Origin of the sequence: Deinococcus alpinitundrae (genome assembly GCF_009982895.1) — a bacterium.
GTDB classification, from domain to species: domain Bacteria; phylum Deinococcota; class Deinococci; order Deinococcales; family Deinococcaceae; genus Deinococcus; species Deinococcus alpinitundrae.
The window spans coordinates 1-57,370 of sequence record NZ_WXZL01000002.1; the positions used below are offsets into that span (position 1 = coordinate 1).

Annotated in this window: 48 protein-coding genes and 1 CRISPR repeat array (1 of these 49 cut by a window edge); of the genes, 26 read left to right on the forward strand and 22 right to left on the reverse strand. The window is 64.4% G+C overall.

What is annotated here, in order from left to right:
* Positions 1–306 precede the first annotated feature (306 nt).
* From GUI70_RS01765 to GUI70_RS01785, 5 genes are all read right to left on the reverse strand, one after another.
* A complete protein-coding gene (locus GUI70_RS01765; RefSeq protein WP_161880585.1) occupies positions 307–1,377 on the reverse strand; it encodes a LacI family DNA-binding transcriptional regulator in 1,071 nt (356 codons plus the stop codon).
* 186 nt (positions 1,378–1,563) lie between these two features.
* The gene (locus tag GUI70_RS01770) at positions 1,564–2,442 is read right to left on the reverse strand and encodes a carbohydrate ABC transporter permease (RefSeq protein WP_161880586.1); all 879 of its coding nucleotides are present in this window, start codon (positions 2,440–2,442) and stop codon (positions 1,564–1,566) included.
* Position 2,443: 1 nt separating this feature from the next.
* Positions 2,444–3,349, reverse strand: coding sequence for a carbohydrate ABC transporter permease (locus GUI70_RS01775; protein ID WP_202630368.1), 906 nt, complete (start codon positions 3,347–3,349; stop codon positions 2,444–2,446).
* Positions 3,350–3,452: 103 nt separating this feature from the next.
* Entirely contained in the window at positions 3,453–4,760 is a 1,308-nt protein-coding gene (locus GUI70_RS01780; protein ID WP_161880587.1) for an extracellular solute-binding protein, read from the reverse strand.
* Between the two features lie 169 nt (positions 4,761–4,929).
* A complete protein-coding gene (locus tag GUI70_RS01785) occupies positions 4,930–6,471 on the reverse strand; it encodes an alpha-N-arabinofuranosidase (protein WP_237724639.1) in 1,542 nt (513 codons plus the stop codon).
* Between the two features lie 440 nt (positions 6,472–6,911).
* Between GUI70_RS01785 and GUI70_RS01790 the strand changes: the two genes are divergently transcribed.
* From GUI70_RS01790 to GUI70_RS01815, 6 genes are read left to right on the forward strand one after another with little or no spacing between them, the layout of a single operon-like run.
* A complete protein-coding gene (locus GUI70_RS01790; RefSeq protein ID WP_161880588.1) occupies positions 6,912–8,606 on the forward strand; it encodes a ribulokinase in 1,695 nt (564 codons plus the stop codon).
* Positions 8,599–9,300 (forward strand): L-ribulose-5-phosphate 4-epimerase, encoded by a 702-nt coding sequence (locus tag GUI70_RS01795; protein ID WP_161880589.1) that lies wholly within the window; start codon positions 8,599–8,601, stop codon positions 9,298–9,300. The genes GUI70_RS01790 and GUI70_RS01795 overlap by 8 nt, the downstream gene beginning before the upstream one ends.
* Positions 9,297–10,805 carry an L-arabinose isomerase gene (gene araA, locus GUI70_RS01800; protein ID WP_161880590.1) on the forward strand — a complete coding sequence of 503 codons (1,509 nt, stop codon included), beginning with the start codon at positions 9,297–9,299 and terminating at the stop codon, positions 10,803–10,805. The genes GUI70_RS01795 and araA overlap by 4 nt, the downstream gene beginning before the upstream one ends.
* Positions 10,805–11,821, forward strand: a complete 1,017-nt coding sequence (locus GUI70_RS01805; RefSeq protein ID WP_161880591.1) for an arabinan endo-1,5-alpha-L-arabinosidase — start codon at positions 10,805–10,807, stop codon at positions 11,819–11,821. The genes araA and GUI70_RS01805 overlap by 1 nt, the downstream gene beginning before the upstream one ends.
* 24 nt (positions 11,822–11,845) lie before the next feature.
* A complete protein-coding gene (locus GUI70_RS01810; protein ID WP_237724640.1) occupies positions 11,846–12,910 on the forward strand; it encodes an aldose epimerase family protein in 1,065 nt (354 codons plus the stop codon).
* Positions 12,911–12,961: 51 nt separating this feature from the next.
* Positions 12,962–14,869 carry a glycoside hydrolase family 127 protein gene (locus GUI70_RS01815; protein WP_161880592.1) on the forward strand — a complete coding sequence of 636 codons (1,908 nt, stop codon included), beginning with the start codon at positions 12,962–12,964 and terminating at the stop codon, positions 14,867–14,869.
* Between the two features lie 75 nt (positions 14,870–14,944).
* Here GUI70_RS01815 and GUI70_RS01820 read toward each other — a convergent pair whose 3' ends face one another.
* The 3 genes from GUI70_RS01820 to GUI70_RS01830 all read right to left on the reverse strand — a co-directional run bounded on the left by GUI70_RS01820 (position 14,945) and on the right by GUI70_RS01830 (position 18,951).
* Positions 14,945–16,333: a sugar ABC transporter permease gene (locus tag GUI70_RS01820; protein ID WP_161880593.1), complete on the reverse strand. Its 1,389-nt coding sequence runs from the start codon at positions 16,331–16,333 to the stop codon at positions 14,945–14,947.
* Positions 16,330–17,766, reverse strand: coding sequence for an ABC transporter permease subunit (locus tag GUI70_RS01825; RefSeq protein WP_161880594.1), 1,437 nt, complete (start codon positions 17,764–17,766; stop codon positions 16,330–16,332). The genes GUI70_RS01820 and GUI70_RS01825 overlap by 4 nt, the downstream gene beginning before the upstream one ends.
* A gap of 153 nt (positions 17,767–17,919) precedes the next feature.
* A complete protein-coding gene (locus tag GUI70_RS01830; RefSeq protein WP_161880595.1) occupies positions 17,920–18,951 on the reverse strand; it encodes a LacI family DNA-binding transcriptional regulator in 1,032 nt (343 codons plus the stop codon).
* A 266-nt stretch (positions 18,952–19,217) separates the two neighbouring features.
* Here GUI70_RS01830 and GUI70_RS01835 point away from each other — a divergent pair, with 266 nt between their 5' ends.
* Together GUI70_RS01835 and GUI70_RS01840 are read left to right on the forward strand one after the other, a co-directional pair.
* Positions 19,218–19,844 (forward strand): TetR/AcrR family transcriptional regulator, encoded by a 627-nt coding sequence (locus tag GUI70_RS01835; protein ID WP_161880596.1) that lies wholly within the window; start codon positions 19,218–19,220, stop codon positions 19,842–19,844.
* Positions 19,845–19,877: 33 nt separating this feature from the next.
* Entirely contained in the window at positions 19,878–20,216 is a 339-nt protein-coding gene (locus GUI70_RS01840; protein WP_202630369.1) for a cytochrome c, read from the forward strand.
* 6 nt (positions 20,217–20,222) lie between these two features.
* Here GUI70_RS01840 and GUI70_RS01845 read toward each other — a convergent pair whose 3' ends face one another.
* Positions 20,223–20,789, reverse strand: a complete 567-nt coding sequence (locus tag GUI70_RS01845; protein WP_161880597.1) for a MarR family winged helix-turn-helix transcriptional regulator — start codon at positions 20,787–20,789, stop codon at positions 20,223–20,225.
* A gap of 188 nt (positions 20,790–20,977) precedes the next feature.
* On the opposite strand from GUI70_RS01845, the gene uraD reads away from it, so the two are divergent.
* The 6 genes from uraD (at position 20,978) to GUI70_RS01875 (ending at position 27,988) form a co-directional block, all read left to right on the forward strand.
* Complete coding sequence (gene uraD, locus GUI70_RS01850) at positions 20,978–21,514, forward strand: 2-oxo-4-hydroxy-4-carboxy-5-ureidoimidazoline decarboxylase (RefSeq protein WP_161880598.1); 537 nt, start codon at positions 20,978–20,980, stop codon at positions 21,512–21,514.
* A 62-nt stretch (positions 21,515–21,576) separates the two neighbouring features.
* On the forward strand, positions 21,577–22,461 hold the full coding sequence (gene pucL, locus GUI70_RS01855; RefSeq protein WP_161880599.1) for a factor-independent urate hydroxylase: 885 nt from the start codon (positions 21,577–21,579) through the stop codon (positions 22,459–22,461).
* Positions 22,461–22,820 (forward strand): hydroxyisourate hydrolase, encoded by a 360-nt coding sequence (uraH, locus tag GUI70_RS01860; RefSeq protein ID WP_161880600.1) that lies wholly within the window; start codon positions 22,461–22,463, stop codon positions 22,818–22,820. The genes pucL and uraH overlap by 1 nt, the downstream gene beginning before the upstream one ends.
* A 118-nt stretch (positions 22,821–22,938) precedes the next feature.
* A CRISPR array of direct repeats spans positions 22,939–23,260; the repeat unit is 26 nt; unit sequence ATTCGCCCGTGACATTCGGTGGGTTT.
* A gap of 231 nt (positions 23,261–23,491) precedes the next feature.
* Complete coding sequence (locus GUI70_RS01865) at positions 23,492–24,916, forward strand: replication initiator protein A (protein ID WP_161880601.1); 1,425 nt, start codon at positions 23,492–23,494, stop codon at positions 24,914–24,916.
* A gap of 152 nt (positions 24,917–25,068) precedes the next feature.
* Positions 25,069–26,415: an aminotransferase class III-fold pyridoxal phosphate-dependent enzyme gene (locus GUI70_RS01870; protein ID WP_161880602.1), complete on the forward strand. Its 1,347-nt coding sequence runs from the start codon at positions 25,069–25,071 to the stop codon at positions 26,413–26,415.
* A gap of 64 nt (positions 26,416–26,479) precedes the next feature.
* The gene (locus GUI70_RS01875) at positions 26,480–27,988 is read left to right on the forward strand and encodes a CoA-acylating methylmalonate-semialdehyde dehydrogenase (RefSeq protein WP_161880603.1); all 1,509 of its coding nucleotides are present in this window, start codon (positions 26,480–26,482) and stop codon (positions 27,986–27,988) included.
* On the opposite strand, the gene GUI70_RS01880 is transcribed toward GUI70_RS01875, so the two are convergent.
* Positions 27,965–28,969 (reverse strand): phosphotransferase family protein, encoded by a 1,005-nt coding sequence (locus GUI70_RS01880; protein WP_161880604.1) that lies wholly within the window; start codon positions 28,967–28,969, stop codon positions 27,965–27,967. The genes GUI70_RS01875 and GUI70_RS01880 overlap by 24 nt on opposite strands.
* Before the next feature lie 115 nt (positions 28,970–29,084).
* Here GUI70_RS01880 and wrbA point away from each other — a divergent pair, with 115 nt between their 5' ends.
* Together wrbA and GUI70_RS01890 are read left to right on the forward strand one after the other, a co-directional pair.
* Entirely contained in the window at positions 29,085–29,681 is a 597-nt protein-coding gene (gene wrbA / locus GUI70_RS01885; protein ID WP_161880605.1) for an NAD(P)H:quinone oxidoreductase, read from the forward strand.
* Entirely contained in the window at positions 29,678–29,956 is a 279-nt protein-coding gene (locus GUI70_RS01890; RefSeq protein WP_161880606.1) for a GNAT family N-acetyltransferase, read from the forward strand. Before wrbA ends, GUI70_RS01890 begins: the two co-directional genes overlap by 4 nt.
* A gap of 57 nt (positions 29,957–30,013) precedes the next feature.
* Here the strand turns inward: GUI70_RS01890 and GUI70_RS01895 are convergent, their stop codons facing one another.
* The gene (locus GUI70_RS01895) at positions 30,014–32,386 is read right to left on the reverse strand and encodes a glutamine--tRNA ligase/YqeY domain fusion protein (RefSeq protein ID WP_161880607.1); all 2,373 of its coding nucleotides are present in this window, start codon (positions 32,384–32,386) and stop codon (positions 30,014–30,016) included.
* Positions 32,387–32,507: 121 nt separating this feature from the next.
* Here GUI70_RS01895 and GUI70_RS01900 point away from each other — a divergent pair, with 121 nt between their 5' ends.
* From GUI70_RS01900 to GUI70_RS01930, 8 genes are all read left to right on the forward strand, one after another.
* The gene (locus tag GUI70_RS01900) at positions 32,508–32,900 is read left to right on the forward strand and encodes a nuclear transport factor 2 family protein (protein ID WP_237724642.1); all 393 of its coding nucleotides are present in this window, start codon (positions 32,508–32,510) and stop codon (positions 32,898–32,900) included.
* A 218-nt stretch (positions 32,901–33,118) separates the two neighbouring features.
* Positions 33,119–33,415, forward strand: a complete 297-nt coding sequence (locus GUI70_RS24190) for a hypothetical protein (RefSeq protein WP_237724643.1) — start codon at positions 33,119–33,121, stop codon at positions 33,413–33,415.
* A 309-nt stretch (positions 33,416–33,724) separates the two neighbouring features.
* The gene (locus GUI70_RS01905) at positions 33,725–35,692 is read left to right on the forward strand and encodes a hypothetical protein (RefSeq protein WP_161880608.1); all 1,968 of its coding nucleotides are present in this window, start codon (positions 33,725–33,727) and stop codon (positions 35,690–35,692) included.
* Between the two features lie 152 nt (positions 35,693–35,844).
* Complete coding sequence (locus GUI70_RS01910) at positions 35,845–36,819, forward strand: LacI family DNA-binding transcriptional regulator (protein ID WP_161880609.1); 975 nt, start codon at positions 35,845–35,847, stop codon at positions 36,817–36,819.
* A 65-nt stretch (positions 36,820–36,884) separates the two neighbouring features.
* The gene (locus GUI70_RS01915) at positions 36,885–38,117 is read left to right on the forward strand and encodes an extracellular solute-binding protein (RefSeq protein ID WP_161880610.1); all 1,233 of its coding nucleotides are present in this window, start codon (positions 36,885–36,887) and stop codon (positions 38,115–38,117) included.
* Between the two features lie 92 nt (positions 38,118–38,209).
* Positions 38,210–39,307 (forward strand): carbohydrate ABC transporter permease, encoded by a 1,098-nt coding sequence (locus GUI70_RS01920; RefSeq protein ID WP_161880611.1) that lies wholly within the window; start codon positions 38,210–38,212, stop codon positions 39,305–39,307.
* The gene (locus tag GUI70_RS01925) at positions 39,304–40,845 is read left to right on the forward strand and encodes a carbohydrate ABC transporter permease (RefSeq protein WP_161880612.1); all 1,542 of its coding nucleotides are present in this window, start codon (positions 39,304–39,306) and stop codon (positions 40,843–40,845) included. Before GUI70_RS01920 ends, GUI70_RS01925 begins: the two co-directional genes overlap by 4 nt.
* 52 nt (positions 40,846–40,897) lie before the next feature.
* A complete protein-coding gene (locus GUI70_RS01930; RefSeq protein WP_161880613.1) occupies positions 40,898–42,799 on the forward strand; it encodes an amylo-alpha-1,6-glucosidase in 1,902 nt (633 codons plus the stop codon).
* A 56-nt stretch (positions 42,800–42,855) separates the two neighbouring features.
* Here GUI70_RS01930 and GUI70_RS01935 read toward each other — a convergent pair whose 3' ends face one another.
* From GUI70_RS01935 to GUI70_RS01945, 3 genes are all read right to left on the reverse strand, one after another.
* The gene (locus GUI70_RS01935; protein ID WP_161880614.1) at positions 42,856–44,550 is read right to left on the reverse strand and encodes a glycoside hydrolase family 13 protein; all 1,695 of its coding nucleotides are present in this window, start codon (positions 44,548–44,550) and stop codon (positions 42,856–42,858) included.
* A 186-nt stretch (positions 44,551–44,736) separates the two neighbouring features.
* Positions 44,737–46,503 (reverse strand): AfsR/SARP family transcriptional regulator, encoded by a 1,767-nt coding sequence (locus GUI70_RS01940; protein ID WP_237724644.1) that lies wholly within the window; start codon positions 46,501–46,503, stop codon positions 44,737–44,739.
* A 477-nt stretch (positions 46,504–46,980) separates the two neighbouring features.
* Complete coding sequence (locus GUI70_RS01945; RefSeq protein WP_161880616.1) at positions 46,981–47,994, reverse strand: MBL fold metallo-hydrolase; 1,014 nt, start codon at positions 47,992–47,994, stop codon at positions 46,981–46,983.
* A 128-nt stretch (positions 47,995–48,122) separates the two neighbouring features.
* Between GUI70_RS01945 and GUI70_RS01950 the strand changes: the two genes are divergently transcribed.
* Positions 48,123–49,184 (forward strand): LLM class flavin-dependent oxidoreductase, encoded by a 1,062-nt coding sequence (locus GUI70_RS01950; protein WP_161880617.1) that lies wholly within the window; start codon positions 48,123–48,125, stop codon positions 49,182–49,184.
* Positions 49,185–49,186: 2 nt separating this feature from the next.
* Here GUI70_RS01950 and GUI70_RS01955 read toward each other — a convergent pair whose 3' ends face one another.
* Complete coding sequence (locus tag GUI70_RS01955) at positions 49,187–49,855, reverse strand: ERF family protein (protein ID WP_161880618.1); 669 nt, start codon at positions 49,853–49,855, stop codon at positions 49,187–49,189.
* Positions 49,856–50,025: 170 nt separating this feature from the next.
* Here GUI70_RS01955 and pgi point away from each other — a divergent pair, with 170 nt between their 5' ends.
* On the forward strand, positions 50,026–51,672 hold the full coding sequence (gene pgi / locus GUI70_RS01960; protein WP_161880619.1) for a glucose-6-phosphate isomerase: 1,647 nt from the start codon (positions 50,026–50,028) through the stop codon (positions 51,670–51,672).
* Between the two features lie 9 nt (positions 51,673–51,681).
* On the opposite strand, the gene GUI70_RS01965 is transcribed toward pgi, so the two are convergent.
* The 7 genes in view from GUI70_RS01965 to GUI70_RS01995 are tightly spaced (at most 29 nt apart) and all read right to left on the reverse strand, a layout consistent with a single transcriptional unit that may run on beyond the window.
* On the reverse strand, positions 51,682–52,584 hold the full coding sequence (locus tag GUI70_RS01965; protein ID WP_161880620.1) for a dihydrodipicolinate synthase family protein: 903 nt from the start codon (positions 52,582–52,584) through the stop codon (positions 51,682–51,684).
* Positions 52,585–52,586: 2 nt separating this feature from the next.
* Positions 52,587–53,843 (reverse strand): NAD(P)/FAD-dependent oxidoreductase, encoded by a 1,257-nt coding sequence (locus GUI70_RS01970; protein ID WP_161880621.1) that lies wholly within the window; start codon positions 53,841–53,843, stop codon positions 52,587–52,589.
* Positions 53,840–54,082 carry a (2Fe-2S)-binding protein gene (locus GUI70_RS01975; protein ID WP_161880622.1) on the reverse strand — a complete coding sequence of 81 codons (243 nt, stop codon included), beginning with the start codon at positions 54,080–54,082 and terminating at the stop codon, positions 53,840–53,842. Before GUI70_RS01975 ends, GUI70_RS01970 begins: the two co-directional genes overlap by 4 nt.
* The gene (locus GUI70_RS01980; protein WP_161880623.1) at positions 54,075–55,184 is read right to left on the reverse strand and encodes an NAD(P)/FAD-dependent oxidoreductase; all 1,110 of its coding nucleotides are present in this window, start codon (positions 55,182–55,184) and stop codon (positions 54,075–54,077) included. The genes GUI70_RS01975 and GUI70_RS01980 overlap by 8 nt, the downstream gene beginning before the upstream one ends.
* Positions 55,177–56,151, reverse strand: a complete 975-nt coding sequence (locus GUI70_RS01985) for a proline racemase family protein (RefSeq protein WP_202630371.1) — start codon at positions 56,149–56,151, stop codon at positions 55,177–55,179. Before GUI70_RS01985 ends, GUI70_RS01980 begins: the two co-directional genes overlap by 8 nt.
* Before the next feature lie 29 nt (positions 56,152–56,180).
* Positions 56,181–56,972, reverse strand: coding sequence for an enoyl-CoA hydratase-related protein (locus GUI70_RS01990; protein ID WP_161880624.1), 792 nt, complete (start codon positions 56,970–56,972; stop codon positions 56,181–56,183).
* 10 nt (positions 56,973–56,982) lie between these two features.
* Positions 56,983–57,370: the 3' portion of a FadR/GntR family transcriptional regulator gene (locus GUI70_RS01995; RefSeq protein ID WP_161880625.1), read on the reverse strand. Its footprint extends 392 nt past the window's final position; only the last 388 of its 780 coding nucleotides appear in the window; the start codon falls outside the window, past its right edge; the stop codon is at positions 56,983–56,985.

Genomic DNA, 57,370 nt, shown 5'->3' on the forward strand with positions numbered 1-57,370 from the left:
TGAGATGGAACCCAGACGACCTCAAGGTGCTCTTCAGCCTGCTGATTACACCTTTTTCAGCGCTGGGAGCGGCTTGAACTGAAGTTGTCGGGTACTGAGGTGTCGGGGAATCTCAACTGGGTCCAGACACTGCTGCCGCGTCTACTGTCCCACAGCGTGATGCCGCACTTGATTCACGGCGTCCAGGCCAGGACCGGGAAAGGCACGAAGTAGGTGAGACAGAACATGCTATGAACTCAACCCGCCGGATCCACCCTCTGGGGACAGGGGGCATTCACGGAGTGGGGCAGGGGAGAGGTCTTAAAATCAGAAGCTGGATGACATTTCCTCATGGACCGGAGCGGGCGCGGTAGTAGAGCGCAGGACCAGTTGTGGCTGAAAGATCAGGTGGTGGACCCGTTGGTGAAGCGGCCCGTCTGGCGCGTGCTCGATCAGGCGCTTAAGTTCTTCCATGCTGCGGCGGCCCAGCAGCGCGAAGTTCTGGTTGATGGTAGTCAGCGGCGGCGTGTAGTAGGCCGATTCAGGGGTGTCGTCAAAGCCGATGACCGACACCTGCTGCGGCACCTTCAGGCCCGCTTGTGCCAGGGCGGCCAGCACCCCCAGCGCCATCTGGTCGTTGCCCGCGAAAACCGCCGTGAACGCCAATCCGTCCGCCAGCGCCTGCTGGGTTGCTGCGAAGCCACTTCCGGCGCTCCAGTCGCCCTCGTAGACCGGCAGGGCGCTCAGGCCCTCGCTGCGGGTGACGTGGGCAAACCCCTCGCGCCGGAGCTGGGCGTCGCTCCAGCCGCGTGGCCCGGTGATCTGCAAGATGCGGCGGTGGCCAAGTGACACCAGATGCCGGATGGCCATCGCCGCGCCCTCGAACTGGTCGATGCTGACTGTCGGACCATCCACGTCGGCGGCGGCATCAATCAGAACGAACGGCAGGTTGTGGCGCAGGCCCTTGACGATGTCGTGGGCATCGTAGTTGGTCAGCAGCACCAGTCCGTCCACCCCGAACTGGCCCAGCCGCAGCGCCGCTGTCAGCACGTCCTGTTCGCGCACCTCTTCGAGATCGGCCTGCTGCAAGGTGGTCAGCATGATCTCGTAGCCGAAACTGTGGGCGCTTTCCTGCACGTTCTGAAGAATCTGCGAGGGGCCGTACTGGTTCATGCCGTGGGCGATCACACCGATCAGCTGCGAGCGCCGGGTGACCAGGCTCTTGGCCAGGATGCTGGGGCGGTAGTTGAGCGCCTCGATGGCCTGCTGCACCCGCAGACGGGTCGGCGCGGCCACGTTGGCCTGGTTGTTGATGACCCGCGAGACGGTCTGGTACGACACTCCGGAGAGCCGGGCCACATCGTGGATGGTGACGCTTTGCGCGCTGCTCTTTGACATACGGACGCCTTAAAATCAGCCCGCCCCCTTCTGAACGCAGCCAGAACAAGGGCGGCGCGAGAACGGTTGGTTGATCCTGCCGACCCACTCGGCCAACCGGGTTGACGGCCCGGAGCTTAGCTCATTCGCCCACAACCCGGCTTACAGTTTGCTTAAGGCCTGAAACGAGCTGGCCCGGTTCCCGGCTTACTTCAGACCCGCTGTTGCCATCACGCCCTCGGTGACACGGCGCTGGAAGATCAGGTAGGCAACCACCGTAGGCACGGCAGCGGTCACGGCGGTGGCCATCGTCTTGGCATACGCCACACCGTAGGCCGATTGGATCTGGGTAATGCCCACCGGAATGGTCAGCTTGGCGGTATCGTTCATCACGATAAACGGCCACAGGAAGTTGTTCCAGGCGGCAATGAAGGTCACGATGCCCAGCGAGACGGTGATGCCCCAGTTGAGCGGCAAAAAGATCCCGAACAGCACCCGCCACTCGGAGGCCCCGTCAATCCGGGCCGCGTCTCCGAGTTCGTGAGGCACCTGATCAAAAAACTGTTTGTAGATCACCACGGCAATCGGCGCGGCGAGCTGCGGCACGACCAGACCGGTGTAGCTGTTGACCAGGCCCAGCTTGTTGATGAAGATAAACAACGGAATGAGACTGGCTTGAAAGGGAATCATGAATCCGGCTAGCACCAGCCAGTACAGCCACGTGCGGCCACGAAAATTGATCTGCGACAGGGCATAGGCACACAGAATCGAGAGCAGCAGGACCAGGAAGGTGATCAGCACCGCTGTCAGAACGCTGTTGATATACCAGCGCACGATGGGACTGTTCTGAAAGATGTAGCTGTAGCTGCTGAAATCAAACTTCTGCGGCCAGAGGGTCGGCGGCGCGGCGACGGTCTCGTCATCGGGCTTGACTGAGGTCACGACGGCCCAGTACATCGGAAAGACCCAGGCCGCGGCCAGCACCAGCGTCAGGGCCGTGATCACACCGCCCCACAGCCGAGAAAGCCTGACACTCAGCGGCGCGGGCGGTTTGGTGGTTGTGGATTTGTTGATCGTCGCCGTCATATCAGCGCCCTCCCCGGTTGAGCAGTTTGGCTTGCAGGGCCGAGACCACCAGAATAATCACCATCAGCACCACGCCGATGGCCGAGGAATAGCCGCCGTGCTGTTGCTGGAAGCCCTCGCGGTAGGCGTAGAGCAGCAAAACAAGCGTCTTATCGAAGGGGCCGCCAGTGGTGAGGAGATAAATCTGGTCGAAAATCTTGAACTGGGCGATCAGTTGCAGCAGCAAGATCAGGCTCGTGACCGGCCACAGGCTCGGCCAGGTGATCGAGCGAAAGAGTCGGAAGCCGGACGCGCCGTCAAGGGCCGCCGCCTCGTAGAGTTCCGGCGGAATATTCTGGAGGCCAGCGATAAACAGCAGCACATTGAAACCCACCGTCCACCAGATGGTCACGAACGCCACGGCGGGCATGGCCCACACCGGGTCCTGAAACCAGGTGACGGTGCTGCCCGTCAGGTAATTGACCAGACCGAAGTTGGAATCCAGCACCCAGTTCCAGACGCTGGTGACCACGCTGACCGGCAACACGTTCGGCAGGAAGAAAGCCGCCATCGCCAGGTTGCGCAGGCGCTTGAGGCGCATCACCAGAAGGGCCAGCCCAAGCCCCACCAGGGTGTTGGGGACGACGGTCAGCAAAATAAAATAAAGGGTGTTGAGCAGCGCCGTCCAGAAGGTGGGTTCGGTAAAGAGTTTGGTGTAGTTGGTCAGGCCCACCCAGACGCCGTTGCCCGCCAGATCAGCATCGGTGAAGCTCAGCTGAATGACGCGGAGCGTGGGGTAAATCAAAAACAGCAGGTAAAACAAGATGAAGGGTGCCGCCATCAGCATGGCGGTCAGCCAGCGTTTTCTGAGTTGCGTCCGCTTTTCTGGGCTGAGGACGCCGGTTTTGGATGGTGCCGTGTTGAGCATGTTGTCCACCTCCCGCAATGAATAGCGCCTGGCGCTCAGCATTCAATGCAAAGGGGAAAGGTCACTGAATCACGCGCCTTTCCCCTGTCCCCTCCTTGCAGCCTTACTTGTTGAAGTTGATCAGCGCTGCCTTGAACTTGCTGATGCCCTGCTCAGCGGTGAGCTGACCCAGCAGTACCGGGGTGAAGTTGTTGCCCACGGCGTCGTAAACCGGCCCGCCCACGCCGAAGATCGGCACGTTGGGTTCGAGCGTGGCGTCCTTGGCCGATTTGACGCTGTACTGCACGTTCGGCTGCAGGGCCTTGAAGGCCGCGCTGTTCTGGGTCGGCAGGTATGAGGGAATGTGCCCGCCGCCCGCCCAGCCGAGGCCGCCCTGCTTGTTGACGTAACCGATAAAGGTCATCACCGCCTTGAGCTTTTCAGGACTGATGGGCGTTTTGGTGTTGTTGGGAATTGCCAGTTCGTGCGAATCGGCCCAGGTCTCATTGTTGCTGCCGTAGAGCGCCGGGAAACTCATGATGCCGTAGTCGAACTTGAGGCTGCCCTTGGCCTTGGCGTCCACCATCGTCGGCACTTCCCAGTTGCCGTTGAACATCATGGCGGTGCGCCCGGCGGTAAAGAGGGCCACACCCGCCGGATAAGCCGTGTTCTTGGTGAGCAGCCCGGCCTTGGTCCAGTCGGCCATGGTCTGCAGGGCCGCCTTGCCCTTGGTATCGAGGTCGCCGAGGTAGAGCTTGCCGCCTTTGAACATGGTGCCGCCCTGCTGCAGGAACAGGGAGTACCACAGCCGCCAGGGGGTGGCCGAGTCTTGGTTGGTGCTCAGCGCCATCGGCGTCACGCCGGTCTTGTCCTTGATGGTCTGCAGCGCCTTGGTCATGTCGGCGATGTTCTTCATGGCCGGCATCATGCCGTCCGCGCCCAGCAGGCCTGCTTTCTTCAGCAGGTCCTTGTTGTAATAGACGACGAAGGTGTGGGTGTCGAGCGGGACGGCGTAGATGCCGGTTTTGCCCGCGGCCTTGGCGTCGGTTTCCAGCGTCTTGACAAGGTTGGGTTGGAAATCGCTGATCTTGAGGCCTGCCATCGCCAGTTCAGCGGGCGTGATGGCACGCAGATCGTTTTTCTTGAGCCCCGACGGGACGGCCGAGAGGTGGTAGGTCATCACGTCGGGCGTCTGGCCCGAGACGACGGACGTGTGGACCTTGGTGTAAAAGGGGTTGCCCCAGGTCTGGGTGGTGCGGTTGACCACGATGTCTTTTTGCGATTTGTTGAAATCATCCACGATCTGCTTCATGCGGATGCCGTCGCCGCCGCCGAAGAAGTCCCAGAAGGTGACCGTGGTCTGGGCCTGAGCCGCTGCCGAGAGCGCCAGGGTAAGGGGAAGGCCGAGGGCGAGCATTCTGGGTAAACGCATAGTTCCTCCATGAAACGCGGCTGAGCGGCAAAGGGGGGCCGGGAGCACAACACTGGTCGTTCACCGAGATCGGTGATCGGAAACAACAGCGCCAGCTTTCGGCAAATTCGCTTGTGTGAACGGTCACATCTTAAGACAATCCCAAGACAGTGTCAAGCGGGCGCGGGCTTCAGGCGGGGTCGTGGTGCGAGATCAGGGCCGTGAACGACAGTGGAGGCAGCACCAAGCTGGCCACTTTACCGTCGAGTTTCGGTAACTCGATCTCGTGGGCCGTTACCGCGTCGGGCGCGCTGAAGCTGTTGCCCGCCATGGGATCGCTGCCGCTCATCTGCCAGCCCTGGGTAAAGCCCTGCGGCCCCACGTCTTCCCAGTTCAGGGTGACGGTCAGCGGCTCGGTCTGCGAACGGTTGACCAGAAAGGTGGCTCCCTTGCCGCTGAGCGCATCGAAACTGGCCGAAATATCGAGCAGCGGCACCGGGCCGTGGCGCTTGGTGTCATGCAGGGGCGACTTGACCAGCACGTCCAGTGCGACGCCGCTGGCGTGTTGGCTGAACAGGGCCAGCGGATAGAAGATCGTTTGCTTGAACATGGCGTCGGGCCGGGTCATGATCGGCGCGATCACGTTGACGATCTGCGCGATGCAAGCGATTTTGATCAGGTCAGCCTTGCGCAAAAAAGTGCTCAGCCAGGTCGCCACGACCAAGGCGTCTTCGAGGTTGTATTCCTCTTCAAGAATGTGCGGCGCTTCGGCCCACTCGCCGTCGCCGCCCTTGGCGCGGTACCAGACGTTCCACTCGTCCCAGCACAGGAAAACGTTGTTCTTGGAGCGAGTCTTGGCTTTGGCGAGGCGAATGGCCGCGCCGAGAATATCGGCATGTTCCTCGAAGTGCACACTGCTGGCCAGATACGAATCGGTATCGATCGGCAACCCCTCAATGTTAGAAACGGTGGGGTACGGATTGGCCGCGTAGTGGTGCATCGAAAAATAATCGATGTGCTCAAAGCTGTGCTCCAGCACGGTGCGGTCCCAGTCGGGAAACGACACCATCGAGGTGGACGACGAACCGCAGGCGATGGTCTTGATACTGGGGTCCATCCAGCGCATCAACTTGGCCGCCTGCACGGCCTTGTCGGCGTACGTCGCAGCGTCCATCTGACCGATCTGCCAGGGACCGTCCATCTCGTTGCCCAGGCACCAGTACTTCACGCCGTAGGGGTCTGGATGCCCGTTCTTGGCACGCAGATCGCTGAAATGGGTACCGGTCGGCAAATTCATGTACTCCACCAGATCGGCAGCCTCCTGAATGGTGCCGGTGCCGAGATTGACCGCCCACATCGGCAGGGTACCGAGCTCCTCGGCAAACGCCATGAACTCGTGCAGGCCGAACTGGTTGGTTTCAATCGAGCGCCAGGCCAGGGCGCGGCGGCGCGGCCTCTCAGAGCGCGGCCCGATACCGTCTTGCCAGCGGTAGCCCGAAACGAAGTTGCCGCCGGGGTAGCGCATGATGCGGTAGTTGATCTCTTTGAGGGCCTTCATCACATCCGGGCGAAAACCGCGCTCGTCGGCCAACGGCGAGGCCGGATCATAGATGCCCTCGTAGATACAGCGGCCCATATGCTCGGCAAAGCCCCCGAACAGCAGCGGGGAGATCTCGGAAATGACGCGCTGAGTGTGAATCGAAACCGTCGCGGCGGCAGTCGGATGGGTCACGGCTCTCCTTGTGGTCAGATCGTGAACGGGCGGCAGGGGCGGCAGACGAGCGCGGTCAAAGCAAACGGCGTCCCTCGGCCTGGGGCAACGGCAGTTTGTGGCTCATCCGGTGGCCGGTGAGCAGGCAATGTCTGACTCCCACAGCATACATTGTGATCGTTCACAGTCAAGTCCCCATCCACACTCCAGCCGTCGTCCGTAACCCGAACAGACAAGCGTCGCTCTAACCTAACGAATGCCACCAGGCGGCCCACCTCGCCTGCCCCGAGCGTTGACAGTCCAAGTCGCCTGCGCTTAAACTGTGAACGTTCACAGTCATTTTATTCGCTTCCAAATCCGCTTCGTCCGGCTGCTGGCATCCCCCGGACCGACGCCCTGCTCCCGGATGCTGCGGAGACTTCCCCTATGACTTCACACACTGAGTTCTGCCGGACGGTCCTGTGAGCCACACCAGTCCGGACCACGACACCTACAGCGTCGGCGTGGATTTCGGCACTGAGTCCGGGCGGGCCGTCATCATCCGCAACCGCGACGGCGCATCGGTGAGCGAAGCGGTGACACCCTACCGGCACGGCGTTATGGACGCCCAACTCCCCGGCGGCACCCAACTCGGCAAGGAGTGGGCCTTGCAGCATCCACAGGATTATCTGGACGTGTTGCAGCAGGCGGTTCCCGAGGCACTGAGGGTGTCCGGAGTGGCAGCGGAGGCGGTGGTCGGCATCGGCATTGATTTCACCGCCTGCACCATGCTGCCCACCCGCAAAGACGGCACGCCGCTGTGCTTCTTGCCGGAGTATGAGTCGCGCCCACACGCCTGGGTCAAGCTCTGGAAGCACCACGCCGCGCAACCGCAGGCCGACCGCATCAACGCGCTGGCCTCGGCGCGCGGCGAACCCTGGCAGCTGCGCTACGGCGGCAAGATCAGCAGCGAGTGGTTTTTTGCAAAGTCGCTCCAGATTCTGGAGGAAGACCCGGCCCTCTACGCCGAATCCGAGCGCCTGATCGAGGCCGCCGACTGGGTCATCTGGCAGCTGACCGGCCAGGAGAACCGCAGCGCTTGCCTGGCGGGTTACAAGGCCCAGTACCAGGACGGCCACTTTCCGACCCCCGACTTTTTTGGAGCGCTCAACCCCGATTTTGCCGACGTGGTGCGGACTCGCATCCAGCATCCGCTCTCCCAGCTGGGCGACAAAGCGGGCGGTCTGACCCAGCAGGCGGCGGCCTGGACGGGCCTCAAGGTGGGAACCCCTGTCGCCGTCGCCAACATCGACGCGCACGTGACCCTGCCCGCAGCGGGTGTGATAGAGCCGGGCCGATTGGTGGCGATTATGGGCACGTCCACCTGCCACGTCCTGATTCACGACGAGCTGCGCGAGGTGCCGGGCATGTGCGGGGTCGTGCCGGGCGGCGTGGTGCCAGGCCTCTACGGCTACGAGGCGGGCCAGAGTGGCGTGGGCGACCTCTTCGCCTGGTTCGTCAAGCACGCTGTGCCGCCCGAGTACCACCAGCAGGCCAGAGAAGAGGGGATCAGCCTGCATGAATTGCTGGAGCGCGAGGCGGCCACGCAGACTCCCGGCGAACACGGTTTGGTGGCCCTGGACTGGCTCAACGGCAACCGCAGCGTGCTGGTCGACACCAATCTCAGTGGCCTGCTGGTGGGCCTGACCCTGCAAACCCGCGCCCCCGACATCTACCGCTCCCTGATCGAGGCCACCGCCTACGGCACCCGCCTGATCATGGAGACGTTCGAGGCGAGCGGCGTGCCGATTGTTGAGCTGGTCATCGCCGGGGGCCTCAAGCGCAACCAGATGCTGATGCAGATCTACGCCGACGTGACCGGCAGGCCGCTGAGCATTCTGGATGCCGAGCAAGGGCCAGCGCTCGGCAGCGCCATGTACGCCGCCGTCGCCGCTGGCGTGTACCCCGACATCTTCGCGGCGGCCTCGGCCATGAGTCAGGTCAAGCTGAATGTCTACACGCCCAATCCGGCAGCGCAGGCGGTCTACGACGAGCTATATGGGGAGTACCGAGAGCTGCATGATTACTTTGGGCGGGGCGCGAACCGGGTGATGGCCCGCTTGAAGGCCCGCCAGCAGCGCCTTCAAGGGCAGAAGGTGGAGACGGCGAATGTCTGAACCACTCTATCCAGACTTGCGCCTGACCCTGACGGATCTCCACCGGGAGTTGCCCAAGAACGGCCTGGTGACCTGGACAAGCGGCAATATCAGCGCCCGAACGGGCCAGCACATGGTCATCAAACCCAGCGGCGTCACCTTTGAAGACCTGACGGCGGAGAGCATGGTCGTCACCGACCTGGACGCACGGGTCATTGAAGGCGAGTTCAGTCCCAGCAGCGACACCGCTACCCACGCCTACATCTACCGCCAGATGCCCCAGGTTGGCGGCATCGTGCACACCCACAGCCCATATGCCACTGCCTGGGCCGCCACCGCCTCGGAGATTCCCTGCGTGCTCACCGCGATGGCCGACGAGTTCGGCGGGCCGATTCCCTGCGGAGGCTTTGCCCTGATCGGCGGCGAGGAGATCGGAGCGGAGGTGGTGCGGGTGCTCACCGGGCACCGCTCGCCCGGCATCATCCTCAAAAGTCATGGAGTCTTCACCATCGGTAAGACACCCACCGCCGCCCTCAAAGCCGCCGTGATGGTGGAAGACGTGGCCCGCACGGTGTTCCTGGCCTATCAGCTGGCGGCGGCGCGGGGTACGCCCGTCCAGATCATCTCGCCCGCCGACATCGACAAGCTCTATGACCGCTACACCAACGTCTACGGCCAGCGCTCCGCCTCCGCGCCCCGAAAGGAAACGACTTGAAACACCTCGCCACGCCCCAACTCTGGTTCGTCTGCGGCTCGCAGCACCTCTACGGCCCCGAGGTCATCGAGCAGGTGGCCGGGCACGCCCGCGAGATCGCAGAGAAGCTCGACGCCAGCGCCCACATTCCGCTGGAAGTCGTCTCCAAAGGCGTGCTGACCACGCCCGACGAGATTCGCCGCCTGTGTCTGGACGCCAACGGCGACCCCGAGTGCGCTGGACTTATCCTGTGGATGCACACCTTCAGCCCGTCCAAAATGTGGATCGGCGGCCTGAGCAGCCTGCAAAAGCCCTTCGCCCACCTGCACACCCAGTACAACCGCGAGTTGCCCTGGGACAGCATCGACATGGATTTCATGAACCTCAACCAATCGGCGCACGGCGACCGCGAGGCCGGATTCCTGCACACCCGGCTGCGGCTGGAGCGCAAAGTGGTGGTCGGCCACTGGAGCGACGAGGACGTGCAGCAGCGGCTCGGCGCGTGGGCGCGGGCGGCCTGGGCCTGGCATGACTGGCAAGGCGCGAACTTCTGCCGCTTCGGCGACAACATGCGCTTCGTGGCCGTCACCGAGGGAGACAAGGTCAGCGCCGAGTTGAAGTTGGGCTTCGCGGTCAACACGTATGCGGTGGGCGATCTGGCCGAACGCATCCAGGCCGTTTCGGACAGCGACACCGACGCGCTGATCAAGACCTATCTGGACGAATACGACGTGGCTCCCGAACTGCGACCCGGCGGCGAGCGGCACGACTCCCTGCGCGACGGTGCACGCATCGAGGCCGGGATGCGCTCGTTTCTGGAGGAAGGCGGCTTCAAGGGCTTTACCGACACTTTTGAAGACTTGCACGGCCTAGCTCAGCTTCCGGGCCTCGCCACCCAGCGCCTGATGGCCGAGGGCTACGGCTTCGGGGGCGAGGGTGACTGGAAAACGGCGGCCCTGGTACGGGCCATGAAAGTAATGGCCCATGGTCTGCCGGGCGGCACCTCGTTCATGGAGGACTACACCTACCACCTCGCGCCGGGCCAGCATCAGGTGCTCGGTTCGCACATGCTGGAAGTCTGCCCGACGATTGCCGTCAGCAAGCCCAGGCTGGAAGTGCATCCGCTGGGCATCGGCGGCAAGGCCGACCCGGTGCGGCTGGTGTTCGACGCCAAAGAGGGGAGGGCCATCAACGCCTCGCTGGTGGACATGGGCAGCCGCTTTCGCTTCATCGTCAACGAGGTGGAGTCGGTGACCCATCCCGACCTGCCCAAGCTGCCTGTCGCCCGCGCTGTCTGGGAGTGCCTGCCGGACTTCAAGACCGCCTGCGCCGCCTGGATCTACGCTGGGGGCGCTCACCATACCGGCTACAGCTACGACGTGACCACCGAGATGATGGAAGATTTTGCAGCGATGGCGGGCGTGGAAGTGGCGATTATCGATGCAGACACCAAGCTGCGCGACTTCAAGCAGAGCCTGCGCCTGAGCGATCTGTATTACCTGCTGGCCCAGGGCCTGAGGGCTTAATGCGGCGCGTTGTCACCCTGACGCTAGGCTGGCTCGGCCTCGCACTGGGCGGCCTCTCTCTGGGCGGGGGCGACGCGTTCGTCCAACCCACACTCAAAGGTGAGTTGCAACTCCACGACCCGACCGTTCTGCGGATCGGCAACCAGTATGTGGCGATGGGCACTGGCTACGAGAACATCGACGGCGGCACATTGCGGCTCAAAACATCCAAGGGCGGCCTGACCTGGGCAGACGCCGGGCACTTGGGAGATAAGCAGCCCGCCTGGGTTGCCAAACTCCTGGGGGCGGAGCCGCCGAACCTGTGGGCACCAACGCTCTCGCAGCACGGCGGCACGACTTACCTCTACTTCGCCGCCTCCACCTTCGGCAAGAACACCAGCGGCATCGGCCTGATGACCAACGCTAAGCTCGACCCAGCGCACCCCGCAGCGGGATGGAAGAATCAGGGTCTGGTCTTCGCCTCCAAGCGGGGCGAGAACTTCAACGCCATCGACCCCTCGCGTCTGGATACGGCAGACGGGCGGGCGTGGCTGGCCTTCGGCTCGTTCTGGGACGGCATTAAAATGCGGGAGTTGGACCCCAAAAGTGGCCAGCTCAAGGCCAAGGACCCCACACTCTACAGCCTCGCCTCACGCGGCGGCGGGGCGATCGAGGCGGCCAGCTTGCTTCAGCACGGCCCATACTTTTACCTGTTCGTGTCGTTCGACCGCTGCTGCGCGGGGCTGGACAGCACCTACCGGATGATGGTGGGCCGCTCCAAGAGCGTCACCGGGCCGTATCTCGACCGCGAAGGCGTGTCGATGATGCAGGGCGGCGGCAGCGAATTGCAGGCCACCCAGGGCCGTTTCGTTGGTCCCGGCGGGCAGGAAGCCTTCAGAGACGGTGCGGGCGACTCGCTGGTGTACCACTACTACGACGCCGATCAGGGCGGCACCCCACAGCTTCAGACCTCGCCGATCCGCTGGGACGCGGCAGCCTGGCCGGTGCTGGGTGCGCTGCCCAAGAGTGGCAACTAAGACCACCAAGGTGGAGAATGAAACGTGACTGACACCCAAACGCAACCGAGCCTGCACACCCGCACCTGGGGCCAACTTCCCGACGGCCAGACCGCTCACCTCTATGTGCTGGAAAACGAATTCGTCAAAGTCTGGATCAGCGATTACGGTGGACGCTTGATTCGGGTGCAGACGCCCGACCGAAACGAGGTCTGGGGCGACGTGCTGCTGGGGCACGAGGCGCTTGAGCCGTATCTGGCTCAGGAGCAGGCCCACTACTACGGCGCACTGATCGGGAGGTACGGCAACCGCATCGCGGGCGGGCGGTTTAGCTTGGACGGACAAAACTACCAGCTGGCCACCAACGATGGCCCCAACGCCCTGCACGGCGGCCCCGGCGGCTTTCACGCCGTACTGTGGGAGGCCGAATCGGGGACCGACGAGCTGCGCCTGACGTACACCAGCCCGGATGGTGAGGAAGGCTATCCTGGCACGCTGAAGGTGCAGGCCACCTACCAGCTCAGCGGCCCGCTGCTACGCTTGAGCTTCCATGCAGAGACGGATCAGGCGACGGTTCTCAACCTGACCCACCATCCGTTCTGGAGCCTGACGGGCGGCGCGGGCGACGTGCTAGGCCACCAGCTGACGGTAAACGCCGAGCGTTATACGCCAGTCGATGCTCAGGCCATTCCGACGGGTGAGCTGGCTCTCGTCGCAGGCACACCGTTCGACTTCCGTACCCCGCACCTCATCGGTGAACGCATCGACGCGCCCGATCAGCAACTGGCGTTCGTGGGCGGCTACGATCACAACTTCGTATTGGACGGAGCGTCGGGCGGCCTGCACCACGCCGCGACCCTGCATGACCCCCACAGCGGCAGAACGCTGGACGTCAGCACCACCGAACCCGGCCTGCAGGTCTACTCCGGCAACTTCAGTAACGGCTCATTCGTGGGCTTTGGTGACCAGCGCTACGAGAAGCGCTCCTCGGTGTGCCTGGAGCCGCAACATTTTCCCGATTCACCCAACCAGCCCACCTTTCCAAGTCCCGTGCTGCGCCCCGGTGAGGTCTACGACTCGGTGACGGAGTATCTGTTTTCGGCGAAGTGAGCCGGGACGAACAGGCCGCCTGAGCGCCACATCTTCTTCCCAAGGAGCCTCTTGACCACCCTGCCCCGTCCCGACGCCGCGCCCGTGTTCGACACGGCCAGAAGTCCCCACGCCCGCCTGCATCCGGTGGGGCTGGGCCGCGTGCGCCTCACCGACACTTTTCTGGAGCCGCGCCGCCGCACCAACCGCGACGTGACCCTGCTCAGCCAGTACCGTCATCTGGAAGACACCCACACCCTGCGCAACTTCCGGCGGGTCACAGACGGCAGCGGTGAGCCGTTCGTCGGCTACGTGTTCAACGACACGGATGTCTACAAATGGCTGGAGGCCGCCGCCTGGACGCTGGCCGAGGCGCACGACCCGGCCCTGGAAGGCATGATTGCCGAAGCTGCAAAGCTGATCGAAGGCGCTCAGGACACGAGCGGCTACCTCGACACCTACTACAGCGCCGGACGCGAGAACGAGCGCTGGAGCGACCTCAAGGACAACCACGAACTCTACTGCGCCGGGCATTTCATTCAGGCGGCCGTGGCGCATCACCGCACCACCGGCCGCGAACAACTGCTGAACGTGGCGCGGCGGCTGGCCGATCACATCGGCAGCGTGTTCGGTCCGGTGGGTGAAGGGAAGCGCGAACTCACCGACGGCCACGAGGAAATCGAACTGGCACTGGTGGAACTGTACCGGGAGACGGGGGAGAAGCGCTATTTGGAGCTGGCCCAGTTTCTGATCGAGGTGCGCGGGCGCGGCGTGCTGGGAGCCGACGAGGGAAACCACACCTTCAACAGCACGTACTACCAGGACCACCTCCCGGTGCGCGAGATGAACCGGGTGGTGGGCCACGCTGTGCGCATGATGTACCTGACGACGGGCGTGACCGACCTTTACCTGGAAAACGGCGATCCGAGTCTTCTGGAGGCCATGCAGCGCCTCTGGACGCATATGACGACGCGCCAGATGTATGTCTCCGGCGGTCTGGGAGCGCGCTATGAGGGCGAGGCCTTCGGCGACGATTTCGAACTTCCCAACGCCCGCGCCTACACCGAAACCTGCGCCGCCATCGGCAGCGTGATGTGGAACGCCCGTCTGCTGACCGCTACCGGGGAGGCGAAATACGCCGATTTGCTGGAACACACCTTTTACAACGCCGTGCTGCCCGGCTGGTCGCTAGGCGGCGAGGCGTACTTTTACCAGAATCCGCTCGCGGACGAGGGCCACCACCGCCGCAAAGCCTGGTTCGGCTGCGCCTGCTGCCCACCCAACGTGGCGCGGCTGATGGCCAGCTTGCCGGGTTACGTCTACGGCACGGCTGAGGGCGAGGTGTGGGTCAACCTCTACGTCAACAGCGAGGCCAGCGTGCCAGTGTTGGGCCAGGAGGTGAAGCTGACCCAGCGCACCGACTACCCCTGGAACGGCAAGGTGGAGCTGACGGTGGGCACGGCGGCCCACTTTGCCCTGAAACTCAGGATTCCCGCCTGGGCCGAGGGAGCCAGCCTGAGCGTCAACGGCGAGGCGCTGCCCGCGCTCCGGCCGGGCACCTACACCAGCCTGGAGCGCGACTGGCAGGCGGGTGACAGCGTGACGCTGGACCTGCCGATGCCCATCAGAAAGGTACGCTCGCATCCCCGCGTGCTGGAAAATGTCGGGCGGGTGGCCCTGCTGCGCGGCCCGCTGCTCTACGCCCTGGAAGGGGTCGACCACCCCGGCACGCCGCTGGACGACTTGGTGCTGCCGCCCGACGCCGAGCTGAGCGTGCACAGCGCCCCCGAACTGCTCGGCAGCGTGCTGGTGCTGGAAGCCGAGGCGCAGTGTTCTCCCCGGACTGACGGCGACCTCTACGGCCCGGACGCCAGCGATAAACGGCCCGTCAGCGGAAACGTGAGGCTCAGGGCCGTGCCGTACTACGCCTGGGCCAACCGCGAGCCGGGACAGCTGCGGGTGTGGATTCGAGAAGCGTAGAACTGACAAAAGCAGCGCGGGCCTTGCAAGTTCTGCGTGGCCCGCGCTGCTCTGTACCTTGCTGAATGTGGGCTGCTATTCCTTGACGCCGCCCGCTGTCGTACCGCCCACGAAGTAGCCCTGAAAGCCGTAGAACAGCGCCACGATCGGCAGTGAGCCCAGCGTCGCGGCGGCGGCGAAGATGCCCCATTTGGTGTTGAACTGCCCCGAAGTGAAGTTCTTCAGCAGCACGCCGATGGTCCATTGTTCCACGCCGGTCAGCAGCACGTTGGCCAGGATGAACTCGGCGTAGGTACCGATGAACTGATTCAGGAAAATGAAGACCAGCATCGAGCCGGAGAGCGGCAGTACCACCCGGGTAAAGGCCCCCCAGCGGGTCGCGCCGTCCACCATGGCCGCTTCTTCGAGACTGATCGGCAGCGACTCGACGTAACCCTTAAAAATCCAGGTGTTGAAGGCGATGGCCCCACCCGAGTAGGCCAGGATCAGGCCGGTAAACGAGTTGAGCAGGCCCAGGCCGTACATCAGCGCGTAGACGGCCACCAGGCCCAGGAACACCGGGAACATCTGCACGAAGATGAAAAACAGCAGTGTCTGGAACCGGCCCGGAAAGCGCAACCGCGCCATGGCGTACCCGGCGGTCGTCGAGAGTAAGATCGCCAGCGCCCCGGTGAGGCCCGAGACCAGCAAGGTGTTGCGCACCGAGAGCACGAACTTGGATTCGGTGCCCGCGCCGGTAAACTGCGCCGGGCCGATAAAGATGACCAGAATCACCAGCGCAGCGACCAGCACCCGGCCTGCCCACAGCTGGGTCGGGGTGGTCGTTCCCTCCTCGGCGTGGCGGATGCGGCGCACAGCCGCCGTGAAGATCAGCACCGCGATGGCCGCACCGGCCAGCACTGCCAGCACCAGTTCCCAGGCTGGAATCTGCACGCCGTCGAACAGCTTGGCGAAATTCTCGGTCGAGAGGCCCGAAAAGCTCGGCAGCAGGCCCGAGCGCTGGATGATGGTCGGGGCATCGAAGTTGGGAAAAGCGTAGAGGCTGTTCTTGGGATCGAAGGCCGCCAGCACCACGTAAAACAGCGGATAAATGGCGATCAGCACCACCAGGATCAAAAACAGGTGGGTGAGCTGCACGCCCAGCACGGCGCTGTACTTGATCTTCTTGCCGGTGCGCTGAATGCCGACGCGCTGCCCGATCAGGCTGGTGAGCGCCAGCACCCCCGAGGCCACCACCAGGAAGCCCAGGAAGTACAACCAGCCGCCAGTGACTTTGTAGATGGTGAAGCTCGCCGGACGGCCCGCCATGTCGCGGCCCAGGTAGTAGATGAGCGCAATCAGCGCGGCCACGATCAGGCCGAGCACGACCCAGGGCGCGGCACGGCGCAGGGGGCCGGGTTCGCGGTGAACGTAGACGAATGAGGTGTCGTGACCGTCTACGTCCTGTTTTGGCAGAGTCGTCATTTACGGGCCTCCTCAAACACGCCGGCCACCTTGAAGTTGACCAGGCTGATGCCCAGCGTCAGCACGAAGATGATCAGGGCAATGGCGCTGGCCAGCGAGTAATTCTGCCCGCCGCTCGCGCCGAAGGCGGTGTTGTAGCCCCAGGAGAGCAGAATGTCGGTGGACCCCGCCGTGCTGGTGCGCCCGGCTACCGGCGGCCCGCCCTGGGTCAGCAGGTAGATGATGCCGAAGTTGTTGAAGTTGAAGGCAAAGCCCGAGAGCAAAATCGGCGTGAAGCTGTTGCGGAGGAGCGGCAGGGTGATGTTGAGGATCTGCTGCCAGCGGCTCGCCCCGTCGATGCTGGCGGCCTCGTAGAGGTCCTCGCTGATGGTCGACAGGGCGCTGATGGTGGCTGTCATCATGTAGGGAAAGCCCAGCCACAGATTGACCACCAGCACCGACACCTTGGCCCACAGCGGATCGCCCAGCCACGGCACGGCAGCAAAACCCAGCAGCCCTAGCGCCTTGTTGACCACCCCGAACTGCTGGTTAAACAGCGCCACCCACATCTGCACCGTGATGACGGCGGGAATGGCCCAGGGCAAGAACAGCAGCGTGCGGTAGATGTTGCGGCCCTTGAGGCGGGGGTTGTAGAGCAGAATGCCCAGAATCAGTCCAGCCAGGGCGTTGATAACCACAGTCAGGAAGGCGAACGTCACCGTCCAGATGAAGACCGGAATCAGCTCGACGCTGGCGCGCCCGAAGATCTGGCGGAAGTTCGACAAGCCCACGTTGCGGATGCGGTTGAGCCGGGTGGCGTCGGTGACCTCAAAACTGGGAGCCACCGGGCTGAGCAGGGTCACGCTCTTGCCGCCGACCGAGGCGATCTTGTAGAACACCGGCACCGCGCCTTCCTCGTCGTAGAGCACCGCCGTCTCACCCGCGCAGGAAGGCTCGGCGCAGCCCAGGAACTGCGGCAAGGTCGTGCCCTCGTCGCCGGGCAGGGTCCCCTTGAAGGTCAGGGTCTTACGGTCGGTGGAGAGGCTCACGCCGGTTTTCAGTGCGGTGTCGCCCGCGCCGCTGTTCTGGCCGCTGTAGTTGGTGAAGGCATAATTGACCGTCAGCACGATGGGCAGGGCGGTGAAGGCCAGCAAAAAGACCAGCGCCGGAACCAGGTAGTACCAGCTCTGCAGCCAGGGCAAGAGGCGCAGCGCCGTGAGCATCAGGGCAATCAGCAGCGGCACGAACAGGACCAGAATGAGGTAGGGAGGGGCCTTGGGCAGGGCGCTGGCCACCGCGCCGGAAACCAGCCAGGCGATCAGCGCCGCGCCGCCCAGCACCACGGCCAGCACGGCAATGGCAATCAGCACGCCGGTGGTGCCTTCCGGGGGCGTCGCTCGCCTGGCCCGGTCGCGGTGCACGGCGTCGGCATCGGCGGTTCGGGAAACAGTCATGGTGGAGCACCTCGCAGGGGGTCGGCCTCACAGAAGAGGCGCGGACGAAAAGGAAAAGGTCGAGAGGCGGAAGATCGACAGGCAACCGGACCGGCGGGCCGCGCGCCGCCCAGACCTCGTCGGCCTGTCGGTGGGCAGCTGGCTCCAGACCAGTCATGTTCCGCTCCGCCGGGTGCTGGCTCCTTCCACGAAGCGCGGCGCGAACGACTGCTGAATCAGGGTGCCGAGCTGCCCGCCGAGGGCGGCGAGAATGGCCTCGGCGGCGGCCTCGCCCATCTGGGCCACCGGCTGGGCCACGCTGCTCAGGCCCGCCTGCGCGGCCTGCTCGTTGCCGTCAAAGCCCAGCAACAGGTAATCGCGGCCCATCTGCCAGCCGCCCTCACCGAGCTGGCGCTGCGCGCCCAGGGCCATCTCGTCACTCAGCGCCAAGACGAACAGCGGCGTGGGCAGGTCATCTTGGCGCGGCTGCACGGGGAACGGCTGGGTCAGCAGCAGCTGGGCAGCGGCGCGGCCGCCTTCCAGTGAGGCACGGGTGTACAGGGTGCGGACGGGCGCGATGCCCTGGCGGTTCAGCACCTCCAGAATGCCCGTGCGGCGCTCCACGAACACCGGCGAGGGCAACTCACCCGGCACGTCGTCCACGTCTAGGAGCACCAGTGGCAATCGGCAGGCCAGCGCGACCTCGGCGGCCAGGCGACCCGCCGCCAGATTGTCGAAAAAGACGCTGTGGTAGTGCGGATGGTGGGCGTCGACCAAGACCACCGGTTTGTTGAAGGGCGGACGGCCCGCGTAGAGCTGCTGGGGGTCTTGCGAGGCGATCAGCAGGGCGTCGGCGCGGTAGAGCAGGGCGCTGGGGTCCCGAAAGCGCCGGATGCGCTGCGCGCCCAGCAGCGGAAAGAGCGCCATGTCGTAGTCGTGGGCTTCCAGGCGATGGTGAACGGCCCCCAGCAGGGTGTCGTAAAACGCCGTGCCGGTCATCGGCAGCAGCACTGAGACGGCCTGGGTCTGGCCGCTGCGCAGGCTGCGGGCGTTGAGGTCAGGCGTGTAGCCCAGTGCCTCCACGGCAGCCAGCACCCGCGCCCTGGCCCCGTTCGAGATATTGGGATGGTTGTTGAGCACCCGCGACACGGTGCTGGCCCCCACGCCCGCCGTGCGCGCCACATCCAGAACACTGGGTTTCGCCACCTCGCCTCCCCATCTTGGTAACGTTGCCACGCGCTCGCGAATCAGCTGACCCGGTTGACCCCGTCGCCCTATTCACAAGCAGCATGGGCTTGACATCCGTGCGCACACGGTGCAGTTGGTAACGTTGCCAGTTGGAGTTATCTTCAGGGAAAGTGCTCATAAAGTCAACCCAGCCGCTGTGCCGATGTCTGCCAGGCTTTGTGATCTGGGCTACACAGATGGCCGCGCCCCGACCCTGCTAGCATGCACGGGTGGTCCGTGCTCCGATGTCCCAGCCTTCCCACCCCGTCGTCTCCGAGCGCCAGGAGCAGATCTATCAAGCGGCGGCGCGGCTCTTTTCCGAGGTCGGCTACCGTGCCACCTCGATGCGCGACATCGCCAGCGCCCTGGACATCAAGGCCGGAAGTCTGTACGCGCATATCAGGAGCAAGGAAGAACTGCTGTGGGAGATCGTCTCGCGCATCGCCGACGAGTTCGACGCGGCGCTGTTCAGTGTGTCGCCGCGGTCCGACTCGGCGCTGCCCGGTTCCAGCGCCGCCAGGCTGACCGCCGCGCTCGAAGCCTACGTGACCGTGGTGGCGCGCAATCTGGGCTTTTCCAAGGTGCTGTTTACCGAGTGGCGTCACCTACCGCCCGAGCGCCAGGCCTCGATCGCCGCGCGGCGTGACCGGGTCGAGCAGGTGTTCCGTGAGATTCTGCGCGAGGGCGTGGCGTCCGGTGAGTTCGTGGCCACGCTCGACGTACGCCTAACGGCGGTGCTGGCACTTTCGGGAGCCAACTGGCTGCCCAACTGGTACCGGGTGGGCGGTCCCCTCAGCCCCACCGACGTGGCCGATCAGTTCGTGGCGCTGCTGCTGGGCGGCATCCGGCGCGGCAATCAGGTAGAGACTTGATCTGAACCTTAGTTGACCGGCTTAGACTCGGCCGTGCCCACCTTCCTGCTCGTTTCTGCCATGTTGCTCGCCTCCGTTTCTGCCGAAGCCACCAACCTCAAGAACGGGCAGACGATCTACCAGACCAACTGCGCGGCCTGTCACGGTACCAGAGCGCAGGGCGGCGTCGGTCCCAAGCTCATCGGCGATGCGGCCAACTGGAGCGCAGCCATTTTTCAGCGCGCACTGCTCAAAGACGTAGACGACAAGGGCAAAAAGCTCAAAGCGCCGATGCCGTTCTGGGGCAAGGTAGGCTTCGCGGGCGACCACGGCAAAGTGCCGACCAAAGCGGAGATGCAAGACCTTCAGGCATATCTGAAATCCCTGAAGTGAGCGGCTTCAGGCGCTGCTGACCGGCTGGCCCACACCCATCGGCAGCGTGGTTTCCAGCTGCGTCACCAGCTTGAGGGCCAGTTCCTCCAGGGTGCGCTGTTCCTCGTGGCTGAGCGCGTTCAGCATCCGGCTCTCGTTCTCGACATGCGGCTCGACCAGCGCTTCGACCAGCGCCCGGCCCTGCGGCGTCAGTCGAATCTGGGCCGAGCGGCGGTCATGTGGGCTGACGATGCGCTCCACCAGTTTCTTGTCGAGCAGCCGCGCCACCCGGTTGGTGATTGAGGCTCCCGAGATGGCGCTGAGCTGGCTGAGTTCGCTGGGCGTCAAACCCTCCGGCGGCGCTGAGCGCAGCAGCGTCAGCAGCAGATCCCAGTTTGAGGCGTTGATATCCGACTGAAGGTAGGTCTGCTCGACCCGCCGTGCCAGCGCACTGTGCAGGCGGTCGAGCAGCAGCAGCGTCAGCATCGGCTGGGGGTCCAGATCGGGCCGCACCTGCGCCCAGTCGGCGCGGATGCGCTCGAGTAGAGCGGAAGTCGTGGGCAGGGGAGAAGCGGGTTTGGTCGTCGATGTCATGGGGCAGCCTGTCGAACGAGCTTAACACAAACCCGCCGCGCTTCACGGCCCTCCAGCTTGACAAGCCGCGGGCATTTTCCTAAGATGGAGCATCAAAATACTTAGGCGTCTAAGTAGTTCTGCACTGCTTCAGACCTTCTCCTTCGCGTCTCCCAGCCGTTTCTGGCTGCCCCTTCCGGAGGACCCGTTTGCCCCAGCCTTCCGCTTCGCTTCCCGCCGCGCTGAGTCTGACCGAGATCAATGTGCTGACGCCCGGCGCGTTCGTCAGTCACTTTGGCGGCGTTCTGGAACACTCGCCGCAGTATGCCCAGGCCGCTGCCGCCCAGCGTCCCTTTGCCAGCGCCGAGGATATTGCCAGCGCTTTCGGGGCCGCCGTGCAATCCGACACCCCGGCGGCCCAACTCGCCCTGATCCGGGCACACCCCGATCTGGCGGGTAAGGCTGCCCTGGCCGGTGAACTGACCCCCGAGAGCGCCAGCGAGCAGGCGTCAGCGGGCCTGGGGCAGCTCAGTGCCGAGGAGTTCGCCGAGTTCCAGCGGCTCAACAGCGCCTACCATGAAAAGTTCGGGCTGCCCTACGTGGTGTGCGTGCGCGAACACACCAAAACCAGCATCTTCGAGGGTGCCAGAAGCCGCCTGAGCAACACCCCGGAGCAGGAGCGCGCCGCCGCCCTGTTTGAAATCAGCCGCATCGCCCGACTGCGGGTGCTTGATCTCGTTCGGTAACTTTTCGAATCCTTTTTTGCCAGTTGTTCAGTCCAGTTGTCCCTCAGCCCCAAGGAGCCGCCATGACCCAGACCGTAACCCCCAACAGCACCACCGAAACCAAAGTCAAAGTGAAGATGGGCGACAACAACTACGGCAAGGCCGACGTGCGCCTCTTCAAGGTGTTTCGCGCCCAGCCGCGCCACGAGATCAAGGACGTGTGGGTGCGCGTCGCCATGCGCGGCGACTTCGACGCGGCCCACGTCAGCGGCGACAACACCGGCCTGCTCGCCACCGACACGGTTCGCAACACCATCTACGGCCTGGCCGTCGACGGCCTGACCAGCAGCGTCGAAGCCTTCGGTAAGCACTTGATCCGCCACTTCGTCAACCAGGGACCGAAGGTCGAGAGTGCCACGGCTTATTTCACCGAGCACCAGTGGGGTAGGATGCACGCCAACGGCGCCGAGCACAACCACTCATTCGTGCGCCAGATGCCCAAGCACACCGCTGTCGTGGAAGGCGACGGCGAGACATTTACCGTCACCAGCGGTATCGAGGAACTGTTCATCCTCAAGACCACCCAGAGCGGCTGGGAGGGCTACCACAAAGAAGAATTCACCACCTTGCCGGAAACCAACGACCGCATTCTGGCCACGGTGGTGTCGTCCAAGTGGGAATACCAGGTCGACGAGTGCGATTACGACGACGTGTGGCAGCGCGTGTACACCTCGCTGCTCGATACCTTCACCGATCACTACTCACACAGCATGCAGGCCACCCTCTACAAGATTGGCGAGACGGTGCTGACCCGCTGCCCAGAAATCAGCCGCATCTACTTCTCGTTTCCCAACCGCCACCATATCCAGTACAACACCGAGCGCCACGGCGTCCAGAACCCCAAGAGTGTCTTTCACGCCGACGCCGAGCCTTACGGCCAGATTGAAGGCTGGGTCGAGCGCGCCTGATGACTGGCCAAGCTGGACTGAGTACGCACGTGCTGGACACGGCGCGCGGTTGCCCGGCGGCGGGCGTCGAGGTAGAACTGGTGCAGGTCGAAGGTCAGCAGCGCTCCGTCCTAAAAACAGCCGTTACCAACAGCGACGGCCGCACCGACGCGCCGCTGATCGAACGCGGAATGTTGGAGCAGGGTACCTACGAGCTGACCTTTCACGTGGCTGATTACTTCAGTACCTTTGAGTCCGCTGCGCAGCCGCCGTTTCTCGATATCGTGACCTTGCGCTTCACAGTCAGCGACACCCGAGCGCATTACCACATTCCGCTGCTGGTCTCGCCATGGTCTTACAGCACCTACAGGGGAAGCTGAATCGGTTAAATGAAGGAAATCATAAGATAAAAATCTAGACAATTTCATCCCGACTCTCGTCCTGAGTCGGGCTTTTTTCAATCCAAAATCGCCCTCATTCTGCTGCCGGCTCTCAAAAATTCGCCCGTGACATTCGGTGGGTTTGAGGTAGATTCGCCCGTGACATTCGGTGGGTTTGAGGTAGATTCGCCCGTGACATTCGGTGGGTTTGGCAGCCAGCGCTTCCGGATTCGCCCGTGACATTCGGTGGGTTTAGGGGCATTTGGGAAAAATAGAGCGCGACAGATTCTGAATTCGCCCGTGACATTCGGTGGGTTTGAAGCGGATTCGCCCGTGACATTCGGTGGATTGGTTTTCGGATTCGCCCGTGACATTCGGTGGGTTTAGGCCGTTTCGCCCGTGACATTCGGTGGGTTTCGCCCGTGACATTCGGTGGGTTTGAGCGAAATTCGCCGTCCCAGACGACATTTACCAAAATCCTCTGATGATGATCATCAATATCTTTTTCTTTAAAAGCTTTTAAAGATCTTTAAAGATTTGAATCATCATCAGGTGGCACAAGCCCCGGCAGGTTCCGGCTGCCGAATCGGATGGTTCGAGGGTGCCCGAAAGCCAGATTTTAGAGTCGGGAAGCGGATTTGATGTATTCCCCGAATGTGTTACTTTGGGTCATGACCGTGGTTAAAGGCGACTCGATGCCACTCAGCGTTTCTCAAATCAGCATCCGATTTGATGAAATCAACCTGGCTCAGGCGTCGCTGATCAGCTTCCAGAAGCGGCTCAAACCCGGCGAAACCACCTGGGAACATGCCTTCGAGATTGCGGGCCGGGCCATGAACGTGGAATGTCTGGGCAACGCCTACGGTTACCCGCACGGCCCCGACAACGACCTGATGCTGGTGCTCACCAACATGTACCTCGAGCAGGGCTGCCCCAGCGGTGACGGGGTACTGACCACCCCCTACGAACTGCTCCGGTCGATGGGCCGCAACGACAGCGGAAAATCGTATCAGCAACTCCACGACGGCTTGATGCGCCTGACTGGCACCACCTACCGCATCAGCGGCTGGATCGATCAAGCGGGCAAGGGCGTGCGCCGCGCCACCTTCCGCTTCGTGGACAAGGTCGAGGACATTAACCTCTCGGGCACCTCGCTCAATCCCAAGACCTTCGGCAGCGGCACCAAGCTGCGTGTGACGCTGGCACGCGACATCGCCGAGAACCTGCGTGCCCGGCATCTCAAGCCGGTGGACCTGGATTTCATGCTCTCGCTGCCGTCCAACCAAGCGGGGATCATGTACCGCCTGCTCGATGCCTTGCTGTTCAGCGACGAGGAAGCCCAGCGCACCCAGGTGCTGACCATGGCGCTCGTCGACTGGGGCAAGCTGCTGCGGCTCTCCGACTTGACGCCCGACCGCATCCGGCGGGCCATCGATCCGCCGCACAATGAGCTGATCCGGCGCGAGTTCCTCAAATCAGTGGAGTACCTGGGGCGCGGCTCGGCCCAGCAGGTGATCTACACCTTCAACGCCCAGCGGCCCGACCACCCGCTTACCCCTGAGCAACTGCTCCTGGTGGGGCGCATCAAGGCGCTGGGTGTCGGCGACGGCGTGGCCAAGAAGTTCGTGCGCGCCTCGCCCGTAACCTTCGTAGAAGACCGGGTGAGTCTGGCCGAGGCGATCCTGGCCCACACGCCTAACATCCGGCGCAGCCGGGGCGCTTACGCCTGGGACATCCTGGCCGATACCGAGGCCCGCTATGCTCCGCCGGAGCAGCGCCGCACCGTGGAACGGCAGGTTCCAGTAGAACGTCCCAGCGGCAAGGCGGTATCTACGCCCAAACTGCCGCCACTCCCCGACGAGGACGACCAGGGCACTCTGCTCGAACTCACCCCCGCCGAGCAGTGGGTCAGCGCCCGGCCTTCGCTGCGGCTGCTGCTCAAGAACCAGTTGAGCGACGCCGAATTTCACCGCCTGGAGCGGCTGTGCCTGGACGGGCAGATCAGCGCCTCCAAGCTTTTTCGTGAGGTCAGCGCCGCCGCCGCCAAGAAGCGGCTGGTCGGCTTTGTCAAGGGGCTGAAGGCAGAGTTGGACTGAAGCTACGGGGTGCAATAGGCTCCGAACATAAGCTTTGGCGCTGGATTTCTTTGAAAACTATTTCTTTGGACACAGTGTCTCTGGCCTTCTGATCCGTCAAGTTCTACACTGCCTTTCACTCAATTCAGGCGCTGCCTACAGGGAGGTCAACCATGCCCGAAACCCATCCCGACACCGACCAAATCGTTCACGACAACCGTGAGTACACCCTGTTTTCGTGGAGTGTGCAAAACCAGGCCAATCCCATTCATATGGTGGGTGGCCAGGGCAGTTATTTCTTCGACGGCGACGGGCATTCCTGGCTGGACATGGCCTCGCAGCTCATCAACATCAACGTGGGTCACCAGCATCCCAAAGTCTTGCAGGCCATCAAGGATCAGGTCGATAAGATGTGTTTCGCTGGGCCGAGTTTCGCGACCGACGTGCGCGCCGAACTCGGTAAAAAGCTGAGTGAAGTGACGGGCCTGGCCAAGAGCTTTTTCACCCTGGGCGGCAGCGAGGCCAACGAGAACGCCATGAAAATGGCCCGGCTTTACACCGGGCGCGACAAGATCATCACCCGTTACCGCAGCTATCACGGCGCGACCATGGGCAGCATGTCGGCCTCGGGCGATCCGCGCCGCTGGCCGGTGGAACCGGGCATTCCCGGCATCGTGCGGGTGTTCGATCCGTACATGTACCGTCCCCCGCTGGGCATGACCGCCGAACAGTGGGAAGAGGGCAGCGTTTCCCATATCGAGGAAGTCATTCAGATGGAAGGGCCGCACACCATCGCCGCCATTCTGGTCGAGGGCATCACCGGTAGCAACGGTATTCTGATTCCGCCGGACAGCTACTATCCGCGCCTGCGCGCGCTGTGCGATAAGTATGGGATCGTGTTGATCACCGACGAGGTGATGAGCGGCTTCGGGCGCACCGGCAAATGGCTGGCGACCCAGCACTACGGCATCGTGCCGGACATCGTGACCTGCGCCAAGGGCCTGACCAGCGGGTACATGCCTCTGGGCGCGGTCATTGTCAATGAAAAGATCGCCGAGTACTTCGAAACCCATTTTCTGTCGGGCGGCCTGACTTATAGCGGCCATCCAGTGAGTCTGGCGGCGGCGATTGCCAACCTGAAGGTCTACGAAGACGAGCACCTGTTCGAGCACACCCTGGAACTCGGCAAGCACCTGGGCCAGCGCCTGGAAGCCATGAAGGCCAAGTTCGCCTGTGTGGGCGACGTGCGCTACATCGGTCTGTTCAGCGTGCTGGAACTGGTGAAAGATAAGGCTACCAAAGAGCCGCTCGCACCGTTTAACGGCACCTCGCCGGAGATGGGCAAGCTGGCCGCCCACCTCAGAAGCAAGCACATTTACGCCTACAGCCGCTTCAATATGATCTGGGTCTGCCCGCCGCTGGTGATTACCAAAGAGGAATTGGACGCGGGCCTGGACGCCTATGAGGAAGCGTTGGCGTTGGTCGATCAGATGATCCTGGGGCCGGTGGCGGCAGACTGAAGAACAGTGGCTCCGCCCTGCCCCCATCACTTTCTGACGATCGACTGTTCTCCAAGGAGTGCCCATGACTGTGACCACCGAAAAGACCATGACCCTCACCCACTGGCTTAGCAACGCCCCCGCCGAGGGCAAGTCGGGCCGCACCGCTCCGGTCTATAACCCGGCCACCGGGCAGATTCAGGCGCAGGTGCCGCTGGCGAGTGCTGCCGAGGTGGACGCCGCTGTGCAGATCGCCACCGCAGCCGCCGGAAAATGGCGCTCCAGCTCGCTCAGCACCCGCTCTGCCGTGATGTTCAAATTCCGTGAACTGCTGGCCGCTCGCCGGGACGACCTGGCCCGCATCGTCACCCGCGAGCACGGCAAGGTGCACAGCGACGCGCTGGGTGAGATCGCGCGCGGCTTGGAGAACGTGGAGTACGCCTGCGGTATTCCTAATCTGCTGCGCGGCGGCTACTCCGAGCAGGTCAGCACCGGCGTGGACGTCTACAGCATTCAGCAGCCGCTGGGTGTGGTGGCGGGGATTACCCCATTCAACTTCCCCGCGATGGTGCCGCTGTGGATGCTGGCCAACGCGCTGGCCTGCGGCAACGCCTTCATTCTCAAGCCTAGCGAGAAAGATCCGTCCGCCGCCAATTTCATGGCCGAACTGCTTAAGGAAGCGGGCCTGCCGGATGGTGTGTTCAGCGTCGTTCACGGTGACAAGGCGGCGGTGGACGCCATTCTGGAACACCCCGGCATCGCCGCCGTGAGCTTCGTGGGGTCGACGCCGATCGCCAAGTACATCTACGAAAAAGGCACCGCGCACGGCAAGCGGGTGCAGGCGCTCGGCGGAGCCAAGAACCACATGCTGGTGCTGCCCGACGCTGACATCGGCATGGCTGCCGACGCCGCCGTGTCTGCTGCCTACGGCTCGGCAGGCGAGCGCTGCATGGCGATCAGCGTGCTGGTGGCGGTGGGCGATGCGGGCGACAAGCTCATCAGCGCCATTCAGGAGCGCATTCCAGCCCTCAAGATCGGCCCCGGCGACGTGGCCGGCAACGAGATGGGACCGCTGATCACCCGCGAACACCGCGACAGGGTGGCGGGTTACATCGCCTCGGCACAGCAGCAGGGCGCGAAAGTGGTGGTAGACGGGCGCAACGACCAGTTCGACGGTGACGGGTTCTTCCTGGGCGTCTCACTGCTGGACGACGTGAAGCCTGGCATGGCCGCCTACGACGACGAGATTTTCGGACCGGTATTGTGCGTGGTGCGGGCCGAAAGCTACGCCGAGGGCCTGAAACTTATCAACGACAACGAGTTCGGCAACGGCACCGCGATTTTCACCCGTGACGGCGGCGCGGCCCGCCAGTTCCAGTTCGACGTGGAAGTTGGCATGGTGGGCGTCAACGTGCCGATTCCGGTGCCAGTGGCGTACTACAGCTTCGGCGGTTGGAAGGCCAGTCTGTTCGGCGACACCCATATGTACGGCCCAGAAGGAGTCAAGTTCTACACCCGCAGCAAGGTGATCACTTCGCGCTGGCCAGACCCGGCAGGCAGTAAGGTCGATCTAGGTTTTCCTCAGACGCGGTAATCGTCTGACCGGCGCGGCAACATTTCCAGCGGGAGCTTCCAGACTTAGGAGGCTCCCGCTTCTGCTTGTCCCGTTATCGTCGCCAAGCAGACGGACCAGATACCTGTCCAGCCGCGTCTGGACCACCTCGTCGGTCAGTCCGGTCAGCCCTAAGGCGGGCCAGCCGGGATAGACGTGGGGTGGTTCGTCCCCGTTCATGAAATCGGCCAGACCCAACAGATCCCAGTATCGGTGCTGGTGTTGCCCCGTGCGGCGCTCGTAAGCCGCCTTGAAGGCGTCGGCGGCCTCCAGACCATACATCTGCGCCAGATTGACCTGGCAATGCCCCACATCGGCTCCGGCGGGTCCGGCGCAGGCATTCACCCAGTCGACCACTCCGCTGACCTGATCGGCCTGCCACAGCACGTTCGCCGGGTGAAAATCGCGGTGAATGAACGTCGGCGTGAAGGTGGGGGGCGGTTCTTGGAGCTGTGTCATGGCCCTTGACCAGGCGTCCGGTACAGAAGTCCAGGTGGGTAAGGTGAGCTGGCCGACATCGCTGTAAGGCGCGTAGGCCCAGCCGAACCCGACGGGTGAGACGGCGTGGATATCCGTCAGGGCCGCCGCCAGTCCGTCCAGCCAGAGGTGCCGGTCGGGTGGGTTCAGGTCGACCTCACCGGGAAGACAGGTCATCAGCACGCTCGGCGAGCCTGCCTCCGCGCCGGTCTCGTCGAAGGCAATCAATTCCGGGGTGGGCAGACCCGCCCGGGCCGCCCGCATCAGGCTGTGCGCCTCATGCCGGGCTAGGTCCGGTTCCGAGACCAGCCAGTTGGGCAGCAGATCGAATTGCCTCAGCACGGCGTGGAAACCGCTCTGAAACGCCAGCCGGTGCAGGCTGGCCGAGGTGCTGCCGGGCAGTGGATGAACCTGCCGGAGTTGCTGGTCTGGTACGGCCCGAAGCACCCAGTCCAGTGCGGCAGGGGAGAGGGCGAGCGCAGCCATCTGCCCAGTTTACCCCGACCTTTACGGTCAAGGTCCCACTGCTTTATTTTCTAAACCGTTTGATGTAGAGTGATTTCAAGAAGGCGCCGCACATTCCGGCGCAGGAGGAACTACCATGACGGTTAAACTCGCTATTGTTTACTACAGCACCTACGGCACCAATTACCAGATGGCCCAAACCGCCGCCGAGGCTGCCTATGAGGCCGGGGCCGAGGTCCGGGTGCTGAAGGTCGCCGAAACCACGCCGCAGGCCGTCATCGACACCCAGGACGCCTGGAAAGCCCAGCAGGAGCGCAGTGCCGACGTGCCCACCGCCACCCCGGACGACATGGAGTGGGCCGACGCCTACCTGTTTTCCACGCCGACGCGCTTCGGCAGCCCGGCCAGCCAGATTCGCTCGTTCATTGATACGCTCGGCGGATTGTGGGGCACCGGCAAGCTGGCCAACAAAGGCTTCTCAGCAATGACAAGTGCCCAGAACCCCAACGGCGGCCAGGAAACCACCTTGCAGGCCCTGTACGTCACCGCACAACACTGGGGCAGCATCGTGATCGCGCCAAGCTACACCGACCCGGCCATCTTTGCCTCGGGGGGCAATCCCTACGGCGCCAGCGTCACGGCGGGCGGCCAGCCGCTCTCCGAGGAAGACAAGGCGACCATCCGGCATCAGGCCAAGCGCCTGGTCGAGATTACCGCCAAACTGATCGCATGAGCGAATTGCGAAACGACCCGGCCAAGCATCAGTACGAGCTGCTCAGCGGCGATCAGGTCATCGGCCTGGCCAGGTACCGGCACGTTCGGGGCGCGGTGGAGATCTACCACACCGAAGTCGAGGACGGCCATGAGGGTGAGGGACTGGGCAGCCAGCTCGCCCAGTTCGCCCTAGACGACGTCCGTGCGCAGGGCCAGCAGGTCATTGCGACCTGCCCGTTTATCGCCAGTTACATCGAGCGCCACCCGGCATATCAGGATCTGGTTCAGCCGTAATCGAGTAAACAGTGCGGAGCGTGGCTGGGTGGGGTGCCACGCTCCGCCTCAAGTTGTTTAACTGTCCAGCTTCGCCTTGAGCAGCGTGCCCACCGCTTGCGGATCGGCCTGACCGCCGCTCGCGCGCATAACTTGGCCGGTGAAGAACCCCAGCAGCCCGGTGCGCCCGCCTTTATACTCGGCCAGCTTGCCGGGGTTGGCGGCCAGCACGCGGTCAATGATAGCGGCCAGCTCGCCGGTATCGCTGACCACTTTCAACCCGCGCCGGGCCACGATTCCGGCGGGGGCCTCACCGCTTTCCAGGCTCTCGGTCAGCACGTCCTTGGCAATGCGGCTGCTGATCTGGCCGCTGGCCAGCAAGTCGGCCAGGGCGGGCAGATCGTTGACCTGAAGCCGGACTTCGCCTGCCCGAAGCGCTGCGCCCAGTTCGTTGACCACCCAGGCGGCCACCTGCGGAGCCTGCCGCGTGGTGTCAGCGAAATACGCGCTCAGCACGCTGTCGCGGGCCAGCACCACCGCCTCGGCCTCAGCTACGCCCAGGGCACGCAGGCGGGTCACCTCGGCGCTCTGGGTGGGGGTCAGGCTGGGCGCTTCGGCTTTCTGTGGCTCGGCTCGGGCGGATTTCGGCTCGGTTTTGCCCTTCAGCGCCGGTTCCGACTTGCCCCAGGTGTCGCGCAGCGTGATGATCCGGTTGAAGACCAGCGCGTCGGAGCGGCTGTCTTCCGGGTCAGGCCAGAAGTACCCCTGGCGCTCGAACTGGTAGCGGGTACCGGGCGGGTCGGCGGCCACGCTCCTCTCCACGAAGCCGCGCGTTACCTTGAGGCTCTCGGGGTTCAGGAAGCGCAGAAAATCGCTGCTGGCAGGCTGGGCCGCGTCCTCGTGGCCGGGCTGTTCGGGGTCGAAATCGGGAAGGCTATCGTCGTGATTGGGGCCTTCCGGGTTTGGGACCCGGAACAGGCGGTCGTACAGCCGGAACTCGGCGCTCAGGCCACTCTGCGCGTCCACCCAGTGAATGACCCCGGCGGGTTTCAGTCCCCCGCTGTCCTCGCCCAGCCAGGTTGCCTTGAGGCCCGTGACTTCGCCGGATTCGCCGTAGATGACCTCGTCGGCCCGGATCAGGCCCGCACCGCGCAGCCGCACCACGCCGCCCAGGGTGAGGCGTTTGAAGCCCTTGGGCGGCGTCAGTGAGAAGTCCTGGCGCTCGATGTAGAGGGTGTTGGAGAGCGCCACCGGGCGCACCGCTGCTTCCGGCTTGACCCGCTCGCCGCCGGGCAGGGCCACCAGGCCGTCGGGGCTGGCCTGCACCACGTCGTCGGGCCAGTACGGCAAACTGAGGGTCCGGGTCTCCAGGTGACTGAGCGTTACCGCCAGCGGCTCAATGACCGCCAGCACGCGCGGCGCAGTCGGATTGAGATCGTCGCGCACGGCATTTTCATAGACTGCCAGATCGACGGTGCGGTTGGTGCGGCTGACCCCGATGGCCGAGGCGAACGCCTTGATGGCCTGTGGCCGGACGCCCAGCCGCCGCGCGGCCCGCAGGGTCGGCATCCGGGGATCGTCCCAGCCCGAGACGTGACCGCCCTGCACCAGACGGCGCAGCTTGCGCTTGCTGACCACCGTGTATTCCAGGCTGCGCCGCCCGAACTCGTACTGGTGTGGGCGCGGCGCGAACGCCAGTGTCTCCATCAGCCAGTCGTAGATGGCGCGGTTGTCCACGAATTCCAGGCTGCACAGGCTGTGGGTCACGCCTTCGAGCGCGTCTTGCAGGGGGTGCTGGAAATCGTACATCGGGTAGATGCACCACCCGTCGCCCTGACGGTAATGGTGGGCGCGCACAATCCGGTAGAGCACCGGGTCGCGCAGCTTCATGTTGGTGCTGGCGAGATCGATCTTGGCCCGTAGCACATGTGCGCCGTCGGCAAATTCCCCAGCCCGCATCCGGGCGAACAGATCGAGGTTCTCGGCCACGCTGCGCCCCCGGTAAGGACTCGGCGTACCGACCCCGAAGGCCGAGCCGCGCAGCCGGGCCATCTCGCTGCCGCTCACGCTGTCCACGTAGGCCTTGCCGAGTTCGATCAGCTTGACGGCGTAAGCGTAGTAGCGCTCGAAGTTGTCTGAGGCGTAGTACAGCTTCTCGCCCCAGTCCCAGCCGAGCCAGCGCAGATCGTCTTGAATCGCCTCGGCGAATTCCTGCGACTCGCCCGCCGGGTTGGTGTCGTCCAAGCGCAGGTGGTAGCGGCCATCAAACTGCGCCGCCGTCTGGAAGTCGAGAAAGCTGGCGAAGGTGTGCCCGAGGTGCAGGTAGCCGTTGGGTTCCGGCGGAAAGCGGGTCACGACCCTCGGGTATTTGCCGCTCGCCAGGTCGCGTCCGATAATCTCGGTGATGAAATTGGGGGCCACGGAAACCGGCACGGAAGGCGAACTCGTCATCGCTTCCCACAATACCCGCCTTGAGCCAGTCTCTGCCGTTGCTTGAGCACCACTTCATCTGAACGCCGATCTGCAAGAGCGCTTACGCTCAGCCGGGCTGCCGGATGCTGAACTCAGCGGTATGGCAACCCTGACTGAGCAGTTCATGACGGCCCTCAACACGGCGGAGGAAAGCGGCGACCTGAGCGCCCTGCTGGCCCTGCACGCAGATGACGTGACGCTGCAAAACCTCACCGAGCAGACCTGGCAGGGCGCAGGCGGTGCCGAGCAGTTCTGGCAGCGCTACCTGTCGGACTTCGAGCAGATTCACAGCAAATTTTCCTACCACGCCGAACTGGACGGCCTGGGTCTGATGGAGTGGACCAGCACCGGCCAACTCAAGGGCGGCCAGGCCATCACCTACCGGGGTATCAGCGTGATCGAGACGCAGGATCAGCAGGTCAAGGCGTTCCGGACCTACTACGACAGCGCCGCCTTCATCAAGCCGAGCGAGGCGCAGGCGACCGACGACTGAACCAGAAGATGAAGGAAAGATAAATTCAGCAGTCTGAACCGCTTCACCCTCTCTCAAATACTTGGGGAGAGGGTGGCTTATTGGGAATGGCCCGAAGTCGAAAATAGTGCCCGGAACCTGTATTCAAGTTGCTGCGGCGTCTTATGAGTTCAGTTCGCTCGCTTGCGATGCTGTCTTGTTATAATCGCTCGCTTGCCCAGGAGATAGACGGTTCCAAGATGCCGCTGACGAAGGTACTAGTGATCAGGATGTCTGGCAACAGGATGTCCGGTGCCGATATGATGGACCCCTGGATGCCTGAAGAGAGGATGCCGGGGATAATAGGCGCGCCGATACTAAAATACACCAGTGTGCCTAATATGAATATGATGGTGTACGGTCACGCCGTGGGATTTGGCAAAGTGCCCAGTTACAAGCTAAGCGACTACACCTATACTACGTGCGGCGCCACTTTAAGATATCAAAAGGCCAGGCGCAGAGGATTGTTCGACTTATATAATAAGACACTGATGTGATAGCTGAGAGCAAGATATGACTATGAAGATGGGCGAGTCGGACGAAGCCTACGTGATGAAAACTGGAAGTTTGACTTGTTGACTACCAACCGGGGAAGCCGCACCATCGTAACTCTGCGCACCTACTGAACGGAGAAACGGAGCCGAACAATGGAAGGCAGTCTGGCCCAGCAGGACTCGGGGCCAGCATGTTTGCCGTACGCTTTTCCAGAGTGGCCAACCGAAACATCGAGGGGAAGGTAAAGTAAGGGCGGCCTGCCCTCCCATTCGGCCTGATGCGGCGGGCGCAAGCCCAGGAAGGACGTTGCCTTGATCCACCCTCTCCCCTCACTCCTTGTGGCCCTGGACTGCCCCGACCTGCCGACCGAGCGCGCTGACCTCGCGCCGGTTGGTTCGGCCCTGGCCGCCGAGGATCCGCTCCGGGCGCTGGCGCTGCTGGACGGCGCGGCGGCCCGAACGGTGCCCCAGCAGGCGGCGTACTGGCGCTGGCTGGGCCTCGCGCGGCTAGCCGCCGGGCGCACGGCCGACGCCGAGCTGCCGCTGCGCCGGGCGACGGCGCTGGGCGATGCGCCAGGGCAGGTGGCCTACACCCAGTGGCTGCTGATCACCGGACGACTCGACGAGGCCTTGCGGGTGCTTCCGCCGCTGCGAAACAGGCTACCCGCTGGTGAACTCCGACGGCGTGCCCAGTGCCTGCACGGCCTGGCCCTGTTTCGCAGCGGCGAGGTCAAGCCAGCGCTGGGCTTGGTGCAGGCGTTGTGCCGCAGTGCCGGGAGTAGGCAGCCAGGTCGGCCTAGTGCGGATCGTCTGCCTGCGGCGCAGGTGTTACCCGCCGCTGTTCTGGCGCAGATGTGGGGGCAGCTCGGCGACCTTGCCCGAGCGGAGGCGCTGCTCAACCGGGTGCTGCTGGCCCTGCCGCTTCAGCGCCGTCGCCGTGCCCGCATTGAGGCGCTGGGCAGCTTGGCTATGGGGCAGGCCAGGGCGGGCCAGTTCGCCGCCGCCGCCAGCACCCTGAATTTGAGCCGTGCGCAGCTGGCCGAACTCCCGGCGGGAGGGCAGCGCTGGGCGTTGGCGGCCCATCAGCGTGCCGAGCTGGAAGTGCGCTGGCTCTCTGGCGAGCGCTCGGCACTGAGCGGCGATCTGCTGGCCCTGCACGACCTGGCCGCCGAGCTGGAAGACGCTGAGCTGAGGCTCTGGACGGTGGCGCTGCGTGCCGAGCTGCTCAGCCTTCAGGGGCAGCCGGAAAAAGCCCTCACCAGCCTCTACGACCTCGGAACCCGGCGGGGGCTTCCGCCGAGGCTCAGGGCCGTACGCGGCCTGCTGATGCGCCGCCAGCGCTATGACGACCACGCCGTTAAGGATCTGAGCGAGGCGGGTCGCGCGCTGGGCCGCCAGAACGGCGCGCTGCGCTGGCGCGCTCTGCTCTATCTGGCGGATGTCCAGCTTCGCAGTGCTCGCACGGACGCGGCGCGGGCCACGCTGACCGAGGTGCTGGCCCATCTCGGCAGTGCCCAGGACCTCAGCCTCTACGCGGCGGATCTGGCAGACGTGGACGAACTGGTGCAGCGCGCCCTGATCGAGCCGGGTCTCGCGCCGATCATGCAGGGCGTGCTGGCGCGTCTGCGTGCCGGATCGCCGCTGGGTGCGCGGCCCCGCTGGCTGGACCTCCACACCCTGGGCAGCACCAGCGTGAAGCTCGGTGGTCAGGCGGCGGCGCTTTCAAAGGGCGCGGTGCTGGTCCTGACCTACCTGCACCTGCACCCCCACACCAGCCGCAATGACATGCGCGCGGCGCTGTTTCCCGATTTCGACCGTGAGCAGACCACCATCTTCTTTCGCACAGCGGTGCGCGAGCTGCGCGCCCAGCTGGGACCGGACATCCTGCAGCTCGACGATACTCTGCGCCATCCACGCTACCGAATCAGCGCCGATGTCGAAGTGGACCTCGACCTGAGCGAGTTGCGCCGCAGCCTGGGCACCTCCGACCTGACGCGGGCCGCCGCGCTCTACCTGGGGGCATTTCTGGAAGACATGGAGCCGGAGAGCGAATGGGCCGATCAGGTGCGCCAGGAGTTGCGGCTGGCCTTCAATCTGGAGTTGCAGTGGCGCTTGAACCGCGTCCGCTCGCCGGACGACCTGAAGCAGGCCGAGCAGGCGCTGGCCGCAGTGCTGGCCCGCGACGCCGGGGTTGGTCCGGCGGCTCCCGAACTCCCGGCAGCCCTGGCCGCTGCCCGCCGCCGCCTGGCCGCCGCAGCAACAGTGCCCAGCCCGACTTGACATCCTCCTGAAAAAGTCCACAATGGGCCTGTAACCGATTACAACCTATCTCAGTGCCCGGCTGACGCCGGACGCTTCACCTCGAACCTAATCTGTAACCGGTTACAATTTGATGCCCGCCGGACCTTCCCCGCCTTTCAAGAGGACGCCCGATGACCACCGCCCGCTACACCATCGACGACATCGCCCGCACGGCGGGGGTCAGCAAGGGCACCGTCAGCCGGGTCCTCAACGGCCATCAGACGGTGGCCAGTTCGACCCGGCAGCACGTCCAGGCGGTGATGGACCAGCTCGGCTACGCGCCGGACCCGGCGGCGCGCCACCTCTCGTGGCGCAAGGGGCAGACGCTGGGGCTATCGTTTGGCCGCTTTGACCCGCTGCTCTCGCCGTACCACGTGCTGCTGACCCGTGCCCTGGAAGCCCGCACCGCGCCGCAGGGGGTGCAACTGGTCAATCTCAGGAGTGACCTCGAAGCGCTGCGCCACCTGCCGAGCGCAGTGCTGGTGATGCACGCCCAGGACGGCGACGAGCGGCTGGACCATCTGTCCCGGCTGGGCGTTCCGGCGGTGCTGATCGGCCACCGCGAAGGCTCATTCTGGGTGGCCCCCGATGATGTGGGCGGCGCGCGGCTGGCTACCGAGCAGCTCACGCAAGCGGGCCACCGCCAGTTGATCTACCTGGGCGGCGGTCCTTCGCAGGTGGCCCAGGACCGCGAACGCGGCTTTTTGCTGGCGGCCTCGGCGGCGGGCGCGGATGCCACCATCCTCGACGCCGACTTCACCCTGCTGGGCGGCTACCGGGCGGTACGGCGGACCTGGGAAGGGGGGAGGCGCTTCACCGGGCTGTTTGCCCAGAGTGACGAGAGCGCGGTGGGCGCGGTGGCCGCCCTCGAAGACCTGGGCGTGCGGGTACCCCAGGAAGTGTCGGTGGTGGGCTTCGACGGCCTGCCCGAGCTGCCGCTGCCGATCGAACTTACCACCGTCTCGCAAGACATCGCCCGCATCGCTGGGTGCGCCCTAGAGCTGATGCAGGAGGCCCTGAGCGGGCTTCCGGCGCGCGGCCAGCACATTCCGGTGCGCCTTCTCGTCGGCGCGACGGTGGCCCCACCCCCCGACCCGGCTTCCTGAACCAGCTTCTCGCTCCGTCATCCATTTCAGATCTCTGTTCACTTTTCACTGTCCCAGGAGGGAATATGCGTAACCAATTGATGCTCGGCCTTCTTCTTCTCGCGGCGGCCTCCACCCAGGCGGCAGCCCAGACCACCATCAAGATCAACGGCTATGCGGGCCAGGACCCGGCCATCGTGGGCGACCTGATCAACCGCTTCGTCAAGCCAGCGCTCGCCAAAGACAAGATCAACGTGACTTACGAGCCGCTTCAGGGCGACTACAACCAGCAGCTCACCACCCTGCTGGCAGCGGGCAACGCGGGCGACGTGTTCTACCTGCCTGCCGAGACGCTCGACGGCTTCGTCGCCACCGGCAAGATCTTGCCCCTCAACGGCGTGGTGCAGACCGGGCCGTACATCAAGAGCCTGAATACCGCCTTCACGCGGGGCGGCAAGGTTTACGCCATCGCCAAGGACTTCAACACGCTGGCCGTCGAATACAACAAAGACCTCTTCGACGAGGCCAAGGTGCCCTACCCCAGCAACACCGATACCTGGACCAGCCTGCAAACCAAGCTGACCAATGTGAAAAAAGCGTTGGGCAACGACTACTCCGGCATCTGCCTGGCTCCCGACTACGCCCGCATGGGACAATTCGCCTTCGCTGCTGGCTGGAAGCCGTTTGACAGCAAGGGCAAGACCAATCTGCTCGACCCGGCCTTCGTGCGGGCCTTCAACTACTTCACGGGCCTGGCCAAGAACAAGGTCGGCATTCAGCCCTCCGAGATCTCGCAGGACTGGTCGGGCGGTTGCCTGGGCACCGGCAAGGTCGCCGTTGCCATCGAGGGCAACTGGATCGTGGGCTTCCTCAAGGACAACGCCCCCAACCTCAAGTACGGCAGCGCCCTGATTCCCAAAGACGACAAGACCGGCAAGCGCGGCAACTTCGTCTACACCGTGGGCTGGGCCATCAACGCGGGCACCAAGAACAAGGCGGCGGCCACCAAGGTGCTCAACATCCTCACCAGCCCGCAGGTGCAGCAGTACGTGCTGGAGCAGGGCCTGGCGATTCCGAGCCGCACGTCGCTGTCGAACAACGCCTTTTTGAAGAAGACCGACGCCGGGGCCGCCAACTCCAAGGCCATCTTCGACGGAGCCGCCGACGGTGTGGTGCGGCCCTACTACTTCGGGACCCAGGGACCCGACTGGATCAAGCCGATCAACACCGCCCTGGCTGCCGTGCTGAGCGGGCAAAAGAGCAGCGCCGACGCCCTCAAGCAGGCCCAGGCGGAAATGAACACCTTCCAGAACCGCTGAGCGCCTGAGTTCACCGTGAGGGCCGGGAGCCGGAAACACCCGGACCCGGCCCTCACGTGTGCCTTGCCGCCGCCGCGCGGGCCGGGGGAACCATGTTCAAGAAAGGCCAGTCTGCCACCGCCTACCTCTTCCTCGCGCCGTTTCTGATCACCACCCTGGTTTTCTTTTTCTACGCGTTCGGGCGGGCCATCTACTACTCGTTCACCGATTTCAATCTGTTCAACACCCCGCACCTGATCGGCCTCAAGCCGTATGTCGATGTGCTGGGGGACAGCCTGTTCCGGCGGGCGCTGGCCAATACCCTGGTGTTCGCCGTCATCGTCACGACTCTGCAGACGATTTTATCACTGCTGATGGCGGTGGCGCTCAACAACAAGATCAAGGGGATGGGCTTTTTCCGCTCGGCCTGGTATATGCCGTCCATCACCAGTTCGGTGGTCATCACCCTCATTTTTCTGTGGCTGTTTCAGCGCCGGGGGGTGGCGAACTATGTCATCACCCAACTTCAAATGTACCAGCCGTACATCCTGACGGTCATGGGCGTGCTAATCGTGGTTCAGATCGTGCAGGTCCTGTTCGAGCGCTCGCGCCAGATGCCCGCCGGGTGGTTCGATCCGGCGCTGGCGGCCGTCAGTGCGCTGATCGCCGTGGCGGTGACGGTGGTACTGGCCTTCATGGGCATCTTGCAGGCGCGTGACGTGCCCCCCTTCGACTTCCAGTATTTCGCCGACGTGTGGCTGAGCATCGGTGGTGTGCAGGTGCTCAGCATACCTTTGCTGGTCATCATCATTCAGAACACTTTCACGACCATTCCCACGCTGATGCTGTTTTTTCTGGCCGGACTTCAGAACATTCCCGGTACGCTCTACGAGGCCGCCGACATCGACGGCGCGACGCCTTTCGAGAAGCTGATGAACGTGACGGTGCCGATGCTGCGCCCCGTGACGTTCTACGTGATTACCGTAGGACTGATCGGCACCATGCAGATGTTCGATCAGGTGGCGGTGATCGGAGCCGCCGCGCCGCAGTCCACCCTGATCACGCTGGCGTACTACGTCTACATCAACACCTTCAAGGCCGGAACCGCGCCGGTCAACATGGCGGCGGCGGGGGCCATCATCCTGGCGCTGATCATCCTGGTGATGGTGTTCATTCAGCGCAGGTTCTTTCCCTCCGAGGCCAGCGTATGACTGCCGTTCCCAGTCAGCGCTTCATCAACGCGGGCAAGAACGAGCAGTGGCTGGCGCGGCGGCGCTGGGCGCGGGCAGGCTGGCTGTACCTGTTCATGATCGTAATGAGTTTCTTCTTCCTGGGACCGTTCCTGATGGGCCTGCTGAGCAGCCTCAAGGACAACCCCAACGAGTACCCGCCCCGGCTGATCATTCCGCAGATCACCGGCCAATACATTTCGAAGGCCTATTCGCTGGGTGTGCAGGGCGGCAGTGACGGCTGGAACGGTGGCCTCAAGCCGGGCCGCAGCGTGGCTTTCGACGTGACGGTGGCCTCGCCCAAAGACGCGCCTCAGACCGCGCCCTCAATCATTTTATTTCCTTACCAGCCGACCAGCCTGGTGGCGCTGGCCCGCCAGGCGCAGGCCAAGGACTACACCCAGCTCAAGACCGAGCCGACCGGGCAGATCGGCGACGAGCGCAGCTACCACGTCACGGTGACGTATCCGCTGCTGACCCGCCATACCGGCGACGTGATCAGCGCCAAGCTGGGCGTGCCGGGCAGCGACCTCACCGCCATCTTGCCTGGCGGTCAGACGGTGGATGTGACGCTCGATACCCCCGAGGCGCAGGCCAAGCAGTACGACCTCAACGAAACGCAACTCGTCGAGCTCGTCAGATCGGGCGAGGCATCTAACGCCAAGTATTACCTGCGCGGCCCGGTCTTTGAGCGCACCCCGCTGGAAGTGGACGTGCAGCGCGGCCAGCGCATCGTGTCGAGCACCCTGCCGCCCAGCGACAAGCAGAACTTCGACCGCAGCTTCGCCTACCGCAATATCACTCCCGGCGTGCTGGGCTACACCTTCAACAACTACCGCCGTGCCTTTACGGAGACCACCGATCCGCGCACCGGCAGCAGCCTCTTTTTGCGCTGGGTGCTCAACACCTTTCTGTACGCCTTCCTGCGGGTGACGGCGGCCATCGTGTTCTGCTCGCTGGCCGGGTACGCCCTGGCCCGCCTGAGCTTTCCCGGCAAGAACCTGATCTTTTTGCTGGGCGTGCTGTTCGTACAGATGGTGCCCAGCCAGGTCAATCTGGTCAGCAATTATGTACTGCTCAAACAACTGGGCCTGCTCAACTTATGGGGCTTGTGGTTCAACGGGCTGGTGGCGGCGGGTGGCGTCTTCCTGATGAAACAGTTCTTCGAAGGCATGCCCAGAGAGCTGGAGGAGTCGGCCAGCATCGACGGCGCGGGCCCCTTCACGACCTTCTGGCGGGTCATGCTGCCGCAGGCAGGTCCGGCCCTGATCGCCCTCTCGATCACCCAGTTTCAGGGAGCCTGGAACGACTTTTTCTGGCCGCTGGTACTGCTGCGTAATCAGATCAACTTTGTCCTGACGGTGGGCCTGTCCAACTTCCGTTCGGCCTACGGCGGCCAGGGTGACTACGGCCTGATTCTGGCGGGCGCGGTGCTCAGCGCCATTCCAGTCATTATCGTCTTCGTGATTTTCCAGCGTTACTTTGTCGATACTGGAGCCGACAGCGCCGTGAAGGGCTGAAGGCGGTGCGGCTTCCAGTTGTCTCGTATCTCCTGACTCCCAAGGATTTCTCATGCTGAGTACCCGCACTGTTCTCAAAGAAAACGATCTCTATCTGGTGGGCGACGGGCACTACGCCGTAGCCGAGGGCGAGAGCGGGATGTATCGCCGCGACACCCGGTTTCTCAGCCGCTACGAGTGGCGGCTCGGCGGCGAGCGCCCCCAGGCGCTGGTGCAGCACCAGCGCTATCCCTTCTGGCTGCGCGAGCACAGCGCCAACGCTAACGTGGGCTATACCATGAAAGTGGGCATCGCTCGTGACCTGACGGTGACGGCCAGCGAGGTGCGCGACCGCCTAGTGGTCACCCGCTACCTCGAAGACGGCCCGCGTGAGATTACCCTCGACCTCGGCGGTGACTTTGCCGACATGTTCGAGGTGCGCGGCTGGCCGGGTGGGATCGGTCAGCGCCAGGTGATCAGCCAGACGGTCGAGGGCGGTGTCGAGTTCCGCTACACGGCTCTCGACGGTGTGCAAAGTCGGGCGCTCGTTCAGGTGTCGCCGCCCGCCGGGTGGGACGGTGAGCGCTTGACCTGGAACCTGACTGAACCCGAAACCCACATCACCGTCAGCGTGTTTTTGCTGCAAGGCGACGAAACGCCTGTTCACGGCGACCCCGACGCCCTGGCCGCCGAGTATGACGCCCTGGGGGGCAACCTGGCACAGGCACAATCCAGCCACCCCCAACTCAGCCACCCGCTCGACCAGCAGGTGCTCGAACGCAGCGTGCAGGACCTGCGAAGCCTGACCTTTCACACGCCCCAGGGACCGTTTCCGGCGGCGGGCCTGCCCTGGTTCGTGGCTCCCTTTGGCCGTGACAGCTTGATCATCGCCTTGATGGTCAAGGATCATCTGCCGCAGATGGCGGCGGCGGTGGCGCGCTATCTGGCAGCCAGACAGGGCCAGAAGTACGACCCGGTGACGCTCGAAGAACCCGGTAAGATTCTGCACGAGGAGCGGGTGGGCGAACTGACCCGCACGGGCCGCACCCCGCACCGCCCCTACTATGCCAGCGCCGACGCCACGCCGCTGTTCGTGTGGTTGGTCGGCGAACTCAGCGCCCAGGCCCCCGAACTGGCCAGTGAGCTGCGTCCGAATTGGGAAGCGGCCCTTAACTGGCTGCTGACCGACGGCGACCCCGATCAGGACGGCTTCATCGAATACACCCCCGACCCCGATGGCATCACCAACGCCGTCTGGAAGGACAGCGGAGACAGTACCTTCACGGAGGAGGGCGTGGACGTCAGTGGCCATGTGGCGGTCATCGAGGTGCAGGGCTACGCCTACGCGGCCTACTGGGCGGCGGCGGGCCTGTACCGCCAGCTTGGTGAAGCCCAGCGGGCCGAGGAGTGGGAGTGTCGGGCCTCTGAGCTGCGTGAACGCTTTCAGGCGGCCTTCTGGTGGCCGGAGCGCAACTACTACGTTCATGGTCTCAACGGCGACAAACGCCCACTGCGGGTGCTGGTCAGCAACCCGGCCCACACCCTCTGGACCGGCATCATTCCGCCGGAGTTCGCCCCTCAGGTGGCGGCCACCGCCCTGGGTGAGCAGCTCTGGAGCGGTTGGGGCATTCGCACGCTGGGCGAGGGTGAGATCCGCTACAACCCGGTGTCGTATCACAACGGCAGTGTCTGGCCGCACGACACCGCTGCCGCCGCGCTCGGCCTGGCCCGCTACGGCCTGAACCGGGAAGCCCAGCAGGTCGCCCGTGCCCTCTTCGATGTGGCCCGCGCCGCCAGTGATCTGCGCCTCAGCGAACTGCTGGCTGGGTTTGAGCGACGCGGCAACGAAGACGTGCCGGTGCCTTACCCCGCCGCCTGCCACCCGCAGGGCTGGGACGCGGCCATTCCGCTGGCGCTCTCGCACCTGCTGGACACGGTAACGCTCGATCAGCCCTGGGCCGAACTCTCGACCTGAACGGGTCGTGCCGAGGGGGAGCGGGGCCCAGTCCTGCTCTCCCTTCCGGCTTGGTCTCAGCGCGCCCGGATCACCAGACCCTGATACGGCTGCAGCATCAGGGTCTCTGCGGGTTCCGTTGCCGGGTAATTGCTGCTCAGCACCTCACCGCCCACGAAGTCGGCGGGCAGATGGTAGCGCTCCGTATCGCTGGAAAAGTGGCCGATGACCAGCAAACGGGTTTTGCCATCGTCCCGAATATAGGCGAACACGCTCGGATGCTCGGCGTCGAGAAGCTCGTAACTGCCTTCCCGCACCACGTCCAGCGATTTGCGAAGAGCGATGGTGCGGCGGTAGTGGTGCCACACCGAGTCGGGATCGGCCTCGGCCGCTTCGGCATTAATTTGAGGGTAATTGGGGTTGACTTCGAGCCAGGGCTTGCCGGTCGTGAATCCGGCGTTCGGGGAAGCGTCCCACTGCACCGGGGTGCGCGCGTTGTCGCGGCTCATGGCGTGAACGGCGGCCATCACGCGCTCCTGGCTCCAGTTGTGCAGCTCGTGTAGTTCCTCGGCGGCGTGCAGCGTTTCCAGGTCGTTGTACTGCCCAATGCGCTCAAAGGCCACGTTGGTCATGCCGAATTCCTCGCCCTGATAGATATACGGTGTGCCCTGCATGAAGTGCAGCACGGTTGCCAGCATCTTGGCGCTCTGCACCCGGAATTCGCCATCGTTGCCGAAGCGTGACACCGCGCGCGGCTGGTCATGGTTGTCCCAGTAGAGACTGTTCCAGCCCCGGTTGTGCAGGCCGGTTTGCCAGCGGCTGAGAATCGCCTTGAGTTCCGGCAGGGTCCAGGGTGCATTGGTCCACTTGCCACGCTCGCCGCTGCCCAGGCCCACGTGCTCGAACTGAAACACCATGTTCAGTTCGTGGCGGCTGGGGTCCGAGTAGCGCACAGCGTCGTCCACGCTCGCGCCAGGTGTTTCGCCCACCGTCATCAGATCGTAGCGGCTGAGCACCTCGCGGTTCATCTCCTGCAAGAACTCGTGGACGCGCGGGCCGTTCATGAAATGCGGGTAGCCGGAGGTCAGCGCCGTGCCGGGAATCGGCTCGCCCTCCGGATACTGCTGGTCTTTGGAAATCAGGTTTATGACGTCCATCCGGAAGCCGTCGATGCCCTTGTTACACCAGAAGCGCATCAGGTCGTAGACCTCACCGCGCAGCTTGGGGTTTTCCCAGTTGAGGTCCGGCTGCTTGACGCTGAACAGGTGCAGGTAATACTCGCCGGACGCCTCGTCGAGCTGCCAGACCGGGCCGCCGAAGAACGCCTGCCAGTGGGTCGGCATATCTCCTGCGACCGGCGGCTTCCAGATGTAGTAATCGCGCTTGTCCGACTGCGGGTTCTCGCGGGCCTCCACGAACCAGGCGTGCTCATCACTGGAGTGGTTGACCACCAGATCGAGCATGATCTTCAGCCCATGCTTATGCGCCTCGGCCAGCAGTTCGTCGAAGTCGGCCATCGTGCCGAACTCGGTCATGACGGCGCGGTAATCCGAGATGTCGTAGCCGTTATCGTCGTTGGGCGAGGCGAAGATCGGCGAGAGCCAGATCACGTCCACGCCCAGCCGGGCCAAGTAATCTAGCCGCAAAATGACGCCGCGCAGATCGCCCACGCCGTCGCCGTCCGAGTCCTGAAAGCTACGCGGATAGATCTGGTAAACCACAGCGTCCTGAAACCAGGGCCGGGCCGCCGGAGAGAGCGGGGAAGACGTCATGGCGGGCATCATACAACTTGCCCCGAGCCTGGCCTGCCCGCCGCCAGAATCTGCTAAGCTGACCTTCAGCCACTCCTCATTCGTTCAGCACGGTAGCGAGACTCCGCCTACTCCAGCCTTAGGTGAGTTTGTGAAGTATTCGACAATCACACCTTACCCCCAACCGAGGTTTTGCGGCGCAGCGCTTCAGCTTAGCTGACGTTGCAAGTCCACCACGTAGCGCGCCAGGTCTTGCGGTGAGGCCACCTGCCGGGCCACCGCCACCCGCGCCTCGAGCATGTCCAGGTCTTCCGGGTCGATCTTGAGGTACTGATTGGCCAGCAGCAGGGCGCGGCGCAGATCGCCGTTATCGCGCGCCTGCTGCAATTTCGACTTCAGCTCGGCGGCCAGATCCGCGCGCAGCTCTTCGCGGGTCGTGTCCACCCATTCGCTTTCCAGCTTGGAATCCGGCAGAAATGGCCCCCGGTAAAGCGAGAGCGCCCGCGCCGTGTCGCCTTTCGACAGGGCCTCGCGCAGATGTTCGAGGTCGAGGTCGAGGTGCACCCCCGGTCCCAGACGGTAGCGCGGCGCTTTGGGGCTGCCGTCCATCCACAGAACCTGCTGGCCGAGCTTGACCCGCAGCTCACGGAAGACCGCCCGGAAGTAGTCGCCCGCCGTCTTACCTTCCCGGTCAGGGTAGAGGGTCGTTTCCAGTTCGCGGCGGGTGCAGCCGGGGTGCAGCGCCAGATACGCCAGCGTCAGCACGCTGCCCTGCAAGCTGAACTTGATTTCCTCGCCCTCCCTGAAGATGGCCGCGCGGCCCATGGTCTGAACTTTGAGGTGCAGCACGCTGTCGCTGGGCACACTGTCACGGCCCAGCAACACGTCGAACTTGTCGAGTAGCACTTCCATGTAGGGCGAGAGTTCCGGATCGAGCAGGGCGTGCTGTACCAGATCAGCCAGTTCCTGAAGGTCCGGCGAGAAGAGAATCAGGTCGCGGGCGGAGAGCAGCCCTTCCATCGCCAGCTTGAGTGAGACGCCCGACCCTTCCGGATCGCCGTTCTTGGCCTGGGCATCAGCCAGATGCAGCAGCGTTCGCAACTGTGCACGGGATTCCAGGCGCGGCGAATCCAGGGCCATCTGAAACGCCTCGATGGCCGCCGAATAAAGGTGTCGGCGGCGCAGCAGCATGCCCCGCATGGCTGTGACCAGCGGGTGCTTGCCCTCCGGGGCGATTTCGAAGAGCGTTTCCATCGCCTGACTGTGGCGGCCCTGCCTGCTGTAGAAATCGGCGAGGTGGGCGGCGGTCCAGGTGGACGACTCGAAATCCTGCAAATCTTCGAGAATCCCCTGAAGTTGCAGGAGGGTATCCAAATACTTGTCCTGATTCCTGGTCAGATGATAGTAATCAGCTTCGGCTGAAAGAATATGTGCTGTAGATTTGAGAGAATCCGTCAACTGAAGTGCTTCCTGCGCGGCGTCGAGGGTTTTACGGGCCTCTCTGACTTCTCCCAGCGACATTTGAACGTCGGCCAGACCACCCAGTGCTGCAATACGGAAGACGGACTGCTGAGCCAGCGGCATTCTCCGAATCGCTTCTTCGTAAAGTTGCCTGGCCCTGGAAAGATTCCCGACCGAGAGATGCATCTGGGCCATCGTCTGGGTAATGCGCCCGATCATTTCGTCGTCGCCCAGCGCCAGATACCCGTGCCAGGCGGCTTCGCAACGCTGCAATCCCATCTCTGTGCGGCCAGCCATGAATTCGACGGTGCCCCACCACCGCTGGGCACGCAGCAGCAGTTCGCCCGATAACCTCGGTACCACTTCCATGAAATGTGCGCTAGCCTCACTCAAACGTCCTGTGACTCGCAGCAGGTTGCCGTACTCGACCATCCCTTCCGAGTCACCTGCCTGGCTGCTTTGTCTCAGGGGAAGCTCCGCTTGCTCATAGTGACCGCTGAGGATATGGGCCATGCCAAGAAGTCGCCATCCTTCTCTGGTGAGTTCTGGTTCTCCAGTCAGAAGGGTGATGACAGCCTGATACTGCCCTACTTCGAGGGCAGAAGAAGCTTGCCTGAGGGTTCTCGCTTCGGTCGTCATAAAATTATGAATAGCATAACCCTATAAGCGAGTAAGAAAACGTTCAGAGTTTTCAAAGTAAAATAAAAGGTTACCGAACATAAAAGGGAGGACAAGATGACTGAAGCAATCAGAGATTTTGGAATTTAATAGCATCCAGATTCAGATTTCAATTCTTCGACACCGACCCAGAAGTTACACCCAACCGGAGGGCAAGATGACTGAAGCAATCAGAGATTTCGGAATTTAACCTAATGAACAACAACCTCTTTTCATTCCCCCAGTGCCCGCTCCGGCACTGGTTCTTTTTTGTGGTCTGAAGGTAGCCCGGCATACCTTACAAAACTCTTTCAACGGCGGCTGACCCTGTGCTCAGGCGGTCTGGTAGAGCGGCGCGGCATGTTCGTCACGCTCCATCTCGGCGAGGTTGGCGACCTGCAATTCGCCACGGGCGTTGAGGTACTCGGCCAGCGCGCCGACTTTTTCCAGGGCCAGCAGGGTGTCGTAACTCCTGACGTGGGGGTAGAGCTGGGCCGTGACGCCCTGCACGCTGTGGGGCGAGACGCAGATGTTTAAAATGCGCTCCATCTTGCGGATATGTGAGGCGCGGATGGCCGCGCTGCGGGTGTGCAGATCGTGAACCGGTTCCTCGTGCCCGGCCAGGGTGAGCGCAATGCCTTCCTCGGCGTCGAGCAGGTCGAGCGAGTGCAGATAGTGCGAGAGGCCGTTGCCCGGCGTGATGCTCTCGGCGGAGAGATGAGGGGTGGTGCGCGCGAGAACCTGATCGGCGCTGAGCAGCACCTCGCCCACCCGCAGGCAGATTTGCCCCGGACAGTGCCCAGGCGTGTGGATGACCCGCAAAACGCCGTCGAGAACGTCGCCGTGACGCAGCTCGGTTTCGACGGGACCGCCGACGAACCGTGTTTTGCCCGCGCCGTACATGTTCATGAAAGCGGTGACGCCCGGCGTATCGACCCCCGCCTCGTGCAAAAAGGCCCGCAGTGCCCGCGAGGTGAGCACGATGCGCTCGCGGTAGGCGCTCAGCACCGGGTGGTCGAGTTCGTGGACGGCGACGGGTGCAGCCGTCAATGTTCGCACGAAGTCGAGGCCGCCGTGATGGTCGATGTGGCCGTGCGTGATGACGACGCGCGACAACTCGGCCCACTCCAGCTTCTCGCCGAACTCGCTCAGAGCCGCGAAGCCAGAGAGAAGGTCGGCGTTGCTCTGCTCGGTGCCGCTGCCGGTGTCGATCAGCGCCGCATACTCGCCGCGCCGCAGCACATAGATGTTGGCCAGAAAGGTGCCGAACACGCGCACCGGAAAGCTGTAGATCAGCGTGCCGTCTGACAGGGCATGGCGCTGGGGTGGGGGCAGGACCGAAGACATACCTGCTTTGATAGCACACCGGGTCGCCCGCGCCAGAGTTACCAGTGCCGTGTGCATCCGGCCCGGCCAGCGCTCCCAATGAAGTGCGGTGAACGGTCTGCCGCGTTCGGGCGGCGCAGACTGAGCGCATGACGACCTCATCCCCCCGGCTTTCGGTGCTCGATCTGGTGCCGCTCCCCTCCGGGCAGAGCAGTGCCCAGGCCGTGAACGACGCTGTGGCACTGGCCCAGCATGTCGAAGCCTTGGGCTATCACCGTTACTGGATTGCCGAGCATCACAACATGCAGTCGCTGGTCAGCAGCGCTCCGGAACTGCTGATTGCCGCGCTGAGCCAGCGCACCACCACGCTGAGGCTCGGCGCGGGCGGCATCATGTTGCCCAATCACTCGCCGCTCAAGGTGGCCGAGCTGTTCCGGCTGCTCGAAGCCCTCGCGCCGGGCCGGATTGACCTGGGCCTGGGGCGCGCGCCCGGCACTGATGGCCGCACGGCGCTGGCACTCAGGAGGTCGCGTGAAGCGCTGGAAGCCGACGACTTCGAGTCGCAACTCGCCGAATTGCTGGCCTTCGGCGGCAACTTGAGCGCGGGCGGCTTCCCGGCGGGCCACCCGTTCCGGAGCATTACCGCCGCGCCCTACGATCAGCCGCTGCCGCCGCTGTGGCTGCTGAGTAGTTCCGGTCACGGCGCTTCGGTGGCCGCCGAGATCGGCGGGGGGCTCGCTTTCGCCGCCCACATCAACCCCGATCTGGCGCTGGCGGCGCAGTCGATCCGGCACTACCGCGCGGCGTTCCGGCCCTCCGGGCAGTTCGCACAGCCGCAGGTCATCGTCGCGCAGTCGGTGATCGTGGCCGATAGCGACAGCGAGGCCGAGCGACTGGCCCTGCCGCTGGGCCTGATGTTCCTGCGCCTGATGCGCGGTGAGAGCGCTCCCTTTGCCAGCGTGGAGGAAGCCGCCGCCCACCCCTACACCCCTGCCGAGCGTGCCCAGATCGACAGCATGGGCCGTAGCGGGCGTTTCGTGGCGGGCAGCCCGCAAACGGTCAAGGCGCGGCTGGACCGGGTGCTGGAACTGACCGGCGCGGACGAACTGATGATCGGCAGCTTGATGCATGACCCCGCAGACCGCCAGAAGTCGTATGACCTTCTCGCGCAGCTGTATCCCCAGCGTGAGGGGCGCAGCGCGGCGGACTGAAGCTAAGCTGCCTGCGCTTCCCGCTGCGCTGCCCTGGCCGCTGCATAGACCTCGCCCGCTTCCCTGGTGGTCAGGTCGGTTAACGCCTCAATGATTCGGCCCACGCTCTGAGCGGCGTATTCTGTGGAACTGAGTCGGGCGTGTGGCGTGCCGCTGAGGAGCGTTTCGAGCTGGGCGTGCAGGCGCTGGGCTGCCTCGGCGCTGAGCGGCCGGGCGGGTGGACTGGGTGGGCTGACTGTCGATTGGCCGAGGAGCGGTTGGCTGGCCGCTTCGGCGTCGTCGTCTTCATCGGCCACGATGCCCAGCGCCGCAGAGAGGGCGTAGCGGCGCAGGTACGTCAGGCCAGACCCGGCACCCTGTGGATCGTCTTTGGGTAGCCTAACCCGGCAGCGCGCCGAGATGAACTCGCCGGAACTGTGCAGCAGCATGGTTTCCAGCGCGACGTAACCGGGGTCGTCGCTGACCGGAAGCTGCACCACGCTCAGGTCGTTCTCGGCCAGCGCCGCCCGACAGGAGGCCCAGACACTGGAGAGGTCGGCATAGCGGGTTTTCAGGTGCGGGTTGGTGGACCCCTTGACGGCGACCTTGAGGCTGGCCTGCGCTTTGCTCAGCGCCGCACCGATGCGGGCGAGCGACTCGCTGTGCTTGACCGGAACTGGACTGCTGCTCATGGTTGGCCCTCGATTCGTCCTTCAGCATAAATCAGACTTTGATTATGTTAGCAGCCCACTTGAGCAAACGCTAGGTCACAGGCCAGTCCGGACCGTCCCCTGCTATGCTGACGGCGATTGGCCGGGCGCGTCCGGGTTGACTGGCTGCGCCCCGACCCGGAGGACGCCTCATGACAAAGACCGATGCACGGCCCCGCCTGACCCAGCAACCCGCCTGGCAAGCCCTGGAGCGCCACTACACCGAGATCAAGGACGTTCAGTTGCGCGAGCTGTTCGCTGCCGACCCGCAGCGCGGCGAGCACCTGACCGCCGAGGGCGCGGGCCTATTTCTGGATTACTCCAAGAACCGCGTGACGGGCGAAACCATGAAGCTACTCTTGCAACTCGCCGAGCAGACCGGTGTGGCTCGGAAGCGCGACGCCATGATCAAAGGCGAGAAGATCAACGTGACCGAAGGCCGCGCCGTGCTGCACACTGCCCTGCGCGTGCCGAGGGGCGGCACGGTGATGGTGGACGGAACAAATGTGGTGCCGGAAGTCCACGAGGTGCTCGACAGGATGGCCGCCTTCGCTGAGCAGGTTCGCGCCGGAACCTGGCTGGGCCACACGGGCAAGCCCATCAAAAATATCGTCAACATAGGCATTGGCGGCTCCGACCTCGGCCCGGTGATGGCCTACGAGGGGCTGAAGTTTTACAGTCAGCGCAACCTCACCGTGCGCTTTGTCTCCAATGTGGACGGCACCGATCTGGTCGAAAAAACCCACGGCCTCGACCCTGCCGAAACGTTGTTCATCGTCTCCAGCAAGACGTTTACCACCCAGGAGACGATGGCCAACGCGACCTCAGCGCGGGCCTGGTTGCTCGAAACGCTCAAGGACGATGCGGCAGTGGCGCGGCATTTCGTGGCCGTTTCCACCAACGCGGAGGCGGTGGGCAAGTTTGGTATCGACACCGCCAACATGTTCGGCTTCTGGGACTGGGTGGGCGGGCGCTACAGCATGGACAGCGCCATCGGCCTGAGCCTGATGATTGCGGTGGGGCCGGAGCATTTCCACGAACTGCTGGCCGGGTTTCACGAGATGGACGAGCATTTCCGTACCGCACCGCCCGAAAAGAACCTGCCGATGCTGCTGGGATTGATTGGGCTGTGGTACGACGATTTCTTCGACGCGCAGACGGTGGCGATCTTGCCCTACGACCAGTACCTCTCGCACTTCAGCGCTTACTTGCAGCAACTCGATATGGAGAGCAACGGTAAGCACGTGACGCTGGAAGGCGACCTGGTGGACTACCAGACCGGCCCGGTGATCTGGGGGCAGCCCGGCACCAACGGCCAACACGCCTTTTACCAGCTGATCCACCAGGGCACCAAGCTGATTCCCTGCGATTTCATCGGCTTCATTCAGACGCTCAATCCGCTGACGCCGCACCACGACTTACTCATGGCCAACGTGTTCGCCCAGACCGAGGCGCTGGCCTTCGGCAAGACCCGCCAGGAAGTCGAGGCCGACGGCGTGAAGGCCGAGCAGGTCGCGCACCGGGTCTTTGAGGGCAACCGGCCCACCAATACCATTCTGGCCGACAAGCTGACCCCGCGCATTCTGGGCAGCTTGATCGCCCTCTACGAGCACAAGGTGTTCGTGCAGGGCGCGGTGTGGAACATCAATTCGTTCGATCAGTGGGGCGTGGAACTCGGCAAGGTGCTGGCCCAGAAGATCGTGCCCGAGCTGCAAGACACCGCCGAGCCGGAGTTGCAGCACGACAGCAGCACCAATGCCCTGATCCGGCGCTACCGGGCCGGGCGCAGAGCCGAGTAAGGCGGGCGCTTAGACGGCGCTGGCGGGCCGGGTGTCCAGCGCCGTTTGCAGCACCTCTCGCGCTGCCGATGCTTCCTCAGCACTGAGTTCGAGGCGCGGTGGGCGTACGTGGGCGCTGCCGTGGCCGACTTCCTGCTGCACGAACTTGATCAGTTGCACGAATTTGGTCACGGTGTCCATGCGCAGCAGCGGCAAAAACCAGTGGTAAAGCCGGGCGGCGTCTTCGAGTTTGCCAGCGCGCGTCAGCTCGAACAGTTCTACCGACTCGGCGGGGAAGGCGTTGACCAGGCCCGCGATCCAGCCGGTTGCGCCCGCCTGCACGCCTTCTACCAGGGCGTCGTCCACCCCGACCAGCAGTTCGACCTGCGGCGGCAGGGTGGCCTTCAGCGCCGTAACGCGCCGCACGTCCGCGCTCGATTCTTTGACACCGCGCAGGTTGGGATGTTCGGCGGCAAGTTCTAGAATCTGCGGTGTCAGGAAATCGGTGCGGTAGGCCAGTGGGTTGTTGTAGAGAATGACCGGCAGGTCGGTGGCGGCGATCACGGCACTGACGTGCGCCTTCATCTCGCGCCAGTCGCTGGAGTAGACGTACGGTGGCAGCACCATCAGCCCCTGGCACCCGGCGGCCTGCGCGTCCTGGGCCAGTTTGACGGCCCCGTGGGTGCTGAGGCTGGCGATGCCCGGCACCACCGGAGCGCCGCCGAGGGCACCGACCAGCGTATCCAGCACCGCCAGTTTCTCGGCGTGGTCGAGCGTGTTGCCCTCGCCCAGTGAGCCGAGCGGCACCATACCCTTGCAGCCCGAGCGCATCATCCACTGGGCGTGCTCGCGCAGGAACGCGTGATCCACGCTGCCGTCGGCGTTGAAAGGAGTGGTGATGGCCGGAAAGACGCCTTCAAAAAGTTTTGACATGATCATTCTCCTAGGAGGTCGGCGAGGGGGAGTGGTAAAAGCGGTGGCCGGACGCCCGTGAACGTCCAGCCGTAAAGGGTTTCGGCGGCGGGTCCGCACACCCGCCCTTGACAGGTCCCCATCCCGCAGCGGGTCTGGAGTTTGGCTTCCGTCCAGGACGGGCAGGCTTGCAGGGCGGCGTGCGGCACGTCCTCGCAGCGGCAGATCAGGGTACCGGCTGCAGGCAACGTTCGGAGGGACGGCCTGAGCGCGAAACTTCTGCTCAAACTGGCCTGAAAGTGGCGGGCTTGCTCCAGCTGGGTCGGCAGGTCGCGCAGCCGCTCGACTTGCCCGGTGGCGGTGTACCCGGCCATTGAGCCTTCCAGTCGGGCCTTGTCCACGCCGCCGATGCCGGTGAGTTCGCCAGCGGCGTAGATGCCCGGCTGCGAGGTCTGTTGCCAGGCCCCCACCTTCACTGCGCCCCCCTCCAGCGCGCAGCCGAACAAAGCGGCCAGCCGGGTGTCCGGCACCAGTCCGAAGCCTGCCGCCAGCCAGTCGCATTCCAGGGTGCGGCGTGTCAGACCGCCCAGCTCGACCTGGGTAAGCCGCTCTCCGCCGCTGGCCTCGACGGGGTAGGTGGCCGGCCAGTAAGGCACGCCGCGCAGCGCCCAGAGCAGCTTGGCGGCCTCGCCCACCTTGCCGCCGCGCTGGGCTGCCAGGCCAAAGCCCAGAAGCCGGGTCGGGCTGGCCTGCTCGGCCACGCCGACGACCTCGGCCCCCGCCGCCCGCATCCCCGCCGCCACCGCCAGCAGCAGCGGTCCCGACCCAGCGACGAGGACCCGCGCGCCCCGCACGTCCAGCCCGCTCTTGACCATCGCCTGGAGGCCGCCCGCGCCCACCACCCCCGGCAACGTCCAGCCGGGAAAGGGGAGAAAGCGCTCGGTGGCGCCCGACGCCAGAATGATCTTCTGCGCCAGTACCCGGCGCGGGCCTTGCGGTGTGGAGAACTGCACGGCGTGGCCTCCCTGCGGCCCCCGCTCGCTCAGGGCGACCTGTGCGCCGTAGAGAGCGGTGATGTTGGGTTGACGCTGAACGCCGCGCAGCAGCGTCCCACTTTCCCCGCCGTCACTTGCTTTGGCCCCGCGCCAGATCTGCCCGCCGGGGCCGGGACCCAGATCGGCCAGCAGCACCGCCGCGCCGCCCTGGGCTGCCGACAGCGCCGCGCTCAGTCCGGCTGGCCCCGCGCCGATGATAAGCAGGTCCGTTTCCAGAGCAGTCATTCGAGCAGCTCCACCGTCATGCCCGGTTGAACCGGAATCAGGCAGGTACGAACCAGCACGCCGTCCACCCGAGCGCGGCACTCGAAGCACGTGCCCATGCCGCACAGCGCGCCGCGCCGCTGGCCGCTCAGACTTCGGCGCAGGCTCCAGTGTGCCGCTCCCTGCAAAGCGGCCAGCACGCTGATGCCCGCCGGAACGCGGAGGGGTTGACCTTCCACCGTCAGCACGAGTTCAGGCATGAACGGCCTGCCTTTCAAAGCGCCTCAGACCGAAATCGTGGGCCGAGAGCGGCGAGGCCGGGCCGCCCAAATCGGCGGCGAGCACCTCCGCCGTGCCCAGCGCCGCCGTGATGCCCAGCCCCTCGTGGCCCAGCGCCAGGTAGATGCCGGGCCGATCCGGATGCGGTCCGATGATCGGCAGGTGATCGGGCGTGGCGGAGCGCTGACCCGTCCAGATTCGCAGGGCGCTGGCTCGCCGCAGCCCCGGCAGGTAGTCGGCGGCGCGGGCCAGCATCCGGCGCAGCAGCGGCCAATCGGGTTCCTTGCTGACGCGCCCGAACTGGCGGCTGCTGCCGATCAGCAGTTGACCGCTGGGACGCGGCTGCACGTTGAAGGCCACCGAATCGGCGTCGCTGGCGTGGGCGCTCTTGAGGTAGCCGAGTTCGATGAGCTGATGGCGAACCTGCGGCCCGCCCCGCTCGGTGATCAGCAGGTGACCCTGACGCGACCGGAGCGGCAAGTCCGGCAACAGTTCGCTGGCCCCCGCGCCGCCCGCCACCACCACCCACTCGGCGGCGAGCGTCTGGCCGTTGTCCAGCCGCACCTTGCGCTCCGCTAGATTCACCACCCTGGCGCGTACCAGCGCCGCGCCGCTGTGTTCCAGCAGAAAGCGGGCCGCCACCGGGGCGTAGACCACGCCGTCGCCGGGGACGCGCAGGCCGCCGCACAGCCCTCCGCGCAGTTCCGGCTCGATGCGGGCCAGTTCTGCGGCGTCCAGCACCCCGGCGGCCCGGCCCGCCGTGCGGTAGGCGGCCTGTTTGGGCAAAATTCCAGCGAGTTCCTCGGCGTCGCTGGCGACCCACAGCGTGCCGCAGGTGCGGTAGTCTGCCGCCACTGGCAGACGGGGTGCGAGTTCGGCCCACAACTCCAGGCTGCGCGAGGTCAGGGCGAGCTGGGCGGGCGAGTCGTCCATCACGACCAGATGCCCCATCCCCGCCGCCGTCGCGCCGCCGCCGACGGGGCCAGCCTCGATCACCGTGACCCGGTGGCCCAGCCGCGCCAGGCTGGCCGCGCAGGCTGCGCCGACGATGCCCGCGCCGATGACGACGGCGTGTTCAGCCATCCTGGGCCGCGCTCACGCCGATGCCCCAGGCGTAGGGATCGCCCGGCTGCGCCACCAGTATCCCCTCGGCGGTGATGAAGGCGCGTCCGGTGATGGTGGGCCGCACCTCGCCGCCGATGAGTTCGTACGACGCCTCGAAGGTGCTGCCGATGACGCTCTCCTGCACCCAGGTCTGGCCCGGCGCGAGCTGGCCGTCTGCCGCCAGACAGGCCAGTTTGGCACTGGTGCCGGTGCCGCAGGGACTGCGGTCATACGCGCCGCCGGGACAGCGCACGTAGTTACGGGCGTCGACGCCGGGGGTGCTGGAGTGGGCAAACAGCTCGATGTGGTCGATCGGCGCGCCGCCCTCGCCGGTGACGCCCTGCCCGTTGAGTGCAACCTGAATCCGGCGCGTCTCGTCTTCGAGTGCCGCGAGCTGAGACAGATCAAGTACCCTTTCTCCCACGTCCACCAGGAAAAACCAGTTGCCGCCCCAGGCCACGTCGCCGCGCACCGGGCCGAGGCCGGGTACGTCCAGCGTGACGCCCGCCCGGTGCCGCCGCGCCGCCACGTTCGCCACGCTGACCCGGCCGTCTCCGTGCAGCGTCGCGCTGACCACCCCGACAGGCGTCTCCAGGCGGTGAACGCCGGGGCCGAGCTTGCCCAGGTAGGCCAGCGTGGCGACGGCCCCGATGGTGCCGTGCCCGCACATGCCCAGCATTCCGGCATCGTTGAAAAAGATCACGCCCGCTACGCAGTCCGGCGCTCTCGGCTCGACCAGCACGGCGCTGACCAGTACCTCGTGGCCGCGCGGCTCGTTGTTGATCAAGCTGCGCCAGTGGTCGAAGTCGCGGCTGAAGGTGGCTCTCTGCTCAGTCAGATTCGCGCCGGGCAACTGGGGAAAACCCGCGGTGATGACGCGGGTCGGCTCGCCGCCGGTATGCGAATCCACGAAGCTCAGGCGCGGCAGATTGGAGGGCGGGGCCATGCTTCAGCGTAGCGCATGGAAGAAGGTGCTCAGAACTTTCCGAACTCGGGCCTCCGCTTCTCGGCAAACGCCCGCACGCCTTCTTGGTGCTCGGCGTGGTCGCCCGCGAGTTGTTGCAACACCGCTTCGTTGTCGAGCGCGGCGTCGAGTGTGCTGCCCAGCGCGAAGTTGAGGGCCTGCTTGGTCAGTGCCAGGGCATTGAGTGGACGGGTCGCCAGCCGCTCGGCGTAGGCCTGCACGTCATCGGCGAAGGTTTCGGCGCTGAACACCTGTTCGCACAGGCCCAGTTTCAACCCGTCTGCGGCAGTAATTTTCTCGGCGAAGGCCATCAGCTCAAAGGCCCGCGCTGCGCCGACCAGACGGGGCAGAAACCAGGTGCTGCCCGCGTCGGGAATCAGGGCGATGTTGGAGAAGACCTCGATGAGGGTGGCCTGATCGCTCCACAGCCGGACATCGCCGCTGAGGGCCAGACTCGCCCCAGCGCCCGCCGCCACCCCATTGATCGCCGTGATGACCGGCTTTTTCAGGCTGCGAATCGTCTGAATGAGCGGGATGTAAGTATGACGCAGGTGCTCGGTGAAATTGGTGCTGCCTTCCCGGTTCTGCACGTCGCCCAGGTCCTGTCCGGCGCAAAAGCCGCGCCCCGCCCCGGTGATGACGACGACGCGCACGGCGCTGTCGAGTTCGGCAGCCTTGAGCGCTCCGGTCAGCGCGAACAGCAGTTCGTCGTTGGCGGCGTTGAGGCGCTCCGGGCGGTTGAGGCTGAGGGTTAGGACGGCGTTTCTGGTTGCGGAAAGCAAAACGGGATTGGGTGGTGTCATGGCGTTCAGGTTACTCCGGAGTGGTCGAGGCCAGGGCCGCTTCTGCCGAGGCGAAGTGCGTCTGGCTGGCCTGCACGGCGGCGGTCTCGTCACCGGCCCGCACCGCGTCCAGCAGGACCTGATGGCGGGCCAGCAGCGCGGTGAACCCCAGCAGTGACGGCTCGGCGTTGCGCCCGGCGCGGATACTGTAGCGGGCGGCCTTGCTCAGGGCGGTCACTTGCAGCGAGATCAGCGGATTGCCCGACGCCTCGGCCAGCAGCGCGTGAAAATGCACGTCGTGGCGAATGTATGCGCCGCCGATGGGGCCAGCTCCCCGCATGGCGTCGAGCGCGCCTTGCAGGGCCGCCAGGTCTTCGGGCGCGGCGCGGCGGGCCGCGAGCCGCGCCGCCTGGACGTCC

Excerpts from the sequence above, each read along its gene's own strand:
- GUI70_RS01765 (WP_161880585.1), bottom strand. The coding sequence starts at position 1,377 with ATGTCAAAGAGCAGCGCGCAAAGCGTCACCATCCACGATGTGGCCCGG.
- GUI70_RS01770 (WP_161880586.1), bottom strand. The coding sequence starts at position 2,442 with ATGACGGCGACGATCAACAAATCCACAACCACCAAACCGCCCGCGCCG.
- GUI70_RS01775 (WP_202630368.1), bottom strand. The coding sequence starts at position 3,349 with ATGCTCAACACGGCACCATCCAAAACCGGCGTCCTCAGCCCAGAAAAG.
- GUI70_RS01780 (WP_161880587.1), bottom strand. The coding sequence starts at position 4,760 with ATGCGTTTACCCAGAATGCTCGCCCTCGGCCTTCCCCTTACCCTGGCG.
- GUI70_RS01795 (WP_161880589.1), top strand. The coding sequence starts at position 8,599 with ATGTCTGAACCACTCTATCCAGACTTGCGCCTGACCCTGACGGATCTC.
- GUI70_RS01805 (WP_161880591.1), top strand. The coding sequence starts at position 10,805 with ATGCGGCGCGTTGTCACCCTGACGCTAGGCTGGCTCGGCCTCGCACTG.
- GUI70_RS01820 (WP_161880593.1), bottom strand. The coding sequence starts at position 16,333 with ATGACGACTCTGCCAAAACAGGACGTAGACGGTCACGACACCTCATTC.
- GUI70_RS01825 (WP_161880594.1), bottom strand. The coding sequence starts at position 17,766 with ATGACTGTTTCCCGAACCGCCGATGCCGACGCCGTGCACCGCGACCGG.
- GUI70_RS01835 (WP_161880596.1), top strand. The coding sequence starts at position 19,218 with ATGTCCCAGCCTTCCCACCCCGTCGTCTCCGAGCGCCAGGAGCAGATC.
- GUI70_RS01845 (WP_161880597.1), bottom strand. The coding sequence starts at position 20,789 with ATGACATCGACGACCAAACCCGCTTCTCCCCTGCCCACGACTTCCGCT.
- pucL (WP_161880599.1), top strand. The coding sequence starts at position 21,577 with ATGACCCAGACCGTAACCCCCAACAGCACCACCGAAACCAAAGTCAAA.
- uraH (WP_161880600.1), top strand. The coding sequence starts at position 22,461 with ATGACTGGCCAAGCTGGACTGAGTACGCACGTGCTGGACACGGCGCGC.
- GUI70_RS01865 (WP_161880601.1), top strand. The coding sequence starts at position 23,492 with ATGACCGTGGTTAAAGGCGACTCGATGCCACTCAGCGTTTCTCAAATC.
- GUI70_RS01870 (WP_161880602.1), top strand. The coding sequence starts at position 25,069 with ATGCCCGAAACCCATCCCGACACCGACCAAATCGTTCACGACAACCGT.
- GUI70_RS01875 (WP_161880603.1), top strand. The coding sequence starts at position 26,480 with ATGACTGTGACCACCGAAAAGACCATGACCCTCACCCACTGGCTTAGC.
- GUI70_RS01880 (WP_161880604.1), bottom strand. The coding sequence starts at position 28,969 with ATGGCTGCGCTCGCCCTCTCCCCTGCCGCACTGGACTGGGTGCTTCGG.
- wrbA (WP_161880605.1), top strand. The coding sequence starts at position 29,085 with ATGACGGTTAAACTCGCTATTGTTTACTACAGCACCTACGGCACCAAT.
- GUI70_RS01890 (WP_161880606.1), top strand. The coding sequence starts at position 29,678 with ATGAGCGAATTGCGAAACGACCCGGCCAAGCATCAGTACGAGCTGCTC.
- GUI70_RS01895 (WP_161880607.1), bottom strand. The coding sequence starts at position 32,386 with ATGACGAGTTCGCCTTCCGTGCCGGTTTCCGTGGCCCCCAATTTCATC.
- GUI70_RS01900 (WP_237724642.1), top strand. The coding sequence starts at position 32,508 with ATGGCAACCCTGACTGAGCAGTTCATGACGGCCCTCAACACGGCGGAG.
- GUI70_RS24190 (WP_237724643.1), top strand. The coding sequence starts at position 33,119 with ATGCCGCTGACGAAGGTACTAGTGATCAGGATGTCTGGCAACAGGATG.
- GUI70_RS01910 (WP_161880609.1), top strand. The coding sequence starts at position 35,845 with ATGACCACCGCCCGCTACACCATCGACGACATCGCCCGCACGGCGGGG.
- GUI70_RS01915 (WP_161880610.1), top strand. The coding sequence starts at position 36,885 with ATGCGTAACCAATTGATGCTCGGCCTTCTTCTTCTCGCGGCGGCCTCC.
- GUI70_RS01920 (WP_161880611.1), top strand. The coding sequence starts at position 38,210 with ATGTTCAAGAAAGGCCAGTCTGCCACCGCCTACCTCTTCCTCGCGCCG.
- GUI70_RS01925 (WP_161880612.1), top strand. The coding sequence starts at position 39,304 with ATGACTGCCGTTCCCAGTCAGCGCTTCATCAACGCGGGCAAGAACGAG.
- GUI70_RS01930 (WP_161880613.1), top strand. The coding sequence starts at position 40,898 with ATGCTGAGTACCCGCACTGTTCTCAAAGAAAACGATCTCTATCTGGTG.
- GUI70_RS01935 (WP_161880614.1), bottom strand. The coding sequence starts at position 44,550 with ATGACGTCTTCCCCGCTCTCTCCGGCGGCCCGGCCCTGGTTTCAGGAC.
- GUI70_RS01940 (WP_237724644.1), bottom strand. The coding sequence starts at position 46,503 with ATGGCCCATATCCTCAGCGGTCACTATGAGCAAGCGGAGCTTCCCCTG.
- GUI70_RS01945 (WP_161880616.1), bottom strand. The coding sequence starts at position 47,994 with ATGTCTTCGGTCCTGCCCCCACCCCAGCGCCATGCCCTGTCAGACGGC.
- GUI70_RS01950 (WP_161880617.1), top strand. The coding sequence starts at position 48,123 with ATGACGACCTCATCCCCCCGGCTTTCGGTGCTCGATCTGGTGCCGCTC.
- GUI70_RS01955 (WP_161880618.1), bottom strand. The coding sequence starts at position 49,855 with ATGAGCAGCAGTCCAGTTCCGGTCAAGCACAGCGAGTCGCTCGCCCGC.
- pgi (WP_161880619.1), top strand. The coding sequence starts at position 50,026 with ATGACAAAGACCGATGCACGGCCCCGCCTGACCCAGCAACCCGCCTGG.
- GUI70_RS01965 (WP_161880620.1), bottom strand. The coding sequence starts at position 52,584 with ATGTCAAAACTTTTTGAAGGCGTCTTTCCGGCCATCACCACTCCTTTC.
- GUI70_RS01970 (WP_161880621.1), bottom strand. The coding sequence starts at position 53,843 with ATGACTGCTCTGGAAACGGACCTGCTTATCATCGGCGCGGGGCCAGCC.
- GUI70_RS01975 (WP_161880622.1), bottom strand. The coding sequence starts at position 54,082 with ATGCCTGAACTCGTGCTGACGGTGGAAGGTCAACCCCTCCGCGTTCCG.
- GUI70_RS01980 (WP_161880623.1), bottom strand. The coding sequence starts at position 55,184 with ATGGCTGAACACGCCGTCGTCATCGGCGCGGGCATCGTCGGCGCAGCC.
- GUI70_RS01985 (WP_202630371.1), bottom strand. The coding sequence starts at position 56,151 with ATGGCCCCGCCCTCCAATCTGCCGCGCCTGAGCTTCGTGGATTCGCAT.
- GUI70_RS01990 (WP_161880624.1), bottom strand. The coding sequence starts at position 56,972 with ATGACACCACCCAATCCCGTTTTGCTTTCCGCAACCAGAAACGCCGTC.